The organism is Lysinibacillus sp. NPDC094177 (genome assembly GCF_050279145.1).
Classification (GTDB): domain Bacteria; phylum Bacillota; class Bacilli; order Bacillales_A; family Planococcaceae; genus Lysinibacillus.
In genome coordinates, this window is the sequence record NZ_JBNNTW010000010.1 from 91481 (window position 1) to 149151 (window position 57671).

At 37.1% G+C, this 57671-nt stretch carries 58 protein-coding genes and 1 tRNA gene (1 of these 59 cut by a window edge); 45 read left to right on the forward strand and 14 right to left on the reverse strand.

Translation table 11 applies throughout. The features are described 5' to 3' along the window. The 4 genes from ACQKNC_RS16370 to ACQKNC_RS16385 all read right to left on the reverse strand — a co-directional run. A protein-coding gene (locus ACQKNC_RS16370) for a DUF3267 domain-containing protein (RefSeq protein ID WP_427425832.1) crosses the window boundary here: on the reverse strand, nt 1-251 show its start. It extends 295 nt beyond the left edge of the window; only the first 251 of its 546 coding nucleotides appear in the window; it begins with the start codon at nt 249-251; its stop codon lies off the left edge, out of view. Nucleotides 252-423: 172 nt separating this feature from the next. Further along, on the reverse strand, nt 424-984 hold the full coding sequence (locus tag ACQKNC_RS16375; protein WP_049668930.1) for an HTH-type transcriptional regulator Hpr: 561 nt from the start codon (nt 982-984) through the stop codon (nt 424-426). A gap of 157 nt (nt 985-1141) precedes the next feature. Continuing rightward, complete coding sequence (locus tag ACQKNC_RS16380) at nt 1142-1537, reverse strand: YtxH domain-containing protein (RefSeq protein ID WP_427425833.1); 396 nt, start codon at nt 1535-1537, stop codon at nt 1142-1144. Nucleotides 1538-1692: 155 nt separating this feature from the next. After that, the gene (locus ACQKNC_RS16385; RefSeq protein WP_427425834.1) at nt 1693-2223 is read right to left on the reverse strand and encodes a tryptophan transporter; all 531 of its coding nucleotides are present in this window, start codon (nt 2221-2223) and stop codon (nt 1693-1695) included. Nucleotides 2224-3204: 981 nt separating this feature from the next. On the opposite strand from ACQKNC_RS16385, the gene ACQKNC_RS16390 reads away from it, so the two are divergent. The 3 genes from ACQKNC_RS16390 to ACQKNC_RS16400 all read left to right on the forward strand — a co-directional run bounded on the left by ACQKNC_RS16390 (nt 3205) and on the right by ACQKNC_RS16400 (nt 4525). Next, nucleotides 3205-3444 (forward strand): DUF2599 domain-containing protein, encoded by a 240-nt coding sequence (locus ACQKNC_RS16390; RefSeq protein WP_427425835.1) that lies wholly within the window; start codon nt 3205-3207, stop codon nt 3442-3444. 521 nt (nt 3445-3965) lie between these two features. Next, nucleotides 3966-4115: a hypothetical protein gene (locus tag ACQKNC_RS16395; protein WP_427425836.1), complete on the forward strand. Its 150-nt coding sequence runs from the start codon at nt 3966-3968 to the stop codon at nt 4113-4115. A gap of 110 nt (nt 4116-4225) precedes the next feature. Then, nucleotides 4226-4525 (forward strand): hypothetical protein, encoded by a 300-nt coding sequence (locus tag ACQKNC_RS16400; protein WP_423472618.1) that lies wholly within the window; start codon nt 4226-4228, stop codon nt 4523-4525. A gap of 651 nt (nt 4526-5176) precedes the next feature. Here ACQKNC_RS16400 and ACQKNC_RS16405 read toward each other — a convergent pair. Next, the gene (locus ACQKNC_RS16405; RefSeq protein WP_427425837.1) at nt 5177-5593 is read right to left on the reverse strand and encodes an HIT family protein; all 417 of its coding nucleotides are present in this window, start codon (nt 5591-5593) and stop codon (nt 5177-5179) included. A 103-nt stretch (nt 5594-5696) separates the two neighbouring features. On the opposite strand from ACQKNC_RS16405, the gene ACQKNC_RS16410 reads away from it, so the two are divergent. Both ACQKNC_RS16410 and ACQKNC_RS16415 read left to right on the forward strand, forming a co-directional pair. Continuing rightward, nucleotides 5697-6446: an ABC transporter ATP-binding protein gene (locus ACQKNC_RS16410; protein WP_427425838.1), complete on the forward strand. Its 750-nt coding sequence runs from the start codon at nt 5697-5699 to the stop codon at nt 6444-6446. Continuing rightward, nucleotides 6430-7614 carry an ABC transporter permease gene (locus tag ACQKNC_RS16415; RefSeq protein ID WP_427425839.1) on the forward strand — a complete coding sequence of 395 codons (1185 nt, stop codon included), beginning with the start codon at nt 6430-6432 and terminating at the stop codon, nt 7612-7614. Before ACQKNC_RS16410 ends, ACQKNC_RS16415 begins: the two co-directional genes overlap by 17 nt. A gap of 475 nt (nt 7615-8089) precedes the next feature. Here the strand turns inward: ACQKNC_RS16415 and ACQKNC_RS16420 are convergent, their stop codons facing one another. Then, nucleotides 8090-9250 (reverse strand): amidohydrolase, encoded by a 1161-nt coding sequence (locus ACQKNC_RS16420; protein WP_427425840.1) that lies wholly within the window; start codon nt 9248-9250, stop codon nt 8090-8092. Between the two features lie 291 nt (nt 9251-9541). Then, a complete protein-coding gene (locus ACQKNC_RS16425; protein WP_427425841.1) occupies nt 9542-10060 on the reverse strand; it encodes an antibiotic biosynthesis monooxygenase family protein in 519 nt (172 codons plus the stop codon). Nucleotides 10061-10293: 233 nt separating this feature from the next. Here ACQKNC_RS16425 and hemE point away from each other — a divergent pair, with 233 nt between their 5' ends. The 9 genes from hemE to ACQKNC_RS16470 all read left to right on the forward strand — a co-directional run bounded on the left by hemE (nt 10294) and on the right by ACQKNC_RS16470 (nt 20777). After that, on the forward strand, nt 10294-11343 hold the full coding sequence (hemE, locus tag ACQKNC_RS16430) for a uroporphyrinogen decarboxylase (protein WP_427425842.1): 1050 nt from the start codon (nt 10294-10296) through the stop codon (nt 11341-11343). Nucleotides 11344-11495: 152 nt separating this feature from the next. Further along, nucleotides 11496-12416, forward strand: coding sequence for a ferrochelatase (hemH, locus tag ACQKNC_RS16435; protein WP_427425843.1), 921 nt, complete (start codon nt 11496-11498; stop codon nt 12414-12416). Nucleotides 12417-12430: 14 nt separating this feature from the next. Further along, nucleotides 12431-13858: a protoporphyrinogen oxidase gene (gene hemY / locus ACQKNC_RS16440; RefSeq protein ID WP_427425844.1), complete on the forward strand. Its 1428-nt coding sequence runs from the start codon at nt 12431-12433 to the stop codon at nt 13856-13858. A 342-nt stretch (nt 13859-14200) separates the two neighbouring features. Further along, entirely contained in the window at nt 14201-15166 is a 966-nt protein-coding gene (locus tag ACQKNC_RS16445) for a YncE family protein (RefSeq protein ID WP_427425845.1), read from the forward strand. After that, nucleotides 15163-15846: a response regulator transcription factor gene (locus ACQKNC_RS16450; protein ID WP_427425846.1), complete on the forward strand. Its 684-nt coding sequence runs from the start codon at nt 15163-15165 to the stop codon at nt 15844-15846. Before ACQKNC_RS16445 ends, ACQKNC_RS16450 begins: the two co-directional genes overlap by 4 nt. Beyond that, nucleotides 15843-17231 carry a sensor histidine kinase gene (locus tag ACQKNC_RS16455; protein ID WP_427425847.1) on the forward strand — a complete coding sequence of 463 codons (1389 nt, stop codon included), beginning with the start codon at nt 15843-15845 and terminating at the stop codon, nt 17229-17231. Before ACQKNC_RS16450 ends, ACQKNC_RS16455 begins: the two co-directional genes overlap by 4 nt. A gap of 3 nt (nt 17232-17234) precedes the next feature. Beyond that, nucleotides 17235-17747 carry a FixH family protein gene (locus ACQKNC_RS16460; RefSeq protein WP_427425848.1) on the forward strand — a complete coding sequence of 171 codons (513 nt, stop codon included), beginning with the start codon at nt 17235-17237 and terminating at the stop codon, nt 17745-17747. Nucleotides 17748-17885: 138 nt separating this feature from the next. Further along, nucleotides 17886-18458 carry a TetR/AcrR family transcriptional regulator gene (locus tag ACQKNC_RS16465; RefSeq protein WP_427425849.1) on the forward strand — a complete coding sequence of 191 codons (573 nt, stop codon included), beginning with the start codon at nt 17886-17888 and terminating at the stop codon, nt 18456-18458. Between the two features lie 129 nt (nt 18459-18587). Continuing rightward, a complete protein-coding gene (locus ACQKNC_RS16470; RefSeq protein WP_427425850.1) occupies nt 18588-20777 on the forward strand; it encodes a YhgE/Pip family protein in 2190 nt (729 codons plus the stop codon). Between the two features lie 267 nt (nt 20778-21044). On the opposite strand, the gene yhfH is transcribed toward ACQKNC_RS16470, so the two are convergent. Then, complete coding sequence (gene yhfH, locus ACQKNC_RS16475; RefSeq protein WP_012292204.1) at nt 21045-21170, reverse strand: protein YhfH; 126 nt, start codon at nt 21168-21170, stop codon at nt 21045-21047. A gap of 144 nt (nt 21171-21314) precedes the next feature. Here yhfH and ACQKNC_RS16480 point away from each other — a divergent pair, with 144 nt between their 5' ends. The 8 genes from ACQKNC_RS16480 (at nt 21315) to ACQKNC_RS16515 (ending at nt 31137) form a co-directional block, all read left to right on the forward strand. Next, entirely contained in the window at nt 21315-22307 is a 993-nt protein-coding gene (locus ACQKNC_RS16480) for a lipoate--protein ligase (RefSeq protein WP_427425851.1), read from the forward strand. Between the two features lie 864 nt (nt 22308-23171). Next, nucleotides 23172-23876, forward strand: coding sequence for a response regulator transcription factor (locus tag ACQKNC_RS16485; protein ID WP_427425906.1), 705 nt, complete (start codon nt 23172-23174; stop codon nt 23874-23876). After that, a complete protein-coding gene (locus ACQKNC_RS16490; protein ID WP_427425852.1) occupies nt 23876-24859 on the forward strand; it encodes a sensor histidine kinase in 984 nt (327 codons plus the stop codon). Before ACQKNC_RS16485 ends, ACQKNC_RS16490 begins: the two co-directional genes overlap by 1 nt. Nucleotides 24860-24870: 11 nt before the next feature. Continuing rightward, a complete protein-coding gene (locus ACQKNC_RS16495; protein ID WP_427425853.1) occupies nt 24871-25305 on the forward strand; it encodes a hypothetical protein in 435 nt (144 codons plus the stop codon). A 12-nt stretch (nt 25306-25317) separates the two neighbouring features. Next, nucleotides 25318-26094, forward strand: a complete 777-nt coding sequence (locus ACQKNC_RS16500; protein WP_427425854.1) for an ABC transporter ATP-binding protein — start codon at nt 25318-25320, stop codon at nt 26092-26094. Then, on the forward strand, nt 26066-28000 hold the full coding sequence (locus tag ACQKNC_RS16505) for an FtsX-like permease family protein (protein WP_427425855.1): 1935 nt from the start codon (nt 26066-26068) through the stop codon (nt 27998-28000). Before ACQKNC_RS16500 ends, ACQKNC_RS16505 begins: the two co-directional genes overlap by 29 nt. A gap of 332 nt (nt 28001-28332) precedes the next feature. Continuing rightward, complete coding sequence (locus ACQKNC_RS16510; RefSeq protein ID WP_427425856.1) at nt 28333-29880, forward strand: fatty acid--CoA ligase family protein; 1548 nt, start codon at nt 28333-28335, stop codon at nt 29878-29880. Nucleotides 29881-30489: 609 nt separating this feature from the next. Continuing rightward, nucleotides 30490-31137: a VTT domain-containing protein gene (locus ACQKNC_RS16515; RefSeq protein ID WP_427425907.1), complete on the forward strand. Its 648-nt coding sequence runs from the start codon at nt 30490-30492 to the stop codon at nt 31135-31137. Between the two features lie 137 nt (nt 31138-31274). Here the strand turns inward: ACQKNC_RS16515 and ACQKNC_RS16520 are convergent, their stop codons facing one another. Genes ACQKNC_RS16520 through ACQKNC_RS16535 form a run of 4 tightly spaced genes read right to left on the reverse strand, consistent with a single transcriptional unit; the run spans nt 31275 to nt 33940 of the window. Then, nucleotides 31275-31976 (reverse strand): hypothetical protein, encoded by a 702-nt coding sequence (locus ACQKNC_RS16520; protein ID WP_427425857.1) that lies wholly within the window; start codon nt 31974-31976, stop codon nt 31275-31277. Then, nucleotides 31973-32692, reverse strand: coding sequence for a hypothetical protein (locus ACQKNC_RS16525; protein WP_427425858.1), 720 nt, complete (start codon nt 32690-32692; stop codon nt 31973-31975). Before ACQKNC_RS16525 ends, ACQKNC_RS16520 begins: the two co-directional genes overlap by 4 nt. Beyond that, complete coding sequence (locus ACQKNC_RS16530) at nt 32676-33569, reverse strand: ATP-binding cassette domain-containing protein (RefSeq protein ID WP_427425859.1); 894 nt, start codon at nt 33567-33569, stop codon at nt 32676-32678. The genes ACQKNC_RS16525 and ACQKNC_RS16530 overlap by 17 nt, the downstream gene beginning before the upstream one ends. Continuing rightward, complete coding sequence (locus ACQKNC_RS16535) at nt 33566-33940, reverse strand: GntR family transcriptional regulator (protein WP_427425860.1); 375 nt, start codon at nt 33938-33940, stop codon at nt 33566-33568. The genes ACQKNC_RS16530 and ACQKNC_RS16535 overlap by 4 nt, the downstream gene beginning before the upstream one ends. A gap of 512 nt (nt 33941-34452) precedes the next feature. Here ACQKNC_RS16535 and ACQKNC_RS16540 point away from each other — a divergent pair. From ACQKNC_RS16540 to ACQKNC_RS16640, 21 genes are all read left to right on the forward strand, one after another. Next, entirely contained in the window at nt 34453-35682 is a 1230-nt protein-coding gene (locus ACQKNC_RS16540) for an EAL and HDOD domain-containing protein (RefSeq protein ID WP_427425861.1), read from the forward strand. Between the two features lie 367 nt (nt 35683-36049). Next, nucleotides 36050-36892 carry a YitT family protein gene (locus tag ACQKNC_RS16545; protein WP_427425862.1) on the forward strand — a complete coding sequence of 281 codons (843 nt, stop codon included), beginning with the start codon at nt 36050-36052 and terminating at the stop codon, nt 36890-36892. Nucleotides 36893-36944: 52 nt separating this feature from the next. Then, complete coding sequence (gene cccB / locus ACQKNC_RS16550; protein ID WP_427425863.1) at nt 36945-37265, forward strand: cytochrome c551; 321 nt, start codon at nt 36945-36947, stop codon at nt 37263-37265. A 261-nt stretch (nt 37266-37526) separates the two neighbouring features. Next, on the forward strand, nt 37527-38462 hold the full coding sequence (hprK, locus tag ACQKNC_RS16555) for an HPr(Ser) kinase/phosphatase (RefSeq protein ID WP_427425864.1): 936 nt from the start codon (nt 37527-37529) through the stop codon (nt 38460-38462). 59 nt (nt 38463-38521) lie between these two features. After that, complete coding sequence (gene lgt / locus ACQKNC_RS16560; protein ID WP_427425865.1) at nt 38522-39343, forward strand: prolipoprotein diacylglyceryl transferase; 822 nt, start codon at nt 38522-38524, stop codon at nt 39341-39343. Between the two features lie 12 nt (nt 39344-39355). Continuing rightward, entirely contained in the window at nt 39356-39997 is a 642-nt protein-coding gene (ppaX, locus tag ACQKNC_RS16565) for a pyrophosphatase PpaX (RefSeq protein ID WP_427425866.1), read from the forward strand. Between the two features lie 4 nt (nt 39998-40001). Next, nucleotides 40002-40544 carry an acyltransferase gene (locus ACQKNC_RS16570; RefSeq protein ID WP_427425867.1) on the forward strand — a complete coding sequence of 181 codons (543 nt, stop codon included), beginning with the start codon at nt 40002-40004 and terminating at the stop codon, nt 40542-40544. Between the two features lie 457 nt (nt 40545-41001). After that, complete coding sequence (locus tag ACQKNC_RS16575) at nt 41002-42174, forward strand: ATP phosphoribosyltransferase regulatory subunit (RefSeq protein WP_427425868.1); 1173 nt, start codon at nt 41002-41004, stop codon at nt 42172-42174. Next, nucleotides 42167-42790, forward strand: coding sequence for an ATP phosphoribosyltransferase (hisG, locus tag ACQKNC_RS16580; protein ID WP_427425869.1), 624 nt, complete (start codon nt 42167-42169; stop codon nt 42788-42790). The genes ACQKNC_RS16575 and hisG overlap by 8 nt, the downstream gene beginning before the upstream one ends. A 53-nt stretch (nt 42791-42843) precedes the next feature. Then, entirely contained in the window at nt 42844-44118 is a 1275-nt protein-coding gene (gene hisD / locus ACQKNC_RS16585; protein WP_427425870.1) for a histidinol dehydrogenase, read from the forward strand. 4 nt (nt 44119-44122) lie between these two features. Further along, nucleotides 44123-44722 (forward strand): imidazoleglycerol-phosphate dehydratase HisB, encoded by a 600-nt coding sequence (gene hisB, locus ACQKNC_RS16590; protein WP_427425871.1) that lies wholly within the window; start codon nt 44123-44125, stop codon nt 44720-44722. After that, entirely contained in the window at nt 44719-45351 is a 633-nt protein-coding gene (gene hisH / locus ACQKNC_RS16595) for an imidazole glycerol phosphate synthase subunit HisH (RefSeq protein WP_427425872.1), read from the forward strand. The genes hisB and hisH overlap by 4 nt, the downstream gene beginning before the upstream one ends. After that, nucleotides 45345-46106 (forward strand): imidazole glycerol phosphate synthase subunit HisF, encoded by a 762-nt coding sequence (gene hisF / locus ACQKNC_RS16600; protein ID WP_427425873.1) that lies wholly within the window; start codon nt 45345-45347, stop codon nt 46104-46106. The genes hisH and hisF overlap by 7 nt, the downstream gene beginning before the upstream one ends. Further along, nucleotides 46103-46720 (forward strand): bifunctional phosphoribosyl-AMP cyclohydrolase/phosphoribosyl-ATP diphosphatase HisIE, encoded by a 618-nt coding sequence (gene hisIE, locus ACQKNC_RS16605; protein WP_427425874.1) that lies wholly within the window; start codon nt 46103-46105, stop codon nt 46718-46720. Before hisF ends, hisIE begins: the two co-directional genes overlap by 4 nt. A gap of 90 nt (nt 46721-46810) precedes the next feature. Next, on the forward strand, nt 46811-48334 hold the full coding sequence (locus tag ACQKNC_RS16610) for a tetratricopeptide repeat protein (protein WP_427425875.1): 1524 nt from the start codon (nt 46811-46813) through the stop codon (nt 48332-48334). A gap of 96 nt (nt 48335-48430) precedes the next feature. After that, nucleotides 48431-49375 (forward strand): thioredoxin-disulfide reductase, encoded by a 945-nt coding sequence (gene trxB, locus ACQKNC_RS16615; protein WP_427425876.1) that lies wholly within the window; start codon nt 48431-48433, stop codon nt 49373-49375. A 731-nt stretch (nt 49376-50106) separates the two neighbouring features. Next, a complete protein-coding gene (locus ACQKNC_RS16620) occupies nt 50107-50574 on the forward strand; it encodes an NUDIX hydrolase (RefSeq protein WP_427425877.1) in 468 nt (155 codons plus the stop codon). A 14-nt stretch (nt 50575-50588) separates the two neighbouring features. Next, nucleotides 50589-51476 (forward strand): RNase adapter RapZ, encoded by an 888-nt coding sequence (rapZ, locus tag ACQKNC_RS16625; protein ID WP_427425878.1) that lies wholly within the window; start codon nt 50589-50591, stop codon nt 51474-51476. A gap of 4 nt (nt 51477-51480) precedes the next feature. Further along, complete coding sequence (locus ACQKNC_RS16630; RefSeq protein WP_427425879.1) at nt 51481-52464, forward strand: gluconeogenesis factor YvcK family protein; 984 nt, start codon at nt 51481-51483, stop codon at nt 52462-52464. Between the two features lie 65 nt (nt 52465-52529). Then, on the forward strand, nt 52530-53477 hold the full coding sequence (gene whiA, locus ACQKNC_RS16635) for a DNA-binding protein WhiA (protein WP_427425880.1): 948 nt from the start codon (nt 52530-52532) through the stop codon (nt 53475-53477). A 114-nt stretch (nt 53478-53591) separates the two neighbouring features. Continuing rightward, nucleotides 53592-53849, forward strand: a complete 258-nt coding sequence (locus ACQKNC_RS16640) for an HPr family phosphocarrier protein (protein WP_049668979.1) — start codon at nt 53592-53594, stop codon at nt 53847-53849. A gap of 95 nt (nt 53850-53944) precedes the next feature. Here the strand turns inward: ACQKNC_RS16640 and ACQKNC_RS16645 are convergent, their stop codons facing one another. Together ACQKNC_RS16645 and clpP are read right to left on the reverse strand one after the other, a co-directional pair. Then, complete coding sequence (locus tag ACQKNC_RS16645; RefSeq protein ID WP_427425881.1) at nt 53945-54829, reverse strand: hypothetical protein; 885 nt, start codon at nt 54827-54829, stop codon at nt 53945-53947. 118 nt (nt 54830-54947) lie between these two features. Beyond that, nucleotides 54948-55538: an ATP-dependent Clp endopeptidase proteolytic subunit ClpP gene (clpP, locus tag ACQKNC_RS16650; RefSeq protein WP_079563765.1), complete on the reverse strand. Its 591-nt coding sequence runs from the start codon at nt 55536-55538 to the stop codon at nt 54948-54950. Between the two features lie 551 nt (nt 55539-56089). Here clpP and ACQKNC_RS16655 point away from each other — a divergent pair. Together ACQKNC_RS16655 and ACQKNC_RS16660 are read left to right on the forward strand one after the other, a co-directional pair. Beyond that, nucleotides 56090-56164: transfer RNA gene (locus ACQKNC_RS16655), tRNA-Arg, on the forward strand. Nucleotides 56165-56668: 504 nt separating this feature from the next. Next, nucleotides 56669-57463, forward strand: coding sequence for a basic amino acid ABC transporter substrate-binding protein (locus ACQKNC_RS16660; RefSeq protein WP_427425882.1), 795 nt, complete (start codon nt 56669-56671; stop codon nt 57461-57463). The last annotated feature ends 208 nt before the right edge of the window (nt 57464-57671 follow it).

The window sequence follows — 57671 nt, forward strand, 5'->3', positions numbered from 1 at the left end:
CGCACACGCAATTTTAAATGTTGACGTAAATCATACAATGCTAGAAAGTGTAAGCATTTATGGATCGGATAGATTGTAAATACAGCAATAACAAATAGCCAAAACAATTGATCTGTATAGTGCTCGTCGTTAAATAAATTTAATGTCACATAGGAAAAAGAAAAGACAGTTAAAAAAACAATTATAGACATGATCATAATACGCGTTGTTCCGTAATGATGTTCAAGATTTAATATTTTCCAACAATGCATGATTATCAACTCCGTAATATGAATGGTCCTATTTAATGTAATTTGATTTATGTTAGAATGCAAGAAAAAGGAGGTATCTCAGAAAAATATTTCTGAAATGCCTCCTTTAGCATTATTTTATCAACCTTTACTCTAGGTTACGAGCGACTGAAAAAGCCTGATAGTTTCACTTTCATCCTTTTACAGTTGAACGTTCTTCTATCGTATCAAAGGAATCACGGAAGTGTTGGAAGGAGCGCTCAAAAATGTCGATGAAGTCCTCTCCATATATATTGCGAATAACAGCCATAACATCTAAAAATTCTGGGAAGCGACCATATAGGTCTTTTAAAGCTAATGAGCCTTCTAGCACAGAATGATACGTATTATGATAATTACTATTCATCTCAACAATAAGCTCAGTACCTGCTTCTGTTAACTCAACGTACGTATTACGCTTGTCGTCATCCCGCTTTGAAAACTTAAGGAATCCACGCTCTTCTAATTTTTTTGAAAAATTAAATGCTGTGGAAACGTGCATCACCCCAAATTTTGCCACATCAGAAATAGAAGCCCCTTTTAAATGATACGAAATCCATAAAATATGATGTTCGTTAATATTTAAATCGTAGGGTTTAATCCATTGCTGCCAATCTTTTTCAACTGCTTTCCATAAAGCTTTTGATAATTGTGCAATTCTTTGACTATAAAGCATCGCTTCTTTTTGAGTGTATAATTCCTCTGACAAAGCCATCACCTACTGCTTTCTTTAACATTTTAAAAATATTATAGCAATAAAGGAAAAGAGTTTAAAGTTAGAAAAATTAAAAAATTGAAAAGTGGTTAAAAAATAACATTATAGTGTTTGGATTTAATAAAAATATAGGCTTTTTTATTAGTGTGCAAGGACTTTAGTCGCTAATTTTTTCTTGCGGTTTTTTCTTTTTTTCTGTAAATTGTGCAACGTTTTTCTCGATTTCGCTGATTGAATTCTGTAATGCTTCTATTTCTTGTTGTAAGTTATTTTTTGACGGCTCGATTTCTTCAGTGAATGTAGCAATGGTTTGTTTTAAATCATTTATTATTAGTGGTATATTATTTTTTACTTCATTAGTGAGTGAATTAACGGATTGTTTAACTGTGTTTGCTTGCTGTTTTACATCTAACAGTTTGTCCCTTGTGCTTTCAGCATTTGCACGCAAATTAGCACGTAATTGTTGTCCTGATTGAGGAGTGGAAAAAAGTACAGCGATTGTACCGCCGACGATTCCAGCGGACAGTCCAATTAAAAATGGTTTTGCTTTCATATGAATACCTCATTTCTGTAATTGTCGTGTGTTACCTACTATTAAACCATGAAATGCACATATACAAAAAGAAAAAAGAAACTAAACGAGTGATTTTGTATCACAGTTTAGCTTCCTTTGTTAGATGAACGTGCATTTTTCTTATGCACCTTTTATTAAATTGAAAGAGCTGTGTTGAATTTAGAACGTTTCACTAATTTTGCAACTATAGGATAAATAATTGCAAAAGCAATGACATTAAATGCTACAGCAGGTAATACAACGCCTACAAACAGAACTGCGAATGTTGCACCAACATTTGCATTGAATACAAAAAGTGCTACTGCTAAAAAGACAGTTCCAGATAAAATTGTTCCTAAACCAACTAAGACAGCTGATACTGCGAAGTTGCTTGCCAATTTTTTCAGCACAATTAAGACAGCTAAAAAGATAAAGCCTGTAACTGCTTTATCGATAATATTTGGAACAAGCCCAGCTGGAAACGTTGTAAACAATCCTGAAAGAACACCTGTTGCTAAAGAAAGTAAGAACGTTTCTTTAACAGTAGGGAACAATAAAATGCCAATAAACATCATTGTTAGCATGAAATCAGGCTTCATGCCGTTTACCATACCTGGTGTGACCACATAAAGGGTAGCACCAACACCAACTAAAAGTGCCATTAATACTAAATTCTTTGTATTCATTTCTAATCTCTCCTCGACTATGCTAATCTTTTTTTGTCTCCTAACGTGTCCTCATGACCGTTAGCGAAACTTATTTGTGATTGTACGCTATAAATCTTTAAATTGCAATACAAAATTCTGACAATTTAGCTTTCTACAGCGAGTGTTTTCTGTAGCGAAAGCAAAGCTACAGCTACAATTATGCCGAGGCATAATGGATGTGATACTCCTGCTAATTTTTTGAAAAGCCTGGTTTTTAGCTTTATTGATAGCTTGTTTTGAAATCCCTAGTTTTTTTGAAATTTCTTCTTCCGTTACATCGTTGGTTTGACAACGTTTTAAGGCTAGTTTACTGGCTGCAACGTGTATAAAATCCTGAATAAAGATTTCTCTAAAAAACGTTTATTAGCTATAAATGTAAAATCAATTTTTGTCATAAACAGAACAAAAATTGATAAAATTCAAAAATATTCATCGTCAAACGTTTTGGGTGATAAAATCGTGGGCACTGAAAAACAAAAGAAATTCATTTTTATAAATCTATCTTATATTGGGTTTAGAAAATTAAAAAAGTCGATTTGCACCACTTTTTTGTGGAAGATCAACTTTTTCAGTATGGTTTGAATATAATCCCAATATTTTCGAATCCCTTATAATTTTCAAAAAAGCTCCGTATAGTCATTATAGGAAACTTCAGTAGTAACAGTATTTTTCCGACTTTTATCAATTTTTGTTCAATTATCAACAAAAATTGATTTTGAAATTAGTATCGTGAATGATAAGTTATGAATATACCGGTGAAAAAATTAAAAAGGGGGTATTTAAAATTGAATAAGAAAATGTATTTATTTTCTTTAAAGGAACACTGCCCTCTGGAATTGAGTTTACTTTTGGGGTCCCTCTATATACTAATGAATTTAGTGAAGACGATACTTTTGAATGGGTCATAATTGATTCCGAACTACAAATAAAAGAAAATATAATATTAGACTAATACCTGCAGTGATACCTTTCAGAATTGACCCAGGTGGAGCTACATATATTACTAGAGCATATTGGATAAATAGAGATGGCTTAAAATCAATCTCTATTTACCCAAATAAATCTGCCAAGAGTTGGACAAAAGAAAAAGCATTCGCAGAATTAAAGAAAAACTTTTCTCACTATTACGACTGGAAAAATGAAGCATCCCTAAAAAAGCAATTTAATTGTCACGCTAGACCTATTCCGCCATACAGTTAAAATCCCTTGGAATATAGAACCTAGTAAAAAAATCTACTAATGTTATCTCATGTAATTAAACAACAAAAAGGATCCCCCGATTCATATTAAAAGAAGAAGGACTAGAACAAGCTTTAGGACATTTGATTGCATCAACACGACTACAGTGTGATTTTTAATGAGCTTTGTTATAGAAAGACTCTAGCAATAAAGAACCTACCTATTTGTTGGTATACTTAATTTTTTGCGGTATACCGAAATATTAATTTCGGTGAAATCTAGCATTAATTATGTGAAGATTGAATTGTCAGAAATACTTTAATACCGGTTAAAAAGTAGATTCTAGACATATTGAATAGGCATAAAAATTTTTCCGTTACTTGTAAAAGTGGCTATACCATATTTTCTATTTTGGCCTTTAATAAGATTTGTTCATTATAAATATCAACATAAGAATCTTTTGAGTTCTTAGGTAAAAAGCTCATATTACCATGTATGTAAACAGAATAGATTGATTCGAAATCAAAAAGAAGGAAATAATAATGAAAAAACTTACTAAAATGGCCCCATTCCTTGCTAGTGCAATGTACAAAGCAATGGATAAAGTATCAGAAGGTCTAGCTTCCGATGTAAAAGGTGCATTACTAGATTTTCTAGGTATAACAGCAGTAATGGCGGCTTGTTTTGAATAGGAAAAAGAACGGCAAAATAGCCGTTCTTTTTTAGTTTTGACGCCAAATGATGACCAACTTAAAATGATTATGTAAATTAAAATTAAACTTTCAAAAAAGGGATGATTGTAATGATTGGATATATAATGTTTTTCTTATTATTGTTTTTCTCAATTATGAAATTTTATAAAAGTAGAGCTCTTTTTAAGCTGCTTTCAAAAAAAGAATGGTTACAGTACATTGTAGGATTTTTATTCGCTTGGATTGTTGCTGCTATAATAATTATTGGTGGTTCAAAACTAACGAATAGTATTCAAATAGGTTGGTTAGATAATATTTTGACGATTATAATTATTTTAATAGGATTAGTATCTGCTGGATTTATTATGAATAAAACTTCACCAGGAAAATTAAAAAAATTTTACACGTGATGTTGAAATTAAAGACAGTTGGGTTAGCAATTAATCAGTTATCGTTAGCATATTTATCTCCGCATCTTTACCCTAGAGATGAACGAGCTAAAACAATCGTATCAAAGTCTATGTTTGTAAATTATTTTGTGATTATAATTGTAATTGGAATATTGATGTTTATTTTTAATACAGATGGGATTTTAAAATTAAATGTATATGAAGTATTGAATTTGCTAGTTACAATTTATATTTCTTCTATTTCATTAATAATGGTTTATTTTTCAAAGAAAATTTAAAACTTAAATTGCAATTACAAGTTGAACACTTTTTTTCAAAAAATCGCAATAAAATATTAAAAACAGCTAATATATTAGCTGTTTTTTTGTTTAAGTATAAAAAATCCTAATTTAGCTATTAAATATGAAATAAATATAAACATTAACGTAATTGATATTACGTATCCATCCAACGCTAAATCATATCCAGCTGGAACTAACATTTCTGGATTGATAATAAATAAATTGAAATTAATAATGGGATAATAATAAGTCCATATGCGATAATATCTTTATTATTCATTACTCCTCATTAAAACATTGTTATAAGAACATGATTAGATTATATCGTGAAATCCTTAAAGCTAGTGGCTATCTTGAACTAGAATATCCATTATTGAAGGTTAGCTTTAATGCTTTCCGCAACTTCAGTTAATTGCTCGGGTGAATATTTTTGTGTTTGCCAAATTAAGCCCAAGCCTTCTTTTTCATCGTAACGCGGAATAAAATGTAAGTGGTAGTGGAAAACAGTTTGTCCAGCTGCAGCACCATTATTATTAATTGTATTAAGTCCAATTGGGTTAAAAGCAGATTTTATAGCATTCGCAATTTTTGGTGCTACTGCATATAAATTACGAGCTACATCCTCAGGCATTTCGAATAGATCCTTACAGTGATGCTTTGGAATTAATAGGGTGTGCCCCTTTGCTACAGGTGAAATGTCAGTAAATGCATAGACATGTTCGTCTTCATAAATTTTTGTACTTGGAATAGATCCATCAATGATTTTGCAAAATAGGCAATCGTTCATTCGAAATTCCTCCTTATTTTATATGTAAGTACATTCTATCATACTCATAACTGTATCATTTGCTAATTTTTGATAAAATATAAACAAGAAGAGGAGTGAGGGCATGACGGTATTAGAAGTACAACATGTGACAGGTGGTTATACAAGAAAGCCTGTAATTAAAGATTTATCATTTACGATTGAAAAAGGAGAGCTGGTTGGTTTAATCGGCTTGAACGGTGCTGGTAAAAGTACAACGATTAAGCATATCATCGGAACGATGCTTCCAAAAGAAGGAGACATTCGTTTAAATGGTGTGACATTAAAAGAAAATACAGACAAGTATCGTACAGCTTTTTCCTATATTCCTGAAACACCTGTATTATACGATGAGCTAACATTACGTGAACATTTAGAATTAACCGCGATGGCTTATGGCTTAGATGAAGCAACGCTTGCGGCTCGTTCACAATTATTATTAAAAGAATTTCGAATGGAAAAAAGACTTAATTGGTTCCCTTCACATTTCTCAAAGGGGATGCGTCAAAAGGTTATGATTATGTGTGCCTTTTTAGTCAATCCAAGTCTTTACATTATTGATGAGCCTTTTGTGGGACTCGATCCACTTGGAATTCAATCATTGCTTGATCAGATGGATGAAAAGAAAAAAGAAGGCGCTTCTATATTAATGTCAACGCACATATTGTCGACCGCTGAAAAACATTGTGACCGCATAATTTTATTGCATGAAGGACGTGTGCGAGCACAAGGAACAATGGATGATTTACGTAAGGCATTTGCGATGCCACATGCGACATTGGATGATTTATATATTGCAATGACAAAGGAGCACGACCATGAAGAACTTGCGTGATGTATGGTCCTCTCGCTTCATGCACTATATAGGTGAAGTACAAAAATATATGCGATTTATTTTTACAGGGCATTTAGCGATTGTACTAGTATTTCTTATCGGAGCAGGGGGCTATCAATATAGTGAATGGCTAAAAGTTGTACAGCCTGATTTTCCAGCAGAGGTATTAATCGCAGTGTTTGTAGGGATTTTACTTGCATTTAGTCGTCCAACTTCACTTTTGAGAGAGCCAGACCAAGTGTACTTATTACCTTTAGAATCAAAAATGTCACAGTATTTTAAAAAGGCGTTAGCGTGGACGTTTTGGTCACAAGTTTGGATCGTGGCAATTGTTTATATCGTTAGTATTCCTTTACTAAAGGCTGTTACTGAATTAACAACATTTGAAATTTGGTCAGTGTTTTTACTTATTATTATATTAAAGTATTTGAGTGTTCAGGGTGAATTTAGCTTTCGTTATAGTGAACGTGGTCAAATGATATGGGTGGACAGGCTAATTCGAGCTATTATCTTTAGTGTTGCTGTGTACATGGGGCTTCAGATGCAGCTTATTTTAGCAATTGTTGCAGCTGCAATTGGGTGTGTGTATATTGTAATATTTAGAAAGAAATGTGCAGGAGAGCCTGTCCCTTACGAGCATTTTGTGAAGCTGGAACAAAATCGCATGATGAGCTTCTATCGTTTCGCTAATTATTTCACAGACGTTCCGCATTTACGTGGTAGCATCCGTCGTCGTGGTTGGCTCGATTGGCTTTACAAATTTGTACCATACAAAAAGGACAAAGCTCAAAAGTACTTGGTGTTCCGTACATTTGTCCGAACAGATGATCATTTTTATTTATGGCTCCGCTTAACAGTGATTTCAGCTGTTATTTCAGCCTTTGTAGATATCCCAGTCGTTACATGGATTGTTGCAGGTGCATTAAGCTTTGCGACAACCATTCAATTAAAGCAGGCTTTATTATCAAGTGGTGAATTCCGCATGGACATGCTGTATCCTTTACCTGATGAAGCACGCAAGGTAGCAGTCAATCAAATTGTGCGTCTTGCGATGATCACTCAAGCTGTTATAGTTGGTCTAAGCGGTGTCACACAGCCAATGTTCTATGTAACCTTTATTATCATTTTGGTTGTAAGTGAATTGACTGCAAAGGTCTCGAAATCTTGATAATGAAATCAAAAGCTCATTTCTCCAATAAAAGAATTGGAGAAATGAGCTTTATTTTTATAAAAGAAACTATAGATTTTTAATTGGGATAACAAAAAAGCATAGTTTTCGTCTAGGCTAAAGCGTTACAACCTCGAGGTCACCTCACGATTAGCCTTACAAAGTGCCATTATTCGTAACAAAATTAACGATTTAACGGTATCCAATTCATCTGCAATACTAGAAAAAAGAACTAGGAAAGTAGAACGGGTGCCTGCATGGTTGCACCATCTTCAGGTTACTATTTCCATTATGCTCCGGGGCGTTGGAGATGATAGATGTGAAGGTGGAGGAAGAATCAATATTCAATAATAAATAGACAAGACTGAATAAGGAGTGGCAATTTGCCATTCCTTATTCGATCTTAGTAGTCCGTCCCTCAGGCAAAAGTGGTGGATCGCATACTTTTACTTCGGGCTCTCCAGCGATTTGTTCTTTATTCTACTAATTGATAGTCCAGTGCTGCTGTTAATAATACCTTTGCAGCAATGAGCATCCCTTTTTCATCTATATCGAATTTTGGATGATGATGTGGTGCATATCTAGCTGGCTTGGCTCCAGTAAAGAAGAATGTACCTGGCTTTTCTTCTAAGTAGTAAGAGAAATCTTCAGCTCCCATAGTTGCTTCAACTTCAGTAACATCGCAAATATCCTGTGCGATATTACGTACAAAGAGTGTTTCCTTCTCATGATTTACGACTGCAGGGTAGCCGCGACGATAATCCAGTTCAATTGTACAATCATGCGCAATTTCTGTACCTTGGATAACCCGTTTAAACTCACGTTCCATCGTTTCACGAACATCCTTATTAAACGTTCGAATTGTACCATTTAAATAGGCTGTATCGGCAATAATATTGTCTGCATTAGATGCAACGAATGAACCAACTGATAAAACAGCCGATTCGGTTGGGGCAACACGACGTGCGACAAGCTGTTGTAAATTTATAACAAGCTGAGAGCCAATAACAATCGCATCCTTTGTTTGATCCGGATGAGCGCCATGACCGCCCTGACCTTGAATTTTTATTTCAAAACTATCAACAGCGGCCATCGTAGGCCCTACGCGGTAGCCAATTATGCCTGTTGGATGGTTAGAAGAAAGATGTGTACCAAAAATAGCATCAACCCCATTCAAAGCCCCAGCCTGTACCATCCCAATTGCTCCACCTGGATCAACCTCTTCAGCATGTTGATGAATTAGTACATATTCTCCTACTAACTTACCGCGCATTTCCCACAGTAGCTTTCCGACAATTAACAAAGTAGCTGTATGACCATCGTGCCCGCAAGCATGCATAACACCAGACACAGTTGATTTGTATGGTACGTCTTTTTCATCTTGTATAGGAAGAGCATCAAAGTCTGCTCGTAAGGCAATCGTTTTACCAGGCTTGCTCCCCTTAATCCGTGCAATTAAACCGTGACCACTGACATTAGCTTCAACCGGTACGCCAAGATTTTTATAAAATTGAATAATATAGTTAGCAGTTTCTTGCTCCTGAAAGCTTAGCTCCGGATGCATATGCAGATGACGGCGAATCGCCACCATCTCATCAAAATGAGCATCGATTTTTTCAAGTAGATGTTTGTTCAAAGTAAAACCCCCTTAAACAGATTATTCTAGCTTCTTATTAATAAGATAATAGTTTTATAATAAAATATTCTTGGCAAGAGTAATGAATTCCGCGCGTCCCGGGAGAAAGCCCTCCGGAAGGGTATTGGATACCCGCGGAAGAGCATCGATTTCCCGCGAATGCTAGGGGAATACCCGCGGAAGAACAGCAAATACCCGCGAATGCGAGGAGGATAACCGCGGAAGAGCAGCGAATACCCGCGAATGCGAGGGGAATACTCGCGGAAGGCAGTGACTCCCTTCACGCCCTAACTAATCTTCGTTTTCTTCCTTTGGGGCAGCACTGTAGGTTGTGACATAGGAAGCTGCTGAGAATATGTTTTGCTGATTCACACCTGTTGATTCTTTACGTTCAGCATGTGCTGATGCAAAGGCCTTTGAGCTTTTCCATGCTTCGAACGAATGAGGACCGTTCCATTGTGTCATGACAATGTATGTTTCACTATTTACTGGACGAAGTAGTCGGAATGCTACGAAGCCTGGTTCATCTTCAATAGCACGTGCTCTATTTAAAAAGCGATGTTCAAAAACTGGTCGACCTTCATCTGTAACGGGAATATTGTTGAATACAAAGAAGCCACGTTCTTCTAAATCATTTACTGAATCAAGCACTTCAAACTTACGTGGTGTGGCAAATACAGATTTTCCTTCGGTTTCATGTATAAGCACAGAGTTCCCTTCTCCGTGTATTAAAACCATTACTTCGTTTAAATGTTTATTTTTTAACTGTTCTAAAAAATCACCTGTACCAGATGTTAAATAAATATACATAATATTGCCCTCCTTATGAATTTTCATAATATAGCGTGATTATCTCCATTTAAGTGTAAGTCTATAGCTTTGTCAAAAAAGAAATCCCTTAGAAAGAACAATTTTATGACATTTCCCTATGAAAACTATACAATTACAGAGGAAGCGTTTACTATTGAAAACGGATATCAATAATAACGGAATAAACAAGAGAATTTTACGATATGAATTTTATTGAGGGGAAGGAACTATTCATGACAACTTTTAATGATACTCTTCTACGTGCTGCACGAGGAGAAAGAACTGAACATACACCAGTATGGTATATGCGACAAGCAGGACGTTCTCAGCCAGAATATCGTGCGATTAAAGAAAAGTATTCTTTAGAGGAAATTACACTTCAACCTGAGCTTTGTGCATATGTAACGCGATTACCAGTAGAAAATTACAATGTTGATGCGGCGATTTTATACAAAGATATAGTAACACCACTTCCTGGTATTGGGGTAGATGTAAAAATCAAAGCAGGCGTAGGTCCTGTCATTTCAAATCCTATTCGCTCAATCGCTGATATAGAAAAACTAGGGGAATTCAATGCGAAAGAACATACACCGTATGTTTTAGAAACGATAAAAATGTTAACAGAGGAACAACTGAATGTACCTCTAATCGGCTTTGCAGGTGCACCATTTACTCTCGCAAGCTATATGATTGAAGGTGGTCCTTCAAGAAACTATAATAAAACAAAATCATTTATGGTATCAGAGCCTCAAGCTTGGTTTGCATTAATGGACAAGCTAGCTGACATGATTATTTCTGATATTTCTGCTCAAGTAGAAGCGGGAGCAAAAGCTATCCAAATATTTGACTCTTGGGTAGGTGCTTTAAATGTTGAAGACTATCGTGTTTTCATTAAACCGATTATGACACGTATTTTTGCTGAGCTGAGAAAAGAAAATGTGCCACTTATTCAGTTTGGTGTCGGTGCAAGTCATTTAGCGAAAGAGTGGAACGATTTACCAGTTGATGTTGTTGGCTTAGATTGGCGTTTACCAATTAAAGAAGCACGAGCAAACGGTATAACTAAACCAGTACAAGGCAATTTAGATCCATCACTATTACTTGCTGATTGGTCAATTATTGAGAAGCGCACTAAAGATATTATCGATCAAGGCTTAGAAATGCCAGGTCATATCTTTAACTTAGGTCATGGTGTATTCCCAGAGGTAGACCCAGAAGTGTTAAAACGTTTAACAGCTCTTATTCATGAGTATAGTGCTCAACAAATTCAAGCACGTTTTTAAAGATATTAAATCTCATATTCTTTTCTATGAATGATATCTCGATTTCATCGTAGAAAGGGTGCTGTCCAACCTAATGAATTGGACAGCTTCTTTTTGTCACATACTGTACGATCAAAGGTATATTTAACTATTATTTAGAGGTGAAAAGGATAATGAAAGAAGTTAAAGGCTTATTAGTTATGGCATACGGAACACCCTATAAAGAAGAAGACATCGAACCGTACTATACGCATATTCGCCACGGTCGCAAACCATCAGAAGAGCATTTAGAAGATTTACGCAGTCGTTATGAAGCTATCGGTGGTTTATCGCCACTTGCTGCTGCTACTAAAGCGCAGGCTGAGGCTTTATGTGCACGCTTAAATGAAGTACAAGATAATGTGGAATACAAACTATTTATCGGTTTAAAGCATATCCACCCATTCATTGAAGATGCTGTTGAAGGAATGGTAGCAGAAGGAATTAAAGAGGCGGTTTCTATCGTATTAGCTCCTCACTTCTCAACATTCTCCATTAAATCATATAATGGTCGTGCAACAGAAGCGGCTGGAGATCGATTAACAATTACTTCTGTAGAATCTTGGTATGATGAACCAAAATTCATCGAGTATTGGAAAATGAAAGTGAATGAAACGTTTAATGCAATGTCTAATGAAGAACGTGAAAAAGCATGTTTAATCGTGTCTGCACATTCACTTCCAGAAAAAATTAAAGAGCTGGGCGATCCATATGAAGATCAATTAATTGAGACGGCTCGACTAATTAAAGAAGCGACAGGTGTAAAGAATGTGGAAGTTGGCTGGCAATCAGCAGGGCAAACACCTGAGCCATGGATCGGTCCGGATGTTCAGGACTTAACGCGAGAACTTTACGAGCAAAAGGGCTTCCGTTCGTTCGTGTATACGCCAGTTGGTTTTGTAACAGAGCATTTAGAAGTTTTATATGACAACGATTATGAATGTAAAGTTGTTTGTGATGAACTTGGCGCGAACTATTATCGTCCAGCAATGCCAAATACACACCCGTTATTTATTGATGCAATGGTTGATGCCATTCATAAAAAATTAAGCTAAGCGAAAAGAAAGTGATGATGTTGGTGACTCAGAAAAGACGAAAGGTAGTTGTTGTAGGCGGTGGCATTACTGGCCTCACAGCTGCGTTCTATTTGCAAAAAGAAGCAAGCGCAAAAGAATTGCCGTTAGATATCGTACTTGTCGAGTCGTCATTACGTCTTGGCGGAAAAATACAAACACTAAGAAAAGATGGCTTTATAATCGAACGCGGGCCAGAATCTTTTTTTGATCGTGAGAACTATGTATATGCTTTGGCAAAGGATTTAGGCATTGAACAGGAAATGATTACAAGCAATACAGGACCGATTTACGTTGCTGTTGGTAGTCAGTTGTATCCAATCCCGAGTACTCTTTTGTCTGGAGCTACACCACATGTTTCGTCATTTATTACATCAGGTTTGTTTTCACTTAGTGGGAAAGTTCGTGCAGCGGGGGACTTTTTCATCCCTCGCTCTGCACAGGATGATGACCAACCATTAGGACGATTTTTTAGAAGAAGATTCGGTGCTGAAGTTGTGGAAAATCTAGTAGAGCCATTACTTGCAGGAACATTTGCTGGTGATATTGAGCAGTTAAGCATGCGCTCAACATTCCCACAGCTCTATGGATTAGAACAAAAATATCGTAGCTTACTTATTGGTATGAAAAAGTCTGGTGCGAATTTTTTAAGTAATAATCTCATGACGAAAGATAAGGGGATTTTTCAAACATTTAATAATGGTCTTGAGACACTTATCGAAAAACTTGAAGAATCACTACTTCCTGGGACAGTTATGAAGGGTGTTAAAGTAGAGGAAATTGAGCATGGTAAGGATGGTACTGTCCAAGTTATGTTAAACAACTTTACACAATTAAAAGCAGATGCTGTTATTATTGCTACACCATTTAATGTGGCAAGAAAAATGTTCAGTAAACACCAGTTACTAACTGAATTAGGAACGATGAAAGCAGCGACTATTGCTACTGTGACAATGGCATTTAAAAAAGATCAGTTAGGTGATCTAGATGCATTATCATTTTTTGTCTCCCGAAATAGTGATTTTTCAATAACTTCCTGTACATGGATTAATCGAAAATGGCCCGGCACAACACCAGATGATTACGTGCTCTTACGTAGTTATATTGGCCGAGTGGGCGATGAGGCAATTGTAGCGCTATCCGATACTGAAATTGAAAAGACCGTATTGCAAGATTTAATGAAAACAATTGGTGTAGATGGAGAACCGTTAATGACAGTAGTTTCTCGCTGGAAAAATGCCATGCCACAGTACACGGTAGGACATGAAGCGAAGATAGAACGTGTAAAACAAGAATTACTTGAACATTTTCCGATGGTTAAGCTCTCGGGAAGTTCCTTCGAAGGAATATCAATACCTGAGTGCGTTGAGCAGGGTAAAAATGTTGCTGACGAGATAGTAAAGGAATTGTTTAAGAATTTGTAAGGAATAGATACTTATTAATAAGTAGTACAAACTTGAAAATCAATGTTTGTACTACTTTTTTTGTTTAATGGAGATTCAATAATGCAAGGATATCTATCGATGACGTCTTCTTCATTTTTCACTTTCATACATAAACTAATTGACAACAAAAAGTTGATTCCTCCTTACCATAATCGTTGTAGTATATGTGCTACTATATTTTTTGGTTGGATTAATGCTCGTAGATGTAGCATTACATAATAATAATCGTGAAATTTGCTAGTTTTCTTTGTCATAAATTTACCTCTCAAGTTTCACGTGAATTTCACAATTGTGAAGTATAGTTAAGAAACAGAGGTGATGATGTTGAAAAAATGGGCATTCTTCATTTTTTCTTTAGTCCAGCTTTTATGGCTAGCAGGATGTACGGAGAAATCGTTTGAGCCTATTGAACGCGATAGGAATTTTATTGCGTCCTTAAATATACAAGAGCCTTCGCTAGATTTTATAGATGAACAAGGTAAAGTGATGGCAACTTGGTTATTTGACAAAGCTTACTCAGGAGCAATACTACTCGAAAATGATCGTGTGTTATTGTATGGCCATCAATTAAATGAGATTGACGTCTATACATTATCAACCGGAAAGAAGCTCTATTCCAAAAAAGTCCAGCTTGGTACAACGAATGCGTATTATGCTGAGAATAAAAAACAGTTTTTTATTACGAATAGCAAAACAAATACAGTGACAAGCTTTGATGAGAAGGGCAACGAACTGGCAACTCAGAAGCTTGGTAATTATCCGATGTCAATGGCAGCCTATAAAGATAAGCTATATGTGATTAATTATAAAGATACTAAATTATCGGTGTTGAATATTGAGAATCTAAAGGTTGAGCAAGAGTGGCCGATTCAAAAATCATCACATGGGATAGCAATTATTGAAGAGGCAAATGAACTATGGATTGGTGGTCATGGAGAAGGAAGTAAACCGAATAGCTCTGTTAAAAAATATGATCTTATGACAGGAGTCCAACATGGTGAGATAGAAATGCCTTTGATGCCTGTTGGATTAACCAAAACAAAGGATGCTGTCCTCGTTGTTAGTCATGGTCGGAATGAATTATATGTTGCCGACTTTAATGGAAATGTGAAATGGCAACAAGAGGTTGGAGCTAATCCATTTGTCGTAAATCAGTTTAAAGATTATATTGTTGTCGCTGGCTATGATGACCATACTTTGTATTTCATAAAAGAAGGTCAGGTGAAAAAAACAGTTGATGTGGGGAAAGGTGCATTTCAACTGTTAGTGAGGGAGGAAGAAATGTGACAACTGTATTGATTGTTGATGACGAGCAAGATATGCGCAATTTAATAGAAATGATGCTCAATAATTCAAAGATTGAGACATTAACAGCAGCAAGTGGTACAGAAGCTTACGATATTATTGTACGTGAAAAAATCGATTTAGTTCTACTTGATGTGATGATGCCGCATGAAGATGGCTTTGTAGTTTGTCAAAGCATACGTGCGATGTCGAATATACCAATTATTTTCCTGACAGCACGTGATGCAAATGAGGATAAAGTTAAAGGCCTAACAATTGGCGGAGATGATTATATTGTAAAACCCTTTACAAACGATGAACTGGTTGCACGAATCCACGCTGTGTTAAGAAGAAGTGGTACTGATGTTGAAGAATTGCAGCAAAAATGTGTGGTGTTAGGACCTATTAAAATAGATGAGATTGCACGAAAGGTATCTGTAGATGGAAAGAGTGTTCCGCTTACTTTAAAGGAATTTGAACTATTACATTTATTTATGAAAAATCCTGGGAATGCGTATACAAGGGAGCAATTACTAGAACGCATTTGGGATATTGATTATATAGGGGGAACAAGAACTGTTGACACTCATATAAAAACCTTACGTATAAAGCTTGGGAAGGAAGCGGCGGGGCATATTCAAACCGTTTGGGGAGTGGGCTACCGCTTTGATCCTGGCGAATGAGAAAAATTTCAACACGCATTTGGTTATTAATCTTTGCATTTTTAATCATTACCGTTGTCTTTATGTATGTCCTGACTAATTATTTATATGAAAGACTTTATGTAGAAGATACAGAAGAAACGATGGTAGAAGTAGGGACCAAGCTACAGACGATGTATACCGGTAGTAAGGTAACAGATGAATTTATTGCAGATATTGAACATTATACTAATTATTCAAATTTGAATATTTTTGCAGTTAGAAATCCGAGAGAACTAAGTGCCTGTGTACCATTTGATATTGATTTTGAAACATTAATTGGTTCAGAAGAGCGACAGCAATTACTTGCAGGGGAATATGTACAAAAAATTGGATATGAGCCTAGATTTGATAGGCAGCTCATTTCTGTAGTATTTCCGCTAGTAGATCAAAATAGGCTTGAAGGGATTATTTATATTTACTTCCCTCTAGCAAAAATTAGTGAGTTAGCGAACAATGAAGTCATTTTCTTATTTGTCAGTGCCTTTATATTTTTAATTGTCATCAGCTATTTAATTTATAAAGGAATTCGTCATATTATGCGACCGTTAAGCAATTTACAAAGAGCCGTTGAACAAATGTCATACGGAAACTATGGAACACGTGTGCCGGTTAATTCAAAAGATGAAATCGGAAAATTATCTAGCACCTTTAATACAATGGCAGAGGCGATACAACAAGAGGATGAGGCTCAAAAAACGTTTTTAGCTACAGTTTCACATGAGCTACGGACACCTATTAGCTATGTAAAAGGGTATAGTGAAGCAATGCAGAATGGCATTATTCCAGAAAATCAAAAAGAGGAAACGATTCAACTGATTGTCCGTGAGGCAAATCGTATGGAACGATTAACGAATGAACTACTTCAACTTGCTCGTATGGAAAATGAACAAGCAGAAATTACTTTATATCCTATTCCTCTTGCCGAAACATTACGCGAGGTTCAAAAAATATTAACTCATCAGGCAGAGAAGAAGAACATTGCGCTCCATTTGGATGCTGATGATGCATTAATCATCAAAGCTGATGAAGTAAAGCTGAAACAAATTATTATTAATATAATTGAAAATGCCATTAATTACTCGTATGAGCAGTCAAAGGTTGAAATTACTGCTTTTGAAGATAATGGTAGTGCGCAAATTACCATAAAGGATTATGGAATTGGTATTCCACAGGAGGATTTATTGCATGTAACAGAACGCTTTTATCGTGTTAACAAAGCACGGAGTCGAGCAGATGGTGGCAGTGGACTAGGCTTGTCGATTGTTGAACAATTGTTGAAGCAGTTACATGGCAAGATAGAGATTGAAAGTGAAGTTGAAAAAGGCACAGTTGTGAAAATTACATTGCCATTAATGGAGGAGTAAAACATGAAAAAATGGTTATTGGCATTAGTCGCAGTACCTGCATTATTAGTGGGTTGCGGAGAAAAGAAAGAGCCTGCCGCTTTACCAGAGCCTGAAGTAGCTCAAATACCAGAAGTTGAAATTTTAACACCGAAAGAAGTAAAGATCAATGAAACGATTGAACTTGCTGCACATGTTGTACAAGGTGGAAAAAACTTGGATGATGCAGTTGTGGAATTCGAAGTATGGGAATCAGGTAAACGTGATCAAGGGCAAATGGTTAACGGTGAATTAGAGAAAGATGGTATTTATAAAGCGACGACTAAATTTGACCATGATGGTGTATATTATATGTATGCTCATACTACTACAGGCAATGGTGTTCATAGTATGCCGAAGCAACAAATTACTGCTGGAAGCCCAGATATGACGAAAGTTTTACCAGAGGATGAAAAAGCAAATAACAACAGCATGGATCATAACATGATGAATCACGGTAATGATACTTCTGAGCATAGTGATCACGAAAAAAAATGAAAAAAATCATAATTAAATGCTTGCATTATTATTAAAATAGGAATATGATAATGACCAGATGACCGAAATGGTTTTCTGGTCATTATCATTTTCGTGTACAAAGGCATGTACATAACATAACAAGAAAGGATGTTACTAATGGATCGTAGGCAGGAAATTCTTGAAGCAGCTGCAAAATCCTTTACATTGTTTGGTTACAAAGCAACTACGATGGAGCAAGTGGCTAAAATCGCCAATGTCGGTAAAGGGACGATTTACACATTCTTTGCAAATAAAGAAATTTTATTTCAAGAGATAGCTATGTCACTTATACGAGAGATGCAAGCAGAAGCAGATGCAGTGTTGGATGCATCAGCTAGCTTTATGGATAATGCGCACAATGCTTTAATGAAAATGCTACAGTTCCGTGAAAAACATCTTTTATTTGCGAAGTTATTAGAGGAAGAAAAGGAGCTACGAACGCCAGCAGTTAAACAAGTATTAGTTCGTATTGAGACTGAAGTTTTATCCTATGTTGCTGAATTAATTCAAAGACGTATCGATAAAGGAGAAATTAGAGACTGTGATGCAGAATTAGTAAGCTTTCTGTTGCTAAAGGCGTATCTAGCATTTGTCGTTGATTGGCATGAACTACATGGCGACATTATTCCAGAAGAAAAGATATTAAATCTTTTTAAGCAAACAATCTTCCGTGGGCTAATTTTAACTTGATTCGGCTGAGCGAAGGCGAATCAATGATAGTCTAGGGGTTTTAAACCCTGTGAAGGTTGAAGATTTTTTTTTGAATAAAAATGACCGACTGACGTTTTTGGTCAAATAGTATAGGAGTGAAGAAAACTTATGATTAAAGCTGAGTGGCTGAAAATCTTTAAAACAAGAAAAATGCTTGTTTCAATAATCGCTGTATTATTTATCCCAGTCATGTACGCAGGCATGTTTTTATGGGCGTTCTGGGATCCATATGCAGGTCTGCCGAAATTACCAGTAGCTGTTGTTAATGAAGATAAGGGCGCTGAAATGGAAGGCGTTAAATTAGATTTAGGGAATGACTTGGTCGATAATCTCGTCAAGAGTGAGCAATTTAAATTCATTGAAGTATCCAAAGAAGAAGCTGAAAAAGGCATAGATGGCCGAGATTATTATATGACTCTAGAAATTCCAACAAATTTCTCTGAGCATGCGACTACGTTATTAGATGACAAACCTTCTAAATTAGTCATGAATTATATTCCAAATGAAGGATTAAACTTCCTTAGTGCACAAATTGGTGATTCAGCAATGGAAAAAATACGTGCGGAAGTGAATAAACAAGTTTCAACTACTTATGCTGAAAAATTATTTGATTCTATTACAACGATGGGAGATGGCTTTACGGAGGCTGCAGATGGCTCTAGTAAGCTAGATGAAGGTGCTAAAACTTTAGCAAAAGGTGCAAAAGATTTAAAAGGTTATTTAGAGCAACTAGCATCAAGTACAGTTGAATTGTCGAATGGTACAGATAAAATTACTAAAGGTGCTGGAGACGCTGCAAAAGGTGCAAATGACTTATCTACTGGTCTAGTAAAATTACAAGACGGTACTGTACAGTTACAAAATGGTGCACAACAAGCAGCAACTGGAGCAACAACTCTTGAACAAGGTGTATCACAATATACACAGGGTGTAGCAAAGGTTCAAGCAGGTTTAGCTACAATTAACGATAAACAACAACAAATTAGTGCAGGAGCAGCTTCAATTGCTGATAATGCAGGCGCATTAAATGGTGCAGCAGGCCAATTAACAGCGGGTTCTGCAAAAGTAGAAGCAGGCATCACTGCTTTATCTAATCAATTACAAGGCATGATGGCTTCATTGCCTGAAGAACAAGCGGCAGTATTAAAACAAACATTAGCAGAGCTACAAGCAGGAAGTGCAAGCGTGCATAATGGCTTAGGTTCTTTAACTGCTGGTACAGAAAAACTACAAGCTGGTGCTAAACAAGTAAGTTCTGGTGCATCACAAATTGCAGCAGGTCAATCACAAGTGTTAGCAGGTGCTAATGAGTTAACATCAAAAAGTGGTGCGTTAGTCCAAGGAGCAAAAGGTCTTCAAGCTGGTAATGCAACACTAGCTCAAAAATTAGGTGAATTAAATGCTGGTGTTAAGACAGCCGTAACAGGTTCAAAAACATTAGCTTCAGGGTTAAATGAGCTAGCAAGTGGTACAACAACATTGAATAAAGGTACAACAACACTTGCATCTAAATCAGGTGAATTAGCAGCAGGTTCTTCAACGCTCGCTGATGGTACAACTGAACTTGTAGATGGTACATCAACTTTATCTAGCAAACTAGGTGAAGCAAGTGAAAAAGCAAAAGAAGTTCATGTAAATAAAGACACTTATGATATGGTAGGTAGCCCAGTTGAGGTTGATAAAGAATCTGTTAACCATGTACCTAACTATGGAACAGGTTTCTCACCATACTTTATCTCTTTAGGCTTATTCGTTGGTGCTTTAATGATCTCTATCGTTTTCCCATTTGTGGAACCAGCGATTCGTCCGAAAAATGGGGCAGCTTGGTTTACAAGTAAAATCTCAGTTTTAGCAATAGTCGGCTTAATTCAAACTATATTAACAGTGGTTATTGTAAAATGGGGCTTAGGTCTTGAAGTATACAGTTTAGGTTACTTCTTCCTAACAGCATTATTAACAAGCTATGTTTTCCTAGCTTTAATTCAAATGTTAGTATCTATTTTCGGTGATCCAGGACGCTTCATGGCGATTATTGTATTAATTTTACAACTTACAACAAGTGCGGGTACATTCCCACTTGAGTTAATCCCATCACCATTACAAGTATTTAATAAACTATTACCAATGACATATACTGTTTCAGCATTTAAAGCAAGTATCTCAACTGGTGATACATCATTCTTAATGCAAAACTACGGAATTTTAGCAGGCTTCCTAGTGGCATTCTTAGCTATTACTTTCGGTTACTTCATGTTACTACACACAAAACGTTACTCAAATGTAGCCGAAGAGAACTAAAAATAGGATTTTTACACCCATCAATATTGGTGGGTGTTTTTTTGTGGTTGAATGAAAACTGATCAGGTAGAGAGTAGAACTGCTCGGCTCCAACAAAAAATCGCCACTTACAAAAAAACATACAAAAAACAGCAGCTGATATGAGCGTATCAGCTGCTGTCTTGTAAGTGTAAGAGATTTAATTAAGGGTTCATCAAAGTATGATGAGGGTTGTCATTAGTAGTACGTGTGGGGCACGTATATGACAATTACAGAATAGGCAAATGCTTATAGGTGGTTACATTTTTCACAAGTGTTGCTGTAGCATTCACTTTGCTCTTCAATTTTTTCACCGCATTCTGTGCATTGTTTTGCAGGTAGGTTCTTGAAAAATTCAACTACATTTTCTAACATTGTGGACTCCTCCTTTAAGTTCATCTGTACTATTACTGTTTTGATATTTTCTAGTGTATTATAACAGATGCTTTTCGTCAACACAAAATGCCTAATTTAAGTTAAAATAATTATGTATATTTTGTGAAGGAGGAAAAGTAATTTATGATATTCGTTGATAATAAAGGGATTCATGATCCACGCATTAATCTTGCCATTGAGGAGTATTTATTAAAAACGATGGATGTTGAGAAGGAGCCAGTGCTACTTTTTTACATAAATCAGCCTTCAATCATCATTGGTAAAAATCAAAATACTATCGAAGAGATTAATACAGATTACGTGGAGGATAATGCCATAATCGTTGTACGACGTCTTTCTGGAGGAGGCGCAGTGTATCATGATTTAGGGAACCTTAACTACAGTTTTATCACTAAAGACGATGGTGATAGCTTTATGAATTATAAAAAATTCACCCAGCCTGTCGTAGATGCACTTGCAAAAATGGGCGTTCACGCTGAGCTTTCAGGCCGCAATGACATTTTAGCGGAAGGACGTAAAGTTTCTGGGAACGCACAGTTTTCTACAAAGGGCCGTATGTATAGCCACGGTACTTTAATGTTTGATACAGAAATTGATGCTGTTGTATCCGCATTAAAGGTGAAGAAAGATAAAATCGAATCAAAGGGCATTAAATCGATTCGTTCACGAGTAGCTAATATTTCAGAGTTCTTAAAGGATAAGATGACAGTCGAAGAATTCCGCCTAGAAATTTTAAAATCCATCTTTGGTGGTGAAGAAAATATTCGCTATTATGAGTTAACGGAGGAAGATTGGGAAAATATCCACAAGCTATCTGCTGAGCGTTACCAAACGTGGGAATGGAACTATGGCAAATCACCACGCTTTAATATTCAAAAAACACATCGTTTCCCAACAGGAGGCATTGATATTCGCTTAGAAGTGAATCATGGAATTATTGAAGAAGCGCATATTTTTGGTGATTTCTTCGGTGTGGGCGACATGGCAGATGTTGAACAACGTTTAGTTGGGACAAACTATGATCGAACTGCAATTGCTGAGGCGCTAACGGATATCGATATTCCAACATACTTCGGTGGAATTACGACAGAAGAGTTTTTACAATTAGTTTATTAAGAAAAGCTTGAGTAGAAATTGGCAAATGTCCTTATTGAGATATAAGAGTACACACTTTTTCAAAATGGAACCGTTCCATAACGTGTGGTTGTTTTCCGTTCCGACTGGGCGCTTTTATCGCTGCCGCTTCGCTTTCGCGCAGAGCAGAGCTTCCTGGGGGCGTCCGATGAGCCGCTTCGCTTCGCTGTAGGGTCTCGGGCCAACACGATGTTGGTCACGAAGGCGTTATCACAGGACGTGATGCTCTTAGCCTTCGTTCCCCTATCGCTGTTCCCCAAGGAGTCGCCCAGTCTCCACTCCAATCAACTTATATCAATTTCTACTGAATGAAGATAAATCGTAAATGTTTAAAAAATGCCATCCCATCTTTTGGTGGTGAGTCCTCAAAAATCTGTATCTAACAATTCGATGTTAATTTTTACTACAAAAGCAGGCGTGTTGATTAGGAAGAAAATCGGTTTATTATTGAGTGATAAAAGGATTTTTTGTTGCTATTTCGCTAATATATTTCCATTTTAACTGATTGTAGCGTAGGGCTACTCGACTCCCGCGGGAAAGCGAGACAGACGAGACCCTGAGGCCAACACGATGTTGGTCACGAAGGCATTGTCACAGGACGTGACGCACTTAGCCTTCGTTCCTTTAGCGGAGGAAGCGGCTCGACGCTCGCCCGCAGGAAGCCTTGCTCTGTGCGAAAGCGAAGCGACAGCAACAAAGCGAGTAGCCCGTAGCGGAAATCAGAGCCTTCTAATTAATCAGAGTGGACAAAAATGGTTAATTAACACACCTGCTACAAAAGGTTCGCTGACAGTTATGTCGACGGACCTTTTTTTGATACAATATAAGATAGAAAGGAGTGTTGGTATGGAGAAGCATCGAATATTTATTGTCGAAGATGATGTAAAGATTGCATCATTGCTCGCAGAAACGCTTAGAAAATATCAATACGAAGTTGAAACGATCAAAGAATTCGATCATCTCGTTGAAGAATTTACAGCATTTAATCCACATATGGTGTTGCTTGATATAAATTTACCTTCGTACGATGGCTACTATTGGTGTCGCCAACTACGTCAACATACAACTTGTCCAATTATTTTCATTTCAGCTCGCTCTGGGGAAATGGATCAAATTTTTGCGCTTGAAAATGGGGGCGATGATTTCATTACGAAGCCATTTAATTATGAGATTGTACTGGCTAAAATCCGTAGTCACTTGCGTCGTACATATGGTGAATATGCAGCAAGACAAGAGGAACGGACAATTAAACAAGGACAGCTTGTTCTTCATTTAGAAAGAATGGAGCTTCATAAAAATGATTTAGAAATTCCGCTTCAGAAAAAAGAATGTATCATTTTAGAACTGTTGATGGGAAATGCTCCAAAAGTTGTGACGCGTGAGCAACTGTTAGAAGAGCTTTGGGACGATCAGGCATTTGTTGATGAAAATACATTGAACGTCAATATGACACGAGTACGTAAAAAGTTAGCTGATTATCATATTACGTCTTCTATCGAAACGGTACGTGGAGCAGGCTATCGCTTTATATTAAGTGCAGGTGAGATATAGTGGGCTGGAAATTATTTTTGCGTGATTACGCATCGTTCATTGTATTCCAGTTCGTATTAGTCGGCTTTATCATGGTCTTATATTGGTTGGATGGCTTTCGAAATGTTGATACTGCTATTTATTCCTTCTGTATTAGTTTAGTGTTGTTAGCCTCTTTTTTACTTATCCGTTATTTAATGCGTCAACGTTATTTATTAAAAATATCGCAGCTTCCTAAAACAATGGAGGATGTGCTGCAAAAAAATGCTAAAACACCTGAGGCGATGAAGGTTGAGAAATATATGCATGAACTATATCGACTATATAAGCATGAGCTCCAATCTTTATATGCAGGCCAAAAACGGCATGATCAGTTTGTTAATCAATGGGTTCATCAGATGAAAACACCCATTTCTGTTATTGAGCTCTTATTACAGGATGAACGTCCTCTCGATAAAAAGAATGTGCAGGAGGAAATTGACCGCTTACGTAGAGGCTTGGATATGGTACTTGTGAATGCTCGATTAGAAAATTTTGAAGATGATATGCAAGTAGAACAGGTTACATTAAAAACAATTGTTACGGCAACTGTTAATGAAAATAAACGTTTATTTATTACGAAGCAAGTTTTCCCAGAAATTCATATTGAGGATGATATCATCGTTGCAAGTGATTCAAAATGGCTTCGCTTTATTATCGGGCAATTCGTAACCAATGCGGTTAAATATACTTTTGAGGCTAATAAAAAAATAGTGATTTCTGCCATTAAAAAGGATGACTATGTACAGTTAGCCATTTGTGATGAAGGAATTGGTATTCCAGTTTCCGATCTTTCTCGTGTCACTAAAGCCTTCTTTACTGGTGAGAATGGGCGTAAAACAGGGGAATCCACAGGGATGGGTTTATATTTAGCGAAAGAAATCTGTGAAAAACTCGGTCACGAATTAAACATTACATCAGAGGTAGGAAAAGGAACGATTGTAACAGTGACATTTACAAATTAGGGGGATCGGAAATGATGAAAGTAAGTTTGGATGAATGGGTTTTAAATGTAGATACTGAAAAAACAGTGGCATTATACGAATCGCAAAACGATGTTTGTGAGTGTTTATCCTGCAAAAATTTCCGAAAGGCTAGCCTTTTGCTTAATGAAGAGGTAATGCATTTTTCGAATAAGCTTGGGCTAGACTTACATAAACCAACTTTACTTAATGCTTTTCCTGTAGATGGTGAACAAGTGATGTACAGTGGGCATTATACGATTTGTGGAGAAATAATTGAAGGTGAAATGGATGCCTGGGATGTAATTGTTGGTTCGCATTGCTTTAGTCTAGTGGAGGAGGATGGTAATAAGTCAACTGAAACATTAACAGAGCCGCATTTTCAAATTGGCTTTGAAGTAGTATTGCAATGGCTTTTACCAGAATCCATGGAATTAATCAAGAAATAAGGTGAACAAGGTATGCCTATTTTACAAATAAAAGACGTAACGAAAGTATATGAAGGTAAAGTAACTCATCGTGCACTAAATCAACTAAGCTTTGATGTGGAGGAAGGTGAGTTTTTAGCAGTCATGGGTCCATCAGGAAGTGGAAAAACAACTTTATTGAATATCATTTCTACGATCGATGAACCAACGAGTGGAGAAATCATTTTAGATGGCATGAATCCTCATTTGCTGAATGCAACTGAGCTAGCCTATTTTAGAAGAAGACAGCTTGGTTTTGTTTTTCAGGATTTTAATCTATTGCATATGCTGACAGTAGAAGAGAATATTGTGCTGCCACTTACGTTAGACCAACAGCCATTAGAAGTAATGGAGGAGCGTCTTGCAAGCATTGTGGAAAAGCTCGATTTAACCTCTTTCTTGCACAAACGCCCAAATGAAATATCAGGTGGACAAGCACAAAGAACAGCCATTGGTCGAGCACTTATTCATAATCCAAGTCTCATTTTAGCAGATGAGCCGACCGGAAATTTGGATTCGAATTCTTCGCGTGATGTACTTGAACTTTTAACAAAAATCAATCGGGATAAACTAACGACAATCGTCATGGTAACACATGATCCAATTGCAGCTAGCTACTGTGATCGCGTGTTATTTATTAAAGATGGAGAATTTTTCAATGAAATTCACAAAGATGACCGTCGTCAAATGTTTTTCCAACGAATTTTAAATGTTTTGAGCTTACTAGGAGGAGGACAAGTAGGTGACCTTTCGACAATTCGCTTACCGTAATGTCGTACGGAACAGCCGTATATACGGTGCCTTTTTCATGGCAAGTTTTTTTTCTGTGGCTGTGTTTTTTATCTATTCAATGCTCATGTTTCATCCGGATATTGAACAAGGAATTTTAGGAGAAGCATCGTTAATTGGGATGGTTGGTGCGGAAATCGTACTCGTCCTTTTTACATTATTCTTTTTATATTACTCGATGAGTGCTTTTTTAGAGGCAAGATCACATGAGTTTGCAATTTTATTACATTTAGGAATGGAAAAACGCCAGATGAATAGGCTTGTCTTTTTGGAGACAATGATTATTGGATCGGGCTCTATTTTTGTTGGAATTATATTTGGTTTCTCATTTTCGAAATTCTTTTTCATGATTGTCCGAGAAATTTTACATTTAAATGAGCTACCCTTATATGTTTCATGGCAGCCATTTTTACTGACGATTGGTGTCTTCACAAGTGCTTTTGTGGTCATATCCTTTATTAGTGTGTATTTTACACGTGAAAGAAAATTGCGCGATCTCCTTAAGGGAAGTGACTATTTAAATAGTGCTTCAACCTATTCTAAAATCCGTGCAGTATTTGGTATTGCTCTTATTTTATCAGCATACTTACTAGCATTTATTGTATCTAAAACATCGTTAATTGTTTTAACATTATTAATCCCGTTTTTAGCAACCTTTGGAACATATTATTTTTTCAGTGATTCTTTACCTTGCTTCTTAGATAAAGCACGGGGCAAACGTAAATTTCATTGGCAACGCTATCGCCTTCTTTCGTTAGCTGAGCAAACTCATATTATGATGGACAATGTGAAAATGTTTTTTGTGGTAACGATGGTATCGACAATGGCATTTTTATCGGTTGGTGTTTTAGCAACGATGTCTTCATATACAATACAATATGACCGTTTAAATCCACTAGGGCTTGTCTATAAGGGAGATGTCGACAATCCATATGAGCGAAATCATATCGCCTCTTTACGAATTCAATTAGAGGAGAAGGGTTTGTCCTATCATTTATCTCGCTTTGTTGTCATCAAGCAAACATCTTCATATTCTCACAATGAGGTTGAGGTTTTTAGGGAATCAGATATGAATGTATTGCTGTCTTCCTTTAGTTACCCATTACTTGATTTGGCTTCAGGGGAGGCAGTGTTTATACCATACTCGGAAGATTCCCTAAAAAAGCTAAAAAATAAAGTTGTGCATACGGTATTAGAGGAAAATTCTATCCCGATAACAATTGATAGCGTATATCCTAAAATAGTATTCCCAGGCTCTATTGTTAGCGTTAATTCTATAGTGGTAAGCGATGAGGATTTTGGAAAGCTCGTAAAGCCGATTGCCGATAAAGACGTTGTGCAGCCAACCTATCATTTATTTACCTTCTATATTCCTCAGTGGATGGAAACGAAAGATATTGGCAAGGGCATAGACGAGTTAGCAGCATCTCAATATTTTTATAAGAAGGATAGATTTAGCCCATTTTACTTTGAAAATGCAGGATTAAATTATTCTTATATATTAGCTACCTACTCATTATTCACATTAGTAGGGGTCTTGGTAGCAACGGTATTTTTATTAGCAGCAGGTAGTTTCGTTTACTTTAAACTGCATACTTCTCTTGAAAGAGAAAAGCGTAAATTCGATGTCTTAAAGCGAATGGGCTTAACAGAAACAGAGCTCAAAAAGCTTGTGAATCGTCATTTATTCCCTCAATTTTTCTTACCATGGGGTATTGCAATGTTGCATAGCATGTTTGCTTTTCTTATGGTTCAAGGCATCTTGAAGGATATTGCTAATATTTCCATTGTAAAAGAAGTTTTCTTTGCTTTTGGTTTTTTTGTTTTAATACAAGTAGTCTATTTTTATTTGATTCGTTGGCGTTACATCTCGCATATTCGTTCGTGATAAAGTGTATAAAAGAGAAAAAAATGAATTATTTGACGTAATTTATGACATGAAATAAAAAGTTTCGTTGTCTTTTACATATATTTCTTATATAATATTACTGAATAACGATTCATTTTATCTTCATTCATTAGTAGACTCCCACCTCTGAGGTGGTGAGATGGATTTGGGTGTGATTCCTTTTTTTAAGGATGTCCATACATCTACTGAATGAAGATAAAGCCTCCGGCGGATGTCACGGATTTTAAAAGGGATGAATTGTGCATACACAATTCAAAATCCGGACGCAATTACGCCAAGGCGAAATTGATACGATAAAGGGGATGGTGTAATTGAATTTAGTTTCAAGCGTTCGTCAACAAGCATTAGAGCAACCGGATAAAATTGCGTATCATTTTATGGGGAAAGATACGACGTATGGTGAATTTGAACACACAGTTGGTCGCTTTGCGAAGGGGTTAGAAGATTTAGGGGTAGAAAAAGGGGACCATGTGGCGTTTTTACTCGGCAATACACCACATTATTTAATTGCGTTATATGCAACAATGCGTTTAGGGGCGACGGCAATTCCAATTAATCCAATCTATACACCAGATGAAATTTCGTATATTTTGCATAATGGTGATGTAAAAGCTGTTATTGCACTTGACGCACTTCTTCCATTAGTAGAAATGGGTGTACATGCTTTTCCAAAAGTAAAAACATTTGTTGTTTGTGAAACAACAGCAGATGTTGCTGAAAAAGTAACTACTTTATCCGAAGAGGCAAAGGCAAAAATCCATTTATTTTCACAAGTAATCGCTAGTGCATCTGACTCTCTCCAACCAGTAGAAGTAGCTGACGATGATAATGCAATTATATTATATACTTCAGGAACGACCGGTACTCCAAAGGGTGCAATGTTGACTCATGGAAATATCTATTCCAATGCACGAGATGTTGCGCATTATTTGGGCTATAAAGCAGAAGATCGTATTATTGCGACATTACCAGTTTTCCATGTATTCGCGTTAACTGTCGTTGCCAATGCACCTTTATTGAGAGGAGCAACGATTTTACTTGTACCACGTTTTAGTCCAACTGAAATCTTTAAAATAACAAAGGAACAGAAAGCAACAGTCTTCGCTGGTGTGCCAACTATGTATAACTTTTTGTATCAATTACCTGAAGGCAACCCTGAAGATTTCTCATCCATACGTTTAGCAATTTCAGGTGGCGCGTCTTTACCTGTAGCACTATTACATAATTTCGAAAAGAAATTTAATGTGCGTGTTTCAGAGGGCTTTGGCTTATCAGAGGCTTCACCAGTAACGTGCTTTAATCCATTGGATCGTGAGCGTAAGGCAGGTTCTATTGGGACATCCATTTCCAATGTTGAAAATAAGGTAGTGGATGCCAATGGACAAGAAGTGCCCATTGGCGAAGTAGGGGAGCTAATCGTACGAGGACCTAACGTTATGAAGGGCTATTATAAATTACCAGAAGAAACAGCGATGGCTATACGTGATGGCTGGTTATACACAGGGGACTTAGCAAAAATGGACGAAGAAGGGTACTTTTACATCGTTGACCGTAAAAAAGATATGATTATTGTTGGAGGATATAACGTCTATCCAAGAGAGGTAGAAGAAGTACTCTTTGCTCATAATAATATCGTTGAAGCGGCAGTTGTAGGTTACCCAGACCCTAACTTAGGTGAGGCAGTTCATGCATATGTTGTCTTAAAAGATGCAGATGCAACATCAACTGAAGACCTTCTCGCATACTGTGCAAAGCATATGGTGAAATACAAGGTTCCTAAAGTAATTGAGATTATAGATGAATTACCAAAAAATACGACAGGAAAAATTTTGCGCCGTTCATTAAAAGAAAAAGTGTAAGAAACAGTAGCTACTATTGAAAAATAGTAGCTTTTTTTATCCCGCATAAATGAACAGTCAGATTCACATTTCAAGATTTAAGAGAAACAATAAATGTAAGTAGGAGATCAACTGCCAGTAAAAGCTCGGTTGGTTCGAGGCAACAACTGTTTTCTATGCGGAAGCGAAGCGATAGGGTGTTAGACGAAACGTTTTCATAGAATGTGAGATTTTTGCTTGTGTTCCTTTAGTGAGGGACGATGAACACCTACTGATTGAATTTTCACTTTAGGTCAATATTACAGTTCATCACCAAGAGGATGACTTTTGTTAAAACGTCTACTATGTAAATAAGTTGATTGGAGTGGAGACTGGGCGACTCCTTGGGGATTGGTGATGATCCAATATTACAGCAATGTAAAAAAGCACGGTCACTTATTTAAATAAGTTGAGTGTATATGTCTGGAAGTGATAAAATCAAACTTGTGAAATCTACATACTTTTTAAAGGCTTGTCATATAGTGAGGGAGAAGTAACACCAATAATTGTAAACAAGAATGGAACCCTTTGGTGTCTAGCTACGTCAAAGCCTTTAGAAAATTTAATTGAAAGAGAGCATACGAAAAAATGATAGAACTCATCAAGGAGTTAATTAGTTTTATTATGCATATTGATGTGCATTTAGAGGAGATTATTCATAATTTTGGTAATTTGAGTTATCTCTTTTTATTTGCAATTGTTTTTGTTGAAACAGGTGTCGTAATTTTCCCATTCCTACCAGGCGATTCATTGCTTTTTGCAAGTGGTGCATTAGCAGCAGCAATGGGCGCATTTGATATGTGGATATTAATTCCAGTGTTTTTGGCAGCTGCGATATTAGGGGATACGATGAATTATCATATTGGTCATAAAGTGGGAACGTCTATTCCACCAAAGAGCTTCCTTGGTAGAGTCGTTAAAAAAGAACGTATGGAAGCAGCAGAAAAGTTCTTTAATAAACACGGTGGAAAAACGATTGTCATCGCACGTTTTATGCCTTTCATCCGTACATTTATACCATTTGTTGCAGGGGCTAGTAAAATGAAGTATAGCTACTTCATTATGTATAATGTTTTAGGTGCAGTGTTATGGGTACTCAGCTGTACATTACTAGGTTATTTCTTTGGTAATATTCCAATTATTAAAGATAACTTCTCAACGGTTCTTATATTAATTATCTTGCTTTCGGTTATCCCAGCTGTAGTTGGTGCTATTAAAGCAAAAGCAAGTGGAAAATAAAAAAAGACAGTCCAAATGTGATAAAAAATCACTTAGGACTGTCCTTTTTTTGCTCATCATCAAAACGTCAATTAACATATATATTGCATACGTATTTTCGAATGTCATACCTAAACATCGGTGATTATCCATTTTATCTATTCTATATATTGAACAAGACCTTGGGAATCTTCCAGAACCGTACTTCGTGGTATATCGATAACTATGACACTTGAATAAGAATAGTCCATTGTATATGGTTCACGTTCTATCCCACGATTCATATCTAAAATACCTAATGTTGCATTTATACGAAAATAATTTACTTGTTTTGGTAAAGATCCAATAAATAGCTGGTTTTCTGCCACGTATACGTTAGGTAACGGTGCTTCGTTTGCAAGGTCAATACCTTCTATTATGAAAGGAAATTGATAATAGGTAACAAGAGCTTTCCCAGATTCAATACTATCATTATAACGTTGGCGAATCTTCAAGCTTAAATTGTCATCATTTATAACAACAGGTAATGTATTTCCTTCAAAGTTAATTTCCCATGTTTTCTTTTTATAGTCCTCGGTTAAATAGGAAGAATTGTATTCTTGATCATACTTTTGGATTTGATCGAACTTTTTCTCAACTTGTTTAATTTCAGAAGGAGTTAGTACTGGTATTGTTGATTCTGAAAAAAAGCTAATGTATAGGAAGGCAGTAAGTCCAAGTGAGATATAACTAATAATGGCAATCATAATACGTTTAGGTGTCCAAATATTTTTAGCTTTTTTACCTAATTTACTTAGTAGTAGAAAAATAGCAACTACGAATAGTAGTGGAATAAAAAATAAGAAAAATGTCGCTATCATTTGCGAGACACCTCCGATTTATCTGCAATCCAAATAGTGAGGCTAAAGCATAGAAGAGCTACGAGCAAATAAATAACACTAATCATAAGATTGGATAACAATATTAAATGCCTAAGATATGGTGATATAAAAATTAATATAAAGCCGAGCAGCATAAAAATAGATACAAGTATTTTTATAACTAGTGGTCCCTTGAAGCTAGTACCTAATAGTAAACCGATTGCGCCAAATAAACAGATGCTACTAAAACATAATAGTAATGTTGATGGTGAAATAAATATATTTTCTATTATAAAAGATTTCTTTTCCATTAAAGAAATCCCAAATACTTGTAAATAATAAGTCGAAATCATAATGATGACCGCAATAAAACTGTAAATAATCATGACAAATATATTTGCAATGGCGCTAGATGTTCGACTAGAAATAGCAGATAAATCATCAGTACGATACGCTTTTGTTGTAAAGAGAAGTGCTACAATAAATGCCCAAATTGCTGTAACAATAAGAAACGTATCGATTGAGTAAATAGAGAATTGAATATTTAAATTTCCCCGCCCATGACCAGTAGATGCATTTCCAGAGCCAGATGTTAAAACTCCAAAAATGATTTGTACAATAACTAAAGAACTAAGGGCGGAAATATATAATTTTGCTTTCCATTTCACCTGTTTTTGTACAATTGTTTTAAGTGAAATATTAGTCAAAGATTGCATCAATATCACGTCCTTTTCTACTTGTTAAATACTTGCAGACTTCACTTGCGGTAAGGGACGATATCGTAATGCCTTTTGTTCGAAGCGTTTCTTCTGAGACGAATAGTTTACCAGCATCTACAATTGCTGAGGTCATCCCTGTTACAATCTTTTGAGCGTACACTTCCATCTCAGAGAGTAGATCTGCAAGTGCATCACTTGGTCCGCTTAGTGATATGAGCTGTTCCTTAAATTCATCTAAAGGTGCATGTGCAATGACAGAGCCATTATCTATTAGTAAAATTTCTTCTAAAATAGATTCCATCTCTTGTAAATGGTGGCTAGTAATTAAAAATGTTCGTGGAAAGGCAAGGTACTCCTTTAAAATCGCCCTGTAAAAATCTGTACGAATCACTTCGTCCATACCATTCATCGGTTCATCTAAAATCGTTAGTGCGCAGCGACTTACTAATCCGTAAACAAGGTTAAAGGTTGCTAATTGCCCCTTAGATAGTTGCTGATGCTTTGCTGTGAGATCTATACCTGCATAATCGAGCATGCGATAAGCTAGCTCATTTTGCCAATTAGGATAAAAATCGGCCCCCATCTTTAAAATATCTTCAAGCGACAAGTAATCAGAGAAGCTTAATCGATCATCGATAAAAATCATGTTGGCAGCAGTTTGAATATTATTAAAGGGATTTTCATTAAATACTTTGCATGACCCACTTGTAGGCTTTAGGTAGCCTGCAAAAATATTAAGTAAAGTCGACTTACCAGCACCGTTGCGACCAATAATACCGATAATTTTCTCTGCATCAATAGCGCAGGTTACTTGCTGAAGTGCATGACGACGTCCAAAGCTTTTAGATAACTCCTCACATTGAATAATATTCATTCCAATCCCTCCTGTGTTTTTCGAATAAGCACTAGCAATTCTTCATCAGATACAAGTAAACGTTTTGCCTCTAATACGATCTCTTGCGCCATTTTCGTCAATATTTCGTTTCGACGTTTCATTAAAATTCGTTCCTTTGCATCCGTAGAGACAAACATACCTAACCCCCGTTTTTTATATAAAAGTTGTTCTTCAAGTAAGATTGTCAGCCCTTTACCAGCTGTAGCAGGATTTATATTAAATAATTCAGCTAGCTGGTATTGTGAATAGACCTTCTCGTCCGCCTGTAATCGTTCGGCAATGATTTCGTGCTGTAGCCATTCGGCAATTTGAATATAAATAGGTGTTGTACCATCTAGATGAACGAGCATCGAAAAACCCCCTTTCAGTCCTATGTAACATAGTGCATTAGTGTTGTAATGTACTATAAATCAAAATTTGGAAAATGTCCATATAAAATGGAATTTTCGGATAAGTCGACTCGAGAAATTTTTTGGAAGGATTGAGCGAAAAAAGGTCATTCTTAGAAAGGAATAAATAATATATGTGGCGAAGCATAGGAGCAAGGTATTTGTGTAGGTAATAAATTTTCTTAGTTTATTACCTAAAGTTGTAGATTGTACTTTGTGTGTAGCATAAGGAAAAGTTGATTGAAGTGAAGGCTTGGTGACTCCTTGGAAATCAGTGTTACGGATGACCAACATTCTACCGCTGCCGCTTCGCTTTCGCACAAAAAATAATTGTTGTTGCTGCCGCTTCGCTCACGTCCTATTTTCTTATATATAATGTTAATTATTGTTAGAAAAATTTTAGACAGAAGCAGATAGTAATGAAAAATGCTATAATATTAATTACTAGAAAATGGAGAAATGGGGGCGACGAAATGGAAGTATTTATCGGCAGACAACCTATTTTTAACCTTCATGAACAAATCGTTGCGTATGAATTATTATATCGTAGCAAAAACGTGAATGCTTTTCCGATGGTTGATTCAGATGCTGCAACAATTGATGTACTAGTAAACTCATTTCTTTCAATTGGCATTGAAGAGGTAACAAAAGGCAAACCTAGTTTTGTTAATTTTACAGAAAACTTGCTTATGAGTCCCTTAAATGAATATTTAAATCCATCGCAAGTTGTTATTGAGATTTTAGAGGACGTCCCACTTACACCTCAGTTAGTAGAGAGAGTCATTGAGCTGAAATCATATGGGTTTAAAATTGCATTAGATGATTTTGTTTTGGATAATGAGGTACAAGTTTATGATGAGTTATTTGCTTATATCGATTTTATAAAAGTTGACTTTTTATTGTCACCGTTACTTGAGCGAATGGAAATTGAAAATAAAGTGAAAGAAAATTTCCCTCACATAAAATTGCTCGCAGAGAAGGTCGAGACACGTAATCATTTTGAAGTGGCAAAACATTCAGGCTATGAATTATTTCAAGGCTATTTTTTTGAACAACCTCAAATAATTACAGCGACCGATATACCAGCTAATACTATTCAATATTTTTGTATAATTGCATTATTAAAAGAAGAGGAACCTAATGTTCAGTTATTAGCTGATAATATTGAGCGTGATATTTCATTAACGTATAAGTTATTGCAAATGGTTAATAATTCAGAGATGCGATCTAAATCCAAGGTTCGTTCGATAAAACAAGCGATTTTATTGCTCGGCGTTTCAAATTTACGAAAGTGGATTTATTTATTGGCGATGCGAGAAATTGATGTGAATGCAGATAATGATCTTTTTAAAGAAGTCATGTGTACATCGTTATTTAGAGCAAAAGTATGTGAGAAATTGGCCAAGCTTTCCTATAAGAAAAACTTCTCTGAATATTTTTTAGTTGGGATGTTTTCTTTGATAGACACTTTGTTGCAAAGACCGTTGATGGTTATTTTACAGCAGCTACCTTTTTCAGAAGACATAACAGAAACGATTTTAGGTAATCAAACTGAAATGACGCCTTATTTGGAATTCAGTATTGCATTAGGTAAGTTAGATTGGTCTACTTTAGAAAATTTAGCTCCTCAGCTCAATATTGATTTAACAAAAGTCGATCTTTTATACCATGAAGCAATGGAATGGGCAGAAAAATCTTTATAAACAAGGATTTGATCTAAAATGTCCTATAGTGGAAATTGCAGTTAAGTATATATTTTAGTGAAAAGTCAAAAATAAGCTATCTTAAAATTCTTTTTTAGGTAGCTTATTTTTTATGTTTTATACATTATTGGGCTCATCATTTTATAGTAGAGGATGACATTTGTTGAAAATTATGAAATGTGTATAGTTGATTGGAGTGGAGACTAGGCGACTTCTTAGGGACAGCAATACCCCCACGTTATGATGATGAACAAAATTATAAAAATACATATTCTCTTCATCAAGACGAAGTTCTCAATGCGAAAACTATTTGCTATAATCATCACGTCTTTAAAAAATTCTGATAGTTAAAGTGGGCGTGGGGGAAATGAATCATGATGTAAGGGAAAGCATTGTGGAGTATGTGTACGTCATAGTAGGAGCGGCAATTATTGCTATTGGCTTTAATGTATTTTTATTACCAAATCAAGTAGCTTCTGGCGGCGTAAGCGGGATTAGTACAATTTTACACGGTTTATTTGGTTGGAATCCTGGTTTTGTACAATATGCATTCAATATTCCATTATTTATAGCAGGTGTATTATTCCTTGGAAAAAAGTTCGGGATAAAGTCATTTATTGGAACAGTGACATTACCGTTTATTGTATTATTAACGAACGGATGGGGGCCTTGGACAGATAATCCTTTACTCGGGGCCCTTTTTGGGGGAATTGTTGTCGGTTTGGGAATAGGACTTGTCTTTAAGGGGAATGCTTCTACTGGTGGCACTGATTTACTAGCGCAAATTATTACAAAGTATACCGGATTATCGCTTGGTACAAGTGTACTATTTATTGATGGGATTATCGCAATTAGTGCAGCAATTGTTTTTGACTTAGAGAAAGGTTTGTATGCCCTAATTGGACTTTATGTCACTACAAAAACAATTGATATTATTCAGCTCGGCTTTAGTCAGTCTAAAATGGTTTACATTATTACGATGAAACAAGATGAGGTACGTGATGCCATTTACGCCGAGATAAATCGAGGAGTGACAAAGTTGCCTGCAATAGGTGGCTATACAGGGGAAGCACGACCAGTACTTATGGTTGTTGTTTACCAAACAGAGTTCACAAAGCTGAAACAACTCATTAAAAACGTTGATCCATCAGCGTTTGTTATCGTTTCTAATGCTTATGAGGTGTTAGGAGAAGGTTTCAAACGTGCATAATTTTGGTATAATGTCAGAGAAAGATACTTATTTCCTTTGAGGAGGGGCACTAATGAAAAAGGCGATGTTAACATTAGCGATTGGTTCAGCAATCTTTTTAGCTGCTTGTGGTGGAGGTAAAACGACAACAACTGAAGGTACAAAAACTGCTGCTCCAGATGGCGAAAAAATTGCTATGAAATCTTGTATTACTTGCCATGGTGGTGAGCTACAAGGCCAAGGAAATGCACCAAAAATTAGCGATGTAGGCTCTCGTTTAACAGAAAAAGAAATTTTAAATGTTATTGAAAATGGTAAAGGTGCAATGCCTCCTGGTGTTGTTAAAGGTGCAGATGCAGAAGCAGTTGCCAAATGGTTGGCTACTCAAAAATAAAATGATAATGAAACTAGCGGGCTGGAGAACCGCTAGTTTTTTATATTTTGCAGAATTTTTTAGTCAAACTGACAGAGTGTAAATACATTTCTTTTATACATAGACATGCTAAAATAAGGTGAAACTGCAATCAGAACGGCTGATTGCTAGTTTAACCAATCGGAGTTTACAGACAATTAATGGCCACGATAAGTGGCAATTTACTGACTGTTTACGCGGGATAAAACATATTCAATTCCTTTGAATGGAGGCTACTAAACATTGGTCGTAGTATTAACAAGAGATGTTATGGAGAAGTTTAAGTTAGAACTATTAGCTGGCGAGGAAGGAATAGGAAGAACGATTGTTACTAGTGATATTTCAAGACCGGGGCTCGAGATGGCGGGGTATTTTACGCATTATCCTGCAAATCGAGTACAATTGCTTGGAAAAACAGAGCTTTCTTTTTTTGAAATGCTACCTGCAAATGTAAAACTGGAGCGGATGCGTCTACTGTGTTCGCAGGATACACCAGCTATTATTATTTCTCGCGATTTAGAGGTACCTGAGGAACTTTTACAGGCGTCCAATGAAAAGCATGTTCCTGTATTTAAAACACATATGACAACAACAAAATTTTCGAGTAGGCTAACAAACTATTTAGAAGGTCGATTAGCACCAATGACTGCTGCTCACGGAGTTTTAGTTGATGTATACGGCATCGGTGTACTTATCATAGGAAAAAGTGGTGTAGGGAAAAGTGAAACAGCACTTGAGCTTGTCAAGAAGGGGCACCGTCTAGTGGCTGATGATTGTGTGGAGATTCGTCAGGAATCAGAGAATTTTTTAATTGGTAGTCCACCACCTCTTTTAGAACATTTACTCGAAATTCGAGGCATTGGTATTATCGATATTATGACACTCTTTGGGGCAAGTGCGGTACGGCCGTACAAACGGATCACATTGATTATCGAGTTGGAAATATGGGATCCAGAAAAAGTATATGATCGTTTAGGTTTAGAGGAAGAGAAAATGAAAATCATTGATACGGAATTAACAAAGTTAACGATTCCTGTAAGACCTGGACGAAATGTATCTGTTATTATTGAAGTAGCAGCAATGAATTATCGTTTGAAAAAGATGGGCGTTAATGCAGCCGAGGAATTTTCAAGACGATTAGATGAGGTGATCTCATCAACGGATGAGTTAGACGACTAATCGTTTTTAATTAGGGTTCATTTGCAAGTGCAATGAATTGATTTTGAGAGGAGAACAAGATGGACTTGTTATTATTAGAAATTAATCCGATCGCTTTCCACTTAGGACCTATCCCTGTTCGTTGGTATGGGTTACTAATTGTATCGGGTATTATTTTAGCTTATTTTGTGGGACAAAGAGAGGCCGTTAAGAGAGGCTTACCCGAGGAATTTCTTGCGGATTTATTACTATGGGCTGTTCCTATATCCATAGTATGCGCACGTATTTACTATGTATCGATGCGCTGGGATTATTATAGTGAAAACCCAGAGATGATTATTCAAATCTGGAATGGTGGTATCGCTATTCATGGTGCACTTATTGGGGCATTTTTGACAGCTTACATATTCACTCGTAGAAGAAATATAAGCTTTTTACGAGTAGCGGATATTGCGGCACCGAGTATTTTAATTGGACAAATAATTGGCCGATGGGGAAATTTTATGAACCAGGAGGCTTATGGTGGTCCGGTATCACGCGAATTTTTAGAAAATCTAAGGCTGCCGGATTGGATTATTAATCAAATGTATGTTGAAGAATTAGGAACATACGTACATCCTACTTTTTTATATGAATCCGTCTGGAACTTTATTGGGCTAATAATTTTATTAGTATTACGCAAAGTAAATTTAAATCGCGGTGAAATATTCTTCAGTTATATAATTTGGTATTCAATTGGTCGCTTCTATATAGAAGGTATGCGTACAGATAGCCTATATTTAGTAGGGGATTTACGCTCAGCTCAAGTTGTTTCGATAATAGGTATTGTAGTGGGTCTTGGTGCGATCATTTACCGACGTATAAAAGTAAAACCTGCAGTGAAGTATTTAGATGATAAATAAGGGGTGCAAAGCATGGCTGTAAAGGCATTACTATTTGATTTTGATGGTACATTACTCAATACAAATGATTTAATCATTCAAACATTTATGCATGTTTTAAATGAACGATTTCCCGGGCAATATTCGCCAAAAGATTGCTTGAAATTCCTTGGGCCGTCCTTAAAACAGACATTTAGTGACATTACTCCTGGTGAAGAGGACGCAATGATGGCAAAATATCGTGAATATAATGAACTACATCACGATGAACTTGTCACTCAATATCCTGATGTTGTATCAACTTTAGAGCAATTAAAGGATATGGGTATCAAGTTAGCGATTGTGTCTACAAAGCGTAATGGGATGATTGACCGTGGTCTATCTGTACTAGGCGCAAGTCATTTATTTGATATCCTTATTGGCACGGATGATGTGAAAAATGTAAAGCCTGATCCAGAGCCAGTTTTGCTTGCGCTTGAACGCCTCGGTGTAAACAAAGAAGACGCAATTATGATTGGTGATAATTCTCACGATATTGAGGCAGGACACAATGCTGGAGTTAGAGCGGCTGGTGTCGCATGGGCATTTAAAGGTGAGGAATACTTACAGCAATTCAAGCCGGAATATATGTTGCATCATATGACGGATTTATTTGAAATTGTGAAAGTGGGGTAAGTAAATGGCACGTAAAACAGAACGCTACCGTGTCGAAGGAGCAAACTCGCTTTGGAATATTTATGATACGGTGTCCTTTTGGAAGGTGATGAAGTGTTTCGTTGTCATTCAAATTGGACGCTTCACACCATTTTTACGTGTGAAAAACTGGTTGTATCGAACTTTGTTAAAAATGGAAATCGGTGAACAAACTTCTATAGCTTTAATGGTTATGCCAGATACAATGTTTCCAGAACGTATTCATATCGGTGACAATACCGTTATAGGTTTCAATACGACTATTTTGGCGCATGAATATTTAATAGAGGAATATCGTCTTGGAGATGTTCATATTGGTAATGAAGTAATGGTTGGAGCCAATTCAACGATACTACCAGGTGTTACGATAGGTGACGGCGCGATTGTGTCAGCTGCAACCCTAGTCCATAAAGATGTGCCAGCAGGCTGTCTAGCAGGCGGTAACCCTATGCAAATTATCTATACAGCTGAACAGATGGCAGAGCGCAAACGCAATGAAGTAGTGGAATGGTGCACGCCTAAAAAATAATAATATCTACACTGTGCGAGCTTTGCTATGCACAGTGTTTTTTATTGATCAACTATTGTAACAATGAAATTAAAGTATGACATACGTTTTAAAAGAATGACATTAACTTTTTAATTTTATCACCCAACTTTTGAAAATTATCCACTAACTTTCGCATTTTATCACCCAACTTTTGAAATTTATCGACTAACTTTCACGTTTTATCACCCAACTTCTGTATTTCACATAGTTTTTTGTCTAAAGGTTTACAATTCTAAGGAGAGAAAAACTTGCTATGCCGAATAAAGTTTAAATTTATTTATTTTCGAGTATAATTAACAGAATAATCAGTGTTTAAATTGTTCAATAATTCAGAGGAATTTGCATTGACTGAAAGGGATAAATAAGTTAGAATTCTTTCATAATCTAATTCTCTAACACTCTAGTGAGTTAAAGTGAAACGTAAGGAAGTGTCAAAATGTCGTCGATTAAAATGTTTGAGAAACCACTTGGAATGCGCGATACATTTCCGCAAATATTTGAAAAGGTAGAGGCTGTAAGAAACACTGGACGAGACTTTTTATGCAGAAGAGGCTATGAATTTATTAAAACGCCTGCAGTTGAGTATTTTGATACAGTCGGAAAAGCATCAGCAATTGCCGATGCACATTTATTTAAATTAGTAGATAGCCAGGGCAACACGTTAGTACTACGACCTGATATGACAACTCCGATTGCACGTGTAGCAACATCAAAATTATTAAAAGAGATGATTCCAATACGCCTCGCTTATTTTGCTAGTGTCTTTCGCGCACAGGAAGCGGAAGGTGGACGCCCAGCTGAATTTGATCAGATGGGGATCGAGTTAATTGGAGACAATTCTGTATTTGCTGATGCTGAGGTTATTGTTACGGCAATGGAGTTATTAAAGCAATTTGGATTAGCGGAATTTAAAGTGACGATCGGTCATGCAGGTATATTAAATTGTATCTTACAAGATTATACAGAAAGCGTTGAACAACAAAATATACTTCGGACACTACTTGTGCAACGCAATTATGTAGGGTTTGAAGAAGCAGTAGATTCATTTGATTTACCTAAAACAAAATCCGATGCATTATTGCAATTTATTGAAGAAGCTATGAATGTAAAAGAAATTCAAGATATTGAAAAATATGTGCGCAAAAATGACGCATTAGAATATATGCAGCAGCTCGCTAAATTACTAGCAATTGCAGACTTAGCGGATTATGTAGCCTTTGATTTTACACTTTCTAGTCACATGAGCTATTACACAGGAATGTTATTTGAAGTGTTTGCAACTGGCAGTGGCTTTCCATTAGGCAATGGGGGACGCTATGATGGTTTGCTGGAGGTATTTGGCTCAAAAGTAGGCGCTACAGGATTTAGTATTCGCGTTGATCGTCTATTAGAAACACTTGATGGGCAATGTGACGAACGACAAGAAGCTACAGTTGTACTATTTGAGGAAGAACAATTTGAAGCGGCTCTTACAAAGGTGCAGACACTACGAGAAGCTGGTAAACAAGCTACCTTACAGTTAAGGAGTAGCCTTGTTGATGAAGAATCTTTTTTAGCACACTTTACAAAAGTAATTGTTGTCGGACAGGAGGACGTTGACGGTGAATGAATTAACGATCGCTATGCCGAAGGGACGCATTTTTGACGAGGCATATCAAATGCTTATAGAAGCTGGCTTTAATTTACCAGAAGAAGTCGAAATGTCCCGTAAATTAATGCTTGAAATTCCAGAAGAGAAAATTCGTTTTATATTAGCGAAGCCAATGGATGTTCCTGTTTATGTTGAGCATGGTGTAGCGGATATTGGTATTGCTGGGAAAGATGTTTTGTTAGAACAACAACGAGAAGTGCATGAATTACTGGATCTGAAAATAAGTACTTGTTATATCGCATCAGCAGGCTTACCTAATACGACAATGAATGAAATTGCACCAAGAATAGCGACAAAATATCCTAATATTGCAATGAAATATTATAAGGGTATTGGAGAGCAAGTTGAAATTATTGAGCTAAATGGATCGATTGAATTGGCGCCCATGATTGGCTTAGCAGATCGAATTGTCGATATCGTTTCAACAGGTCGGACGCTGAAAGAAAATGGTTTAGTGGAGTATGAATTTATCACAGACGTATCATCACGATTAATTGCCAACCCAGTAAGCTATCGCATGAAGAGTGACCGTATTATCGATCTTGTGAAACGTTTAAAAAAATGTGTTAAATAAAAATGTTTACTATTGGAAGAGGCACATTCCTAGAATTAAAGGAGATTAATCCTATGAAAATAACCAAGCTAGCAAAAGGTATTTCCTTAAAAAGACCACTTGAAGGTGGAAATGAAGAACAGTTAAAGGTTGTACGTCAAGTATTAGCAGATGTTCGTGCACAAGGTGACGCGGCGATTCGTTTTTATACAGAGAAATGGGATGGCTTTGCCCCTGACCATTTACGTGTAACGAAGGAAGAAATTGAAGAGGGCGCAAATTTAATTGATCATCAGCTTTATGCTGATTTAACAGAGGCTGCCCAAAATATTCGCTTGTATCACGAACAGCAAAAACGTTCAGGTTATCGCTTAGAGCTTAAAGATGGTTCTTGGCTTGGGCAACGAATTACCGCGCTCGATGCAGTAGGTCTTTATGTTCCAGGAGGTACAGCAGCATACCCATCTTCAGTCTTGATGAACGTTATTCCTGCACAAGTTGCAGGTGTCAAACGCATTGTTATGACATCTCCAGCAGGTCGCGATGGAAAATTACCTCCCGGTGTACTTGCTGCGGCTCATATTTTAGGGGTAGAGGAAATATATAAAATCGGTGGAGCTCAGGCGATTGCGGCTCTTGCATATGGCACAGAGACGATTTCTCCAGTTGATAAAATTACAGGTCCAGGAAATATTTTTGTAGCATTAGCAAAACGTGAGGTATTTGGTGAGGTTGCGATTGATATGATTGCAGGCCCAAGTGAAATTGCAGTGCTGGCAGATGACACAGCATTTGCTGATGAGATAGCGGCAGATCTTCTATCACAGGCTGAGCATGATAAATTGGCTTGTGCCATTTTAGTGACAACTTCTGAGCAATTGGCTAAAAAAGTAGCTGATGAGGTGGAGAAGCAATTAACCACTTTACCGCGTGAAGAGGTAGCGCGTGCATCTATCGAAAACTTTGGTGCTATTTATGTGGCTGAAACGATGGCAGATGCCATAGATGCAATTAATTCGCTAGCACCTGAGCATTTAGAAATTGTCACAAAAAATGCTGAGGCTGTATCTGAACAGGTAAGGCATGCAGGTGGTATTTTCATCGGTCGTTATAGCTCTGAACCAGTAGGTGATTATTTTGCAGGGACAAATCATGTGCTGCCAACGAATAGCACTGCACGCTTTGCAAGTGGCTTAAACGTCGATGATTTTGTGAAAAAATCGAGCGTCGTCTTTTATAGTGAAAAAACTTGGGCAGAAAATGCACCGAAAATTGCACGTCTAGCACGTATGGAAGGCTTAGAGGGCCATGCTCGTGCAGTCGAATCACGTGGATGGGAAAAGGAGTAGCACAATGACTGATAAGAAACGATATGCAAAAGTTGAACGTACAACAAATGAAACTCAAATTTCAGTAGCTATCGATTTAGATGGTGAAGGAAAGGCGAATATTAAAACGGGTGTTGGCTTTATGGATCATATGCTAGACCTATTTATCAAACATGGGCTTTTCGATGGGACGATAGAAGCGAACGGTGATACATATATAGATGATCATCATACAACAGAAGACCTTGGAATTGTACTAGGACAAGCTATTCGTGAAGCGCTCGGTGATAAAAAAGGAATAAAGCGTTACGGCACAGCATTTGTGCCAATGGATGATGCGCTAGCACAGGTCGTGGTGGATTGCTCGAATCGTCCGCACTTAGAATATCGTGTGCCACAGTTGAAGGAAAAGGTCGGTAGCTTCGATACTGAATTAGTACATGAATTTTTGTGGAAGTTTGCACTTGAGGCTCGGATGAATGTTCATGTCATCGTTCCTTATGGACATAATACACATCATATCATTGAAGCTATATTTAAGGCGTTAGCACGTGCCATTGACGCAGCAGTGGAAATTGATCCACGTGTTAAAGGTGTACCATCGACTAAGGGGCTGTTAACGTGAAAATAGGTGTTATCGATTATGGAATGGGGAATTTATTTAGTGTTGAACAGGCATTAAAACGACTTGGCTGTGAGGTTGTTGTCACGGCTGACGAAAGAGTGCTGGATGCAACAGACGCATTATTGCTTCCTGGTGTTGGAGCATTTCCAGACGCCATTAAACGTTTAGCTGAAACGAATTTAGATCAATATTTACACAAGGTGAAAACTGAAAATCGACCACTTCTCGGAATTTGCTTAGGAATGCAGTTATTATTTGAGCAAAGTGAAGAAGTGTCCCAAACGAAAGGTCTGGGCTTTTTTAAAGGAAGTATTAAACGATTTAGTGGTGACAACGCTGGGCAACAGTATCGTGTGCCGCATATGGGATGGAATGAGCTTGTAGTGACAAAGCGTCCTACATGGATAAAGGGTGAAGTAACGGCAAAGCATGTTTATTTTGTGCACTCATTTTATGCAACTGATATCGATGAAACGGAGCTCGTTGCTTATGCGGACTATCATGGTATTAAGGTTCCAGGCATTGTGGCAAATGGCTCTATTACGGGAATGCAGTTCCACCCCGAAAAGTCAGGTGAACTAGGTGTGTATTTATTAGAGCAATGGTTGAAAGGGGTGGCATCATGTTAACAAAGCGCATTATTCCATGTCTTGATGTGAAAGATGGGCGTGTTGTAAAAGGTGTACAGTTTGTGTCGTTACGTGATGCAGGTGACCCTGTAGAGCTTGCCAAGTTTTATGATGAGCAAGGGGCAGATGAGCTTGTGTTTCTAGATATCTCGGCATCACATGAAGGACGTGAAACAATGGTTGATGTCGTACGGCAAACTGCAGCTACATTAGCAATTCCATTCACAGTAGGTGGTGGAATTCGTACATTAGAGGATATGAAACGTATTTTACGTGCAGGTGCCGATAAAGTATCAGTGAATACTTCTGCTTTAGAGCGACCGGAGCTTATTAAAGAAGGTTCTGACTTTTTTGGCGCACAATGTATTGTTGTAGCTATTGATGCCCGCTATAGCGAAGAAGATGCCACGTGGATGGTTTATACGCACGGAGGTCGAAACAAAACAACATGGCGGGCAACTGAATGGGCGAAGGAAGCGGTTCGCTTAGGTGCTGGTGAAATTTTATTAACGAGTATGAATCAGGACGGTGAGAAATCAGGTTTTGATTTAGCGTTAACAAAAGCTGTGAGAGAGGCTGTGACAGTTCCTGTTATTGCAAGCGGCGGTGCAGGAAATGCCGAACATTTTTACGAGGTATTAGCTGAAGATGTCGATGCAGATGCAGCACTTGCCGCATCCATCTTCCATTATAAAGAAACGAGCGTAGCACAAGTAAAAGAGTATTTACGTGAAAAAGGAGTGGCAGTAAGATGATTGACAACATTAAATTTGATGATAAAGGTCTTGTCACTGCGGTTGTACAAGATGCTAATACAAAAGAAGTACTAACTGTAGCATATATGAATAAAGAATCATTGGAGAAAACACTTGAATCAGGAGAAACATGGTTCTTCTCACGTTCACGTCAAGAGCTTTGGCACAAAGGGGCAACGAGTGGTCATACGCAAAAAGTTGTGTCTATCAAGACGGACTGTGATGGTGACGCATTAGTTGTGGACGTAATTCCTGCTGGTCCTGCTTGTCATAACGGAACAACTTCTTGCTTTACAGAGATTATTCAGCAAAATGCCAAGGTCGGATCTGTTGAGATTCTTTCTAAACTTGTAAATGTCATCGAAAAGCGCGAGCAAGAAATGCCAGAAGGGGCGTACACTACATATTTATTCGATAAAGGAATCGATAAAATCTGTAAAAAAGTTGGAGAAGAAGCAACTGAGGTTGTTATAGGTGCAAAAAATCGCGATGCAGAAGAAGTAAAATGGGAGGCAGCCGATTTAATTTATCATCTACTAGTGTTACTACAAGAGCAAAAAGTAAGTGTATATGACGTGTTACATGTGTTAGAAAAACGTCACGAAGAGAAATGACGGCATATTGCTTATTGTATGGTATAATAGAAGTTACTGTGTAAAGGAACGTATAATACGTTCCTTATTTCTTGTTTCGGAGGAAATATTTTGGAAAAGAAACGTCAAAAAGAGAATCAAACGAATATAGTGTCGTTCATTCCAACAGGCGACTATTATTATAAAAAATCAATTCAAGCAATGAATAGCGGACAAATGAATAAAGCCTATAAATATTTACAGCGAGCAGTTGATTTAAGTCCTGATGATCCAATGATTTTATTGCAATTAGCGATAATAGAGTTAGAGGGTCAACGTTTCGAGGAAGCGTATGATCTTCTTCGTCGTGCCTATCAGATAGATCCAGACAATCCAGAAATTATTTTTTACATGGCAGAGGTTTCAGGATGTGTCGGTATTATACATGATGCTAAACGCTTTGCAGAGCAATATTTACAAATTGAGCCAGAGGGTACTTATGCAGATGAAGCTGCTGAAATATTAGAGTTTGTTGATTTTGAGCAGGATGATTTTGATGAGCTTGAAGGTTCTGCTGAAGACTTATATCGGCAGGAACAGGCGAGACGTTGTATGGAAAAGGGAGATTTCCCTGAAGCTATTAGTATTCTAGAAGATTTAATAGAAGACAAACCAGATTTTTGGTCAGCTTATAACAACTTAGCTCTTGCCTATTTTTATGTTGGTGAAGCAGAACAGGCGAAGGCTCTTCTAAACACTGTATTACGTGAAAATAAGGGGAATTTACATGCACTATGTAATTTAACGGTTATTGCGTATTATGAAAAAAATGAAGAAGATTTAAAGGATCTTTTAGAAGTGCTTGTAAAAATTCAGCCATACTTATGGGAACATCGCTACAAGCTGGGCGCAACATTAGCGCTCGTAGGACAATATGATTTAGCATTTAAATGGTTGCGTAGCATGCAAAAACGGGGCTATGTCGGCGATGCTGGCTTTTACTTTTGGTTATCACATGCAGCTTATTTCTCAGGACATGAATCAATTTCAAAGAGTGCTTGGGAGCAGCTACTTGAGCAAGATCCTGATAAAGAAGGCTTTGAACCTTGGCGTCAAGAAGAAAACGGATATGCACTTGATGCATTAGAGCATGACCGTGATTATATTGTGGATAAACTGGAGAGTAGTTATCCAAGTGAGCGCATATTTGGTTTATTTTTACTTAGCTGTACAGCGCATAAACAGGAAATTATTGCGCATCCAAAATGGATAGACGTTGAACAATTTGATTCATTTGAAAAGCTATTCCTCGCTTATGCACTAGGACATCAATTTGATATGAAAAACAAAGTAGAGGCTAGCTTTATACGAGCGGTAAGTGTGCCAGAAATATTACTAGAACAATATGGCAAGCTTACGACATTAATTGCACCCATGTTCCAAATGTGGTTTGTGCTTTGTGAGCAAGCATTGATTAATAATTATCGTTTTACAAATCCGGCAGCTATTGCAGGAGCAAATGATTATTTATTTCGTTCTTCCCGAATGCTCAAGGTTACAAAAAAGGAGATAGCTCAACAATACGGGGTATCAGTGTCAACTTTATCGAAGTATATTGAAGAAATTTTAATGTTTTTGCCAAACAGTCATAAGTAGACTGTGAGCAACATAGTTGAATAACTTTTTACTTTCACATACGATGAACATACTGAAGTTATTATAAAAAAGTAATTTGTTTAGGGGGAAGTTTTTATGTCAGAAGAAAAAATTTATGATGTTGTAATAATTGGTGCAGGTCCGGCTGGTATGACTGCAGCTGTTTATACATCACGTGCCAACCTTTCAACTTTAATGATTGAACGTGGTATCCCTGGCGGACAAATGGCAAATACAGAAGAAGTAGAAAACTATCCAGGATTTGATACAATTTTAGGACCTGAACTGTCTACAAAAATGTTTGATCATGCTAAGAAATTTGGTGCAGAATATGCATATGGCGATGTAACTGAAATTATTGATGGTGAGGAATATAAAACAATAAAATCAGGTACTAAAGAATATAAAACACGCGCAATTATTCTTTCTACAGGTGCAGAGTATAAAAAAATGGGCGTGCCTGGTGAAAAAGAACTTGGGGGCCGTGGTGTCAGCTATTGTGCAGTATGTGATGGTGCATTCTTCAAGCAAAAAAATCTTGTTGTCGTAGGTGGCGGGGATTCTGCTGTTGAAGAAGGCGTTTATTTAACTCGCTTTGCTGATAAAGTAACAATTGTGCACCGTCGTGATAAATTACGTGCACAAAAAATTCTCCAAGATCGTGCCTTTGCTAACGAAAAAATTGATTTCATTTGGAATGCAACAGTCAAAGAAATTAATGAGGCTGATGGTAAAGTTGGAAGTGTAACATTACAATCAACTGTAGACGGTACAGAATCTGATTTTGCTACTAATGGCGTATTTGTATACATTGGTATGCTACCGTTAACAAAACCATTTGAATCTCTAGGCATTTTAAATGATGCTGGTTATATTTTGACAAATGATAATATGGAAACAACAGTACCAGGTATCTTCGCAGCTGGAGATGTCCGTGAAAAATCACTTCGTCAAATCGTTACAGCAACAGGTGACGGAAGTATTGCAGCGCAAGCAGTACAGCACTATGTGGAAGAATTATTAGAAAAAATTAATGCTTAAAATGGATTATTGATAAGGGCAGTCTACTCCCAGAGTAGAGAAGAGTGCCCAAAATCAGGCTCATTATCAATAATTGTGAATGACATTATAAAAAATGTGTGCCATTTATATAAGTTGATTGGAGTGGAGACTGGGCGACTCCTTGGGGATCAGCAATAGAGGAACGAAGGCTAAAACCATCACGTCCTGTGATAACGCCTTCGTGACCAACATCCTGCTGCTGCCGCTACGTTAGCACTTCGCTTTCGCGCAAAAAACACCTGTTGCCCCAAGCGGCTCATCGGACGCCCCCAGGAAGCTCTGCGCGAAACCGAAGCGGCAGCGATAAAAGCGCCCAGTCGGAACGGAAATCAACCACACGTTATGGAGAAATGCCCAAGATCATTATCTTAAGGGAAAAAATACAATTTTAATACGGTTTTAATATAGTTGTAACTTGAATGACATATAAAAGATGTAATATAAAGAGTGTAATTAGCAATCCCCCTTTTATTTTGTTGAGTAGGTTGTTTCCGCCAAATAAGGTGGAGCAACCTATTTTTGTTGTGAACGGAAATTTTGATTTTTTTATGGCGGAGTTTCATATGCTTAAGTAGAGGCAAAAAACATGCTTCCCATATGTATCGGTGAAGTTAAAAATGCAATGCACCTAAAGTTTAGAATTGAGGACAAACCTTGTTTGGTCTTGCTATAATAAAAGGTAGAATGCAAAAGAGATTAGAGGTGTGCCTATGCAAAGAATCGCAAATTTAATAGCCGTAAAAGACGGTCAAGTATTATTACTTCAGAAGCCGAGACGTGGTTGGTACGTAGCTCCTGGCGGTAAAATGGAGAGCGGGGAATCGATTTATGAGGCTGCTGTACGTGAGTTTCATGAAGAAACAAATGTCACACCAATAAATGCTCATTTAAAGGGTGTTTATACGATGGTTATTAAAGAAGATAATAAGGTAGTCGACGAATGGATGCTATATACATTTGTTGCAAAGGATATAGAAGGAGTACCGTTTGAAGAAACTAGAGAAGGCAAACTTGCATGGCACCCAGTAGAGGATTTAAACCATTTGCCAATGGCTGAAGGTGATCGAACAAACTTACAATTTGCCATCTCACAATCAGGCATTCAGTACGGTACGTTTGAATATACGACTGATTTTGAATTACTTCATGAGAAAATACAAATATCAATAGAACAATAAAGGAGCTGCTGACAGTGGTGGTTGAAGGCCAAAAAAGTTCACATGAATTGGTTATTATTACAGGAATGTCTGGAGCAGGGAAAACAGTAGCTATTCAAAGTTTTGAGGATTTGGGGTATTACTGTATTGATAATTTACCACCAGCGTTACTCACAACATTTTTAACTCTACTCAGGGATTCGGGTAAAAATATTACACGTATAGCTGCTGTCATGGATATGCGTGGTGGCGACTTTTTTGATTCTCTTATTGGCGCCCTTGACCATATACTTAAAGAAGGCGATATTGTTGCACGAATATTATTTTTAGATGCAGATGATGCAACTTTAGTTAGACGTTATAAGGAAACAAGACGTGCACATCCATTGGCTGTAAATGGTTTACCATTAGATGGCATTAAACAAGAACGCAAGCTTTTATCGGAAGTAAAGGGCCGCGCTAAATTTGTCTATAATACATCTAATATGAAGCCAAAAGAACTACGTGAAAAAATTGCTAAAGAATTTGCTAGTGATGCTGATAATATTTTCTCCGTTAATATCATGTCTTTTGGATTTAAGCATGGTATGCCGATAGATGCCGACTTAGTGTTTGATGTTCGTTTTTTAAAAAATCCATATTATGTAGAAGAGTTACGTCCTAAAACAGGTTTACAAACTGAGGTATCATCTTATGTACTGGCACTTGAGGATACTCAAACACTCATCCAAAAATTAACGGATTTGTTTGAGTTTATGATTCCACTCTATAGACAAGAGGGCAAATCACAGCTTGTTATTGCTTTTGGATGTACTGGGGGACAGCATCGTTCGGTAACATTAGCAGAATTTTTTGGGGCATATTTATCTGGTAAGGAAAATACTGTTATTACGCATCGTGACATCAATCGTAGAAAGGATTGAGTGAATGGGAAAGAAGCGGACAAAACTTGTTGTAATAGGTGGTGGTACAGGGCTTTCTACGTTACTACGGGGGCTCAAACATCACCCATTTGATATTACTGCAATTGTGACAGTAGCTGATGATGGTGGCTCTTCAGGACGCTTACGAGATGACTATGACATTCCACCACCTGGTGATGTCCGTAATGTTATCGCGGCGTTATCGGATGTTGAGCCGCTTGTAGAGCAAATGTTCCAATATCGATTTTCAGCATCGGAAGATTTACGTGGTCATTCATTAGGTAATTTAATGTTGACTGCTTTAACAGATATTACAGGGGATTTTAACCATGCCATTAGTGAAATGGGAAAGGTTTTAAAGGTTCATGGTCGCGTTATACCAGCAGCCAATAAAAAGATAAATTTACACGCAGAACTTGAGGACGGTTCAATAATTGAAGGTGAATCTAAAATTCCAATGGCTAAAAAACCAATTAGTCGAGTTTTTTTAGTGCCTGAAAACGTGCAACCGTTACCAGAGGCTATTCGAGCAATCAATCGTGCTGACTATATTTTAATTGGTCCGGGAAGTTTATATACAAGCATTATTCCAAACCTTCTTGTCAAAGAAATTGGGGAAGCTGTTGTAAAGGCTAAAGGAAGAAAAATTTACGTTTGTAATTTAATGACTCAAAAAGGTGAAACCATTTCCTATACTGCAGGTGATCATGTGAAAGCTATATATAAACATGTAGGAGACTCCTTCATTGATTCTATTTTAGTAAATGACGTAAAACTACCCCTTCCTGTAAAAGAGCTTTATAAGGAAGAATGTGCGGAGCCAGTAACGTTTGACGTTTCAAAGCTCGAAAGTATGGGATTAGAAGTTATTAAACGAGATATTGCCACAATTCGCCCAGATGGGACGGTTCGTCATAATGCGGCCAATGTTGCAGAATGGCTTGTAGATTACGCAAATATCTATAAACAAGAAGTAAGTGAATTATAAAGCGCTTATTGTATATGATAAGATGGACATATACATAGAACAAAAGGTTGAAAGGGGGGCGTGATATGTCTTTTGCTTCTGAAACGAAAAAGGAAATAACTCAAATAGAAGCGGACAATCATTGTATGAAAGCAGAAGTATCTGCCCTAATTCGTATGAATGGTTCATTATCCTTTGCTAATAAACAGTTAAGCTTAGACGTACAAACTGAAAACGCTGCAATCGCAAGAAGACTTTATACGATTATGAAAAAGCTGTATCCATATAATGTAGAGTTACTTGTTAGAAAAAAGATGCGTTTGAAAAAAAATAACGTATACATTTGCCGTGTAAGAGAAGGTGCGCGTGAGCTACTAATTGATTTAGAAATCATCTCAGACGACTTTCAATTTAATCATACTATTTCTCGGGAGCTCATTAAAAAGAGTGGTCAAAAAAGAGCATATTTACGAGGTGCATTTTTAGCGGGTGGCTCTGTCAACAATCCTGAAACATCTGCCTACCATTTAGAAATTTATTCATTATATAAAGAGCATGGCGAGGCTTTAATGGATTTGATGAATGAATTTGAGCTAAATGCAAAAACAATTGAACGGAAAAAAGGCTTTGTAACCTATTTAAAGGAAGCGGAAAAAATTTCTGATTTTCTTAATATTGTTGGAGCTCATCAAGCAATGATGAAATTTGAAGACGTTCGCATTTTACGGGACATGAGAAATAGCGTTAATCGCATTGTCAACTGTGAGACAGCAAACTTAAATAAAACAATAGGTGCAGCATTACGTCAGGTAGAAAATATCCGATTTATTGAGAACTCAATAGGCTTAGATCAATTGCCAGAAAAACTTCGTGAAATTGCACGATTACGAGTAGAATATCAAGATGTAACCCTAAAAGAGCTTGGTGAAATGGTATCAAGTGGAACGGTTAGTAAATCAGGTGTCAACCATCGATTACGGAAAATCGACGAGATTGCCGATGCATTAAGAAGCGGAGAAAAAATTGGTGGTTGAATATTCATACTTTTCAGGTATGAATATGATACTTAATCTCGTATTGTTCTTTTGTCAGTAAGTAAGGTAAGATAAAAATAATAAGATGAACGGTAGTAAAGGGGAGTTTTAAGAATGACCGAGAGAAGAGTCCATGTAAAATTAAAATTAGGACTACAAGCTAGACAAGCAGCGCTATTTGTACAAGAAGCAAATCGCTTTAGCGCCGATATCTTTCTTGAGAAAGATGAGAAAAAAGTAAATGCTAAATCTATTATGGGTGTTATGAGCTTAGCCATTGCAAAAGGAACAGAGGTTGTACTTAGCGGTGCTGGTAACGATGCTGAGCAAGCGGTTACAGCATTAGCAGCACTAATCGAAAAAGAAGATTAAAAACATATGATGCAGAGACTGTCCAAGCTTACATGTTGGGCAGTTTTTTTTGGTTTTTGCGCAGAACTGAAGGTCAATGTCAATGCCCCGCCGCTTTAATCGTCGAAGTGGCGGATAGAATAGCCGGAGTGACGGAAGGAAGAGTCGAAGTGACGGAAAGAAAGGCCAAAGCGATGGAAAGAAGAGTCGAAGTGACGGAAAGAAAGGCCGAAGCGACGGAAAGAAAAGGACCCGACGGAAAGAAAAGCCGAAGCGACGGAAAGAAGAGCCGAAGCGACGGAAGGAAGAGCCGAAGCGACGGAAGGAAGAGCCGAAGCGACGGATAGAAAGGCCAAAGCGATGGAAAGAAGAGTCGAAGTGACGGAAAGAAAAGGACTCGACGGAAAGAAAAGTCGAAGCGACGGAAAGAAGAGTCGAAGTGACGGAAAGAAAGGCCAAAGCGATGGAAAGAAGAGTCGAAGTGACGGAAAGAAAAGGACCCGACGGAAAGAAAAGCCGAAGCGACGGAAAGAAAAGCCGAAGCGACGGAAAGAAAAGCCGAAGCGACGGAAAGAAGAGTCGAAGTGACGGAAAGAAAGGCCGAAGCGACGGAAAGAAAAGGACCCGACGGAAAGAAAAGCCGAAGCGACGGAAAGAAGAGCCGAAGCGACGGAAAGAAGAGCCGAAGCGACGGAAAGAAGAGCCGAAGCGACGGAAAGAAAGGCCAAAGCGATGGAAAGAAGAGTCGAAGTGACGGAAAGAAAAGGACCCGACGGAAAGAAAAGCCAAAGCGACGGAAAGAAGAGTCGAAGTGACGGAAAGAAAGGCCAAAGCGATGGAAAGAAGAGTCGAAGTGACGGAAAGAAAAGGACCCGACGGAAAGAAAAGCCGAAGCGACGGAAAGAAGAGCCGAAGCGACGGAAAGAAGAGCCGAAGCGACGGAAAGAAGAGCCGAAGCGACGGAAAGAAAAGCCGAAGCGACGGAAGGACAGACGCTTCAAACTTCCTGATCGTGGATAGAACGGTCAAAGTGAAGGATAGCCCCATCAAACCATACATAGATTTGATGTCGAACAAAAAAAGACATCTCAGAAATTAATCTGGGATGCCTTTTATTTTTTATTTACGGTCGTTACGATCCATAATTTGGTCGATTAAGCCGTATTCTTTTGCACGCTCAGCAGTCATGAAATTATCGCGGTCTGTATCTCTTGCAATGACTTCAAGTGGTTGACCAGTGCGCTCTGATAAAATACCATTTAATTTTTCACGTAAGAATAAAATACGTTTTGCAGCGATTTCGATTTCAGTTGCCTGACCTTGTGCACCGCCAAGTGGTTGGTGAATCATTACTTCAGCATTCGGTAATGCGAAACGTTTGCCTGGCTCACCAGCAGCAAGTAGGAAAGCACCCATAGATGCTGCCATACCTATACAAATTGTTTGTACTTGTGGCTTGATAATTTGCATTGTGTCGTAGATTGCCATACCAGCAGTGATAGATCCACCTGGTGAGTTGATGTAAAGAAAGATATCTTTATCTGGATCTTCTGCTTGTAGGAATAGAAGTTGAGCAACAATTGAGTTTGCAACGTTGTCGTCAATCGCACTTCCTAATAGGATAATACGGTCTTTTAGTAGTCGTGAATAGATGTCATACGCACGTTCACCACGACTTGTTTGTTCAATAACTGTAGGAATTAAATTCATGTTAAATCCTCCTTATAAAACTAAATTCGATTACTTTTGCTGAAAACATCCTTTGTATTTCAGCTGTAACCTTATCATACACATTATAGTCAGGGAAGGTCAAATGTTAACCCTGCTAAAGTGAAATTAATTAAATCAATTTCGCCTTGCTGTAATGTAGCTGTCGCTGCACTTCACTTGCACTTTTCCACAGATAAACAATATGTTATGAATTGTGCCCAGGCCGACGCGATGTCAATCATCTTGGTAATGCAACAGGACGTGACATTTTTACCGAAGCAGGTCAGTTAGCCATTTTTCCAGGATTTGAAGGTATTAGGCTAACATCCTTAACTTCATTCAGTAGGTGTTTAGACGGACACTTGCTGAATGGCGAAAAAAAATTAAAATGTTTTACATTCTATAGTTGAATTATGTGCAAGACGTTTGTATAATTGATAAGGTCATAAGTTAAAGTACAGTACACTATTTTGCAGGTATGCTTCACATGAGGGTTATCTACATTATGCTTTACGTAAAGCCTAGGGTGAGTACTTTTTTTTTGTTTAATTGCCCTCGTGGTGTAATGGATAACACGTAAGATTCCGGTTCTTGCACTGGGGGTTCGATTCCCTCCGAGGGCGCCATTTTACTGATATTTGATATACTTTTACAACTCAATTCTCCTAATAAGTAGTTTAGCAGCCTGCTTAGTGGAGAAAGAGAGGGTAAATAATGGGAATACTTCCTAGTTGGCATTATTCCCGTATTTGTTCCTTTCAAACCTTCAAAAAAGCAACAATTCCAAATTATTTTTTAGTGAACATACTGTACGTGAAGACTAGTTTATACTGGTCGAAAAAAAGAATCCTATCTGAGGGGATTCTTTTTTTTTTGCAAAAATATATCTAGTTTTAGCATCAATCATGAATGTATAAATATTCATTTTAGGTGTTATTTTCTTTTTTTCATGCCGTTTAATTCTAGAAAATCCAATTTGAATAAATTTTTATGAGAAAATAATTACTTTTATACGAAAGGTTATTGTCTAAAGAGAATAATGTTACTATAATTGACCTAATAGTATAACATTTCCGAATTGCTTAAAAAATAATTATATTCGGAAAATAATCGAATTAGGGGGAGTAGCTATGAAAAGAAGTTTATCTATGTTACTTGTGGTCGTAGCAGTATTTGTGTTAGTTCTAGCAGGTTGCGGCACAAAAGAAAAGACATCATCCGGTAGCGCGCCATCTGAAGATGGAGATGGTAAGAAAATTTATAAGGTAGGAACAGAAGCGACATTTGCACCATTCGAATCACTTGACGATAAAGGAAATATTGTAGGATTAGATTTCGATATTTTGCAGGCGATTGCTGATGAAATGGGCTTTAAAGTAGAGTGGCAAAATATTGGCTGGGAGCCAGTCTTCCAAACTGTTAAAAATGGTGAAACAGACATAGGAGCAGCAGGGATCTCAATTAATGATAAGCGTAAAGAAACATTTGACTTTACAGATCCATATTATGAATCTCGATTATTAATCGTAGTAAAAGAAGATTCCAAGGTTAAATCATTAGCTGATTTAAAGGATAAAAAGATTTCAGTACAAATTAATGCTACAGGTCATGAAGCTGCGAAAAAGCTACAGGGTGAATCGAGTCCAAATATTATGGCATTTGAAAATCAGCCAGTTGCTATCAAAGAAATGCTGAATGGTAATGTGGATGCTACGATTGGTGATAATGCGGTAGTTTATGAATATATCAAAGCTCATCCAACAGAGAAACTTAAAGTGATCGAAGATGATGCATTTGAAAAAGAATACTATGGATTTATGGTTCAGAAGGGGAATACAGAACTTTTAAATAAGTTAAATGAAGGACTGAAAAAAATTAAAGAGAACGGTAAATTAAAAGAAATTACAGGTGTAGACTTTAAGTAATAACTGTTTGCATGATGGGGTTGTCCTAAAAGAAATATAATATTGATATAAGGTGAAAATCCGCATAGACTCCAACGGGAAAAAAGAGACCCAGCAGAGATGGTTGGTAAAACTGATTTTGCGACAGGAGAACACTGATGCGGATTTTTTACTTATGAAGGACTTTTAGGCAACTCCTTATTTAATTTTTAAGGGGAAGTGGGGTTTT

What these genes read in the sequence shown, in the direction of transcription:
- ACQKNC_RS16375 (WP_049668930.1), bottom strand. Translation starts at nt 984, where the DNA reads ATGGCTTTGTCAGAGGAATTATACACTCAAAAAGAAGCGATGCTTTAT.
- ACQKNC_RS16380 (WP_427425833.1), bottom strand. Translation starts at nt 1,537, where the DNA reads ATGAAAGCAAAACCATTTTTAATTGGACTGTCCGCTGGAATCGTCGGC.
- ACQKNC_RS16385 (WP_427425834.1), bottom strand. Translation starts at nt 2,223, where the DNA reads ATGAATACAAAGAATTTAGTATTAATGGCACTTTTAGTTGGTGTTGGT.
- ACQKNC_RS16395 (WP_427425836.1), top strand. Translation starts at nt 3,966, where the DNA reads ATGAAAAAACTTACTAAAATGGCCCCATTCCTTGCTAGTGCAATGTAC.
- ACQKNC_RS16400 (WP_423472618.1), top strand. Translation starts at nt 4,226, where the DNA reads ATGATTGGATATATAATGTTTTTCTTATTATTGTTTTTCTCAATTATG.
- ACQKNC_RS16405 (WP_427425837.1), bottom strand. Translation starts at nt 5,593, where the DNA reads ATGAACGATTGCCTATTTTGCAAAATCATTGATGGATCTATTCCAAGT.
- ACQKNC_RS16410 (WP_427425838.1), top strand. Translation starts at nt 5,697, where the DNA reads ATGACGGTATTAGAAGTACAACATGTGACAGGTGGTTATACAAGAAAG.
- ACQKNC_RS16415 (WP_427425839.1), top strand. Translation starts at nt 6,430, where the DNA reads ATGAAGAACTTGCGTGATGTATGGTCCTCTCGCTTCATGCACTATATA.
- ACQKNC_RS16425 (WP_427425841.1), bottom strand. Translation starts at nt 10,060, where the DNA reads ATGTATATTTATTTAACATCTGGTACAGGTGATTTTTTAGAACAGTTA.
- hemE (WP_427425842.1), top strand. Translation starts at nt 10,294, where the DNA reads ATGACAACTTTTAATGATACTCTTCTACGTGCTGCACGAGGAGAAAGA.
- hemH (WP_427425843.1), top strand. Translation starts at nt 11,496, where the DNA reads ATGAAAGAAGTTAAAGGCTTATTAGTTATGGCATACGGAACACCCTAT.
- hemY (WP_427425844.1), top strand. Translation starts at nt 12,431, where the DNA reads ATGATGTTGGTGACTCAGAAAAGACGAAAGGTAGTTGTTGTAGGCGGT.
- ACQKNC_RS16445 (WP_427425845.1), top strand. Translation starts at nt 14,201, where the DNA reads ATGTTGAAAAAATGGGCATTCTTCATTTTTTCTTTAGTCCAGCTTTTA.
- ACQKNC_RS16455 (WP_427425847.1), top strand. Translation starts at nt 15,843, where the DNA reads ATGAGAAAAATTTCAACACGCATTTGGTTATTAATCTTTGCATTTTTA.
- ACQKNC_RS16460 (WP_427425848.1), top strand. Translation starts at nt 17,235, where the DNA reads ATGAAAAAATGGTTATTGGCATTAGTCGCAGTACCTGCATTATTAGTG.
- ACQKNC_RS16465 (WP_427425849.1), top strand. Translation starts at nt 17,886, where the DNA reads ATGGATCGTAGGCAGGAAATTCTTGAAGCAGCTGCAAAATCCTTTACA.
- ACQKNC_RS16470 (WP_427425850.1), top strand. Translation starts at nt 18,588, where the DNA reads ATGATTAAAGCTGAGTGGCTGAAAATCTTTAAAACAAGAAAAATGCTT.
- yhfH (WP_012292204.1), bottom strand. Translation starts at nt 21,170, where the DNA reads ATGTTAGAAAATGTAGTTGAATTTTTCAAGAACCTACCTGCAAAACAA.
- ACQKNC_RS16480 (WP_427425851.1), top strand. Translation starts at nt 21,315, where the DNA reads ATGATATTCGTTGATAATAAAGGGATTCATGATCCACGCATTAATCTT.
- ACQKNC_RS16485 (WP_427425906.1), top strand. Translation starts at nt 23,172, where the DNA reads ATGGAGAAGCATCGAATATTTATTGTCGAAGATGATGTAAAGATTGCA.
- ACQKNC_RS16495 (WP_427425853.1), top strand. Translation starts at nt 24,871, where the DNA reads ATGATGAAAGTAAGTTTGGATGAATGGGTTTTAAATGTAGATACTGAA.
- ACQKNC_RS16500 (WP_427425854.1), top strand. Translation starts at nt 25,318, where the DNA reads ATGCCTATTTTACAAATAAAAGACGTAACGAAAGTATATGAAGGTAAA.
- ACQKNC_RS16520 (WP_427425857.1), bottom strand. Translation starts at nt 31,976, where the DNA reads ATGATAGCGACATTTTTCTTATTTTTTATTCCACTACTATTCGTAGTT.
- ACQKNC_RS16525 (WP_427425858.1), bottom strand. Translation starts at nt 32,692, where the DNA reads ATGCAATCTTTGACTAATATTTCACTTAAAACAATTGTACAAAAACAG.
- ACQKNC_RS16530 (WP_427425859.1), bottom strand. Translation starts at nt 33,569, where the DNA reads ATGAATATTATTCAATGTGAGGAGTTATCTAAAAGCTTTGGACGTCGT.
- ACQKNC_RS16535 (WP_427425860.1), bottom strand. Translation starts at nt 33,940, where the DNA reads ATGCTCGTTCATCTAGATGGTACAACACCTATTTATATTCAAATTGCC.
- ACQKNC_RS16540 (WP_427425861.1), top strand. Translation starts at nt 34,453, where the DNA reads ATGGAAGTATTTATCGGCAGACAACCTATTTTTAACCTTCATGAACAA.
- ACQKNC_RS16545 (WP_427425862.1), top strand. Translation starts at nt 36,050, where the DNA reads ATGAATCATGATGTAAGGGAAAGCATTGTGGAGTATGTGTACGTCATA.
- cccB (WP_427425863.1), top strand. Translation starts at nt 36,945, where the DNA reads ATGAAAAAGGCGATGTTAACATTAGCGATTGGTTCAGCAATCTTTTTA.
- lgt (WP_427425865.1), top strand. Translation starts at nt 38,522, where the DNA reads ATGGACTTGTTATTATTAGAAATTAATCCGATCGCTTTCCACTTAGGA.
- ppaX (WP_427425866.1), top strand. Translation starts at nt 39,356, where the DNA reads ATGGCTGTAAAGGCATTACTATTTGATTTTGATGGTACATTACTCAAT.
- ACQKNC_RS16570 (WP_427425867.1), top strand. Translation starts at nt 40,002, where the DNA reads ATGGCACGTAAAACAGAACGCTACCGTGTCGAAGGAGCAAACTCGCTT.
- ACQKNC_RS16575 (WP_427425868.1), top strand. Translation starts at nt 41,002, where the DNA reads ATGTCGTCGATTAAAATGTTTGAGAAACCACTTGGAATGCGCGATACA.
- hisD (WP_427425870.1), top strand. Translation starts at nt 42,844, where the DNA reads ATGAAAATAACCAAGCTAGCAAAAGGTATTTCCTTAAAAAGACCACTT.
- hisB (WP_427425871.1), top strand. Translation starts at nt 44,123, where the DNA reads ATGACTGATAAGAAACGATATGCAAAAGTTGAACGTACAACAAATGAA.
- hisF (WP_427425873.1), top strand. Translation starts at nt 45,345, where the DNA reads ATGTTAACAAAGCGCATTATTCCATGTCTTGATGTGAAAGATGGGCGT.
- hisIE (WP_427425874.1), top strand. Translation starts at nt 46,103, where the DNA reads ATGATTGACAACATTAAATTTGATGATAAAGGTCTTGTCACTGCGGTT.
- trxB (WP_427425876.1), top strand. Translation starts at nt 48,431, where the DNA reads ATGTCAGAAGAAAAAATTTATGATGTTGTAATAATTGGTGCAGGTCCG.
- ACQKNC_RS16620 (WP_427425877.1), top strand. Translation starts at nt 50,107, where the DNA reads ATGCAAAGAATCGCAAATTTAATAGCCGTAAAAGACGGTCAAGTATTA.
- ACQKNC_RS16630 (WP_427425879.1), top strand. Translation starts at nt 51,481, where the DNA reads ATGGGAAAGAAGCGGACAAAACTTGTTGTAATAGGTGGTGGTACAGGG.
- whiA (WP_427425880.1), top strand. Translation starts at nt 52,530, where the DNA reads ATGTCTTTTGCTTCTGAAACGAAAAAGGAAATAACTCAAATAGAAGCG.
- ACQKNC_RS16640 (WP_049668979.1), top strand. Translation starts at nt 53,592, where the DNA reads ATGACCGAGAGAAGAGTCCATGTAAAATTAAAATTAGGACTACAAGCT.
- clpP (WP_079563765.1), bottom strand. Translation starts at nt 55,538, where the DNA reads ATGAATTTAATTCCTACAGTTATTGAACAAACAAGTCGTGGTGAACGT.
- ACQKNC_RS16660 (WP_427425882.1), top strand. Translation starts at nt 56,669, where the DNA reads ATGAAAAGAAGTTTATCTATGTTACTTGTGGTCGTAGCAGTATTTGTG.